The organism is Anisomitus miae (SeqCode) (assembly GCF_054906395.1).
Genome location: NZ_JBRACL010000005.1, coordinates 115344 through 157790 on the forward strand (window position 1 = coordinate 115344; position 42447 = coordinate 157790).

Annotated in this window: 30 protein-coding genes and 2 pseudogenes (1 of these 32 cut by a window edge); 19 read left to right on the plus strand and 13 right to left on the minus strand. The window is 29.1% G+C overall.

All coding sequences use genetic code 11. The features are described 5' to 3' along the window. The 3 genes in view from AALI31_RS02480 to glmM are tightly spaced (at most 17 nt apart) and all read left to right on the plus strand, a layout consistent with a single transcriptional unit that may run on beyond the window. A protein-coding gene (locus AALI31_RS02480; protein WP_489884945.1) for a thiamine pyrophosphate-dependent enzyme crosses the window boundary here: on the plus strand, nucleotides 1-439 show its 3' portion. 293 nt of this gene lie to the left of the window's left edge; only the last 439 of its 732 coding nucleotides appear in the window; its start codon lies off the left edge, out of view; its stop codon occupies nucleotides 437-439. Between the two features lie 17 nt (nucleotides 440-456). Beyond that, a complete protein-coding gene (locus AALI31_RS02485; RefSeq protein WP_489884946.1) occupies nucleotides 457-996 on the plus strand; it encodes a 2-oxoacid:ferredoxin oxidoreductase subunit gamma family protein in 540 nt (179 codons plus the stop codon). Nucleotide 997: 1 nt separating this feature from the next. Further along, the gene (gene glmM / locus AALI31_RS02490; RefSeq protein WP_489884947.1) at nucleotides 998-2350 is read left to right on the plus strand and encodes a phosphoglucosamine mutase; all 1353 of its coding nucleotides are present in this window, start codon (nucleotides 998-1000) and stop codon (nucleotides 2348-2350) included. Between the two features lie 38 nt (nucleotides 2351-2388). On the opposite strand, the gene AALI31_RS02495 is transcribed toward glmM, so the two are convergent. Further along, entirely contained in the window at nucleotides 2389-3210 is an 822-nt protein-coding gene (locus tag AALI31_RS02495) for a Cof-type HAD-IIB family hydrolase (protein WP_489884948.1), read from the minus strand. 175 nt (nucleotides 3211-3385) lie between these two features. Between AALI31_RS02495 and AALI31_RS02500 the strand changes: the two genes are divergently transcribed. Together AALI31_RS02500 and AALI31_RS02505 are read left to right on the plus strand one after the other, a co-directional pair. Further along, nucleotides 3386-4945 (plus strand): AbgT family transporter, encoded by a 1560-nt coding sequence (locus AALI31_RS02500; protein ID WP_489884977.1) that lies wholly within the window; start codon nucleotides 3386-3388, stop codon nucleotides 4943-4945. Nucleotides 4946-5008: 63 nt separating this feature from the next. Beyond that, on the plus strand, nucleotides 5009-5644 hold the full coding sequence (locus AALI31_RS02505; RefSeq protein WP_489884949.1) for an rRNA methyltransferase: 636 nt from the start codon (nucleotides 5009-5011) through the stop codon (nucleotides 5642-5644). A 96-nt stretch (nucleotides 5645-5740) separates the two neighbouring features. On the opposite strand, the gene adhE is transcribed toward AALI31_RS02505, so the two are convergent. After that, nucleotides 5741-8347, minus strand: coding sequence for a bifunctional acetaldehyde-CoA/alcohol dehydrogenase (gene adhE, locus AALI31_RS02510; RefSeq protein ID WP_489884950.1), 2607 nt, complete (start codon nucleotides 8345-8347; stop codon nucleotides 5741-5743). A 268-nt stretch (nucleotides 8348-8615) separates the two neighbouring features. Here adhE and AALI31_RS02515 point away from each other — a divergent pair, with 268 nt between their 5' ends. Both AALI31_RS02515 and tyrS read left to right on the plus strand, forming a co-directional pair. After that, nucleotides 8616-16841, plus strand: a complete 8226-nt coding sequence (locus AALI31_RS02515) for a glucoamylase family protein (RefSeq protein WP_489884951.1) — start codon at nucleotides 8616-8618, stop codon at nucleotides 16839-16841. A gap of 326 nt (nucleotides 16842-17167) precedes the next feature. After that, entirely contained in the window at nucleotides 17168-18388 is a 1221-nt protein-coding gene (gene tyrS, locus AALI31_RS02520) for a tyrosine--tRNA ligase (RefSeq protein WP_489884978.1), read from the plus strand. A gap of 44 nt (nucleotides 18389-18432) precedes the next feature. On the opposite strand, the gene AALI31_RS02525 is transcribed toward tyrS, so the two are convergent. Beyond that, the gene (locus AALI31_RS02525) at nucleotides 18433-18582 is read right to left on the minus strand and encodes a hypothetical protein (RefSeq protein ID WP_489884952.1); all 150 of its coding nucleotides are present in this window, start codon (nucleotides 18580-18582) and stop codon (nucleotides 18433-18435) included. A gap of 52 nt (nucleotides 18583-18634) precedes the next feature. After that, nucleotides 18635-19465 carry a dipicolinate synthase subunit DpsA gene (locus AALI31_RS02530; RefSeq protein WP_489884953.1) on the minus strand — a complete coding sequence of 277 codons (831 nt, stop codon included), beginning with the start codon at nucleotides 19463-19465 and terminating at the stop codon, nucleotides 18635-18637. Between the two features lie 106 nt (nucleotides 19466-19571). On the opposite strand from AALI31_RS02530, the gene AALI31_RS02535 reads away from it, so the two are divergent. Further along, nucleotides 19572-20024, plus strand: a complete 453-nt coding sequence (locus AALI31_RS02535) for a GNAT family N-acetyltransferase (protein WP_489884954.1) — start codon at nucleotides 19572-19574, stop codon at nucleotides 20022-20024. A 57-nt stretch (nucleotides 20025-20081) separates the two neighbouring features. Here the strand turns inward: AALI31_RS02535 and AALI31_RS02540 are convergent, their stop codons facing one another. The 5 genes from AALI31_RS02540 to AALI31_RS02560 form a co-directional block, all read right to left on the minus strand. Further along, nucleotides 20082-20246 (minus strand): hypothetical protein, encoded by a 165-nt coding sequence (locus tag AALI31_RS02540; RefSeq protein ID WP_489884955.1) that lies wholly within the window; start codon nucleotides 20244-20246, stop codon nucleotides 20082-20084. 64 nt (nucleotides 20247-20310) lie between these two features. Continuing rightward, the gene (locus AALI31_RS02545) at nucleotides 20311-21900 is read right to left on the minus strand and encodes a peptide chain release factor 3 (protein ID WP_489884956.1); all 1590 of its coding nucleotides are present in this window, start codon (nucleotides 21898-21900) and stop codon (nucleotides 20311-20313) included. 74 nt (nucleotides 21901-21974) lie between these two features. Continuing rightward, nucleotides 21975-22766 (minus strand): GTP pyrophosphokinase, encoded by a 792-nt coding sequence (locus AALI31_RS02550; protein WP_489884957.1) that lies wholly within the window; start codon nucleotides 22764-22766, stop codon nucleotides 21975-21977. A 36-nt stretch (nucleotides 22767-22802) separates the two neighbouring features. Then, nucleotides 22803-23498, minus strand: a complete 696-nt coding sequence (locus tag AALI31_RS02555; RefSeq protein WP_489884958.1) for a metallophosphoesterase — start codon at nucleotides 23496-23498, stop codon at nucleotides 22803-22805. A gap of 69 nt (nucleotides 23499-23567) precedes the next feature. Beyond that, nucleotides 23568-24638, minus strand: coding sequence for a sensor domain-containing diguanylate cyclase (locus tag AALI31_RS02560; RefSeq protein WP_489884959.1), 1071 nt, complete (start codon nucleotides 24636-24638; stop codon nucleotides 23568-23570). Between the two features lie 339 nt (nucleotides 24639-24977). Here AALI31_RS02560 and AALI31_RS02565 point away from each other — a divergent pair, with 339 nt between their 5' ends. The 3 genes from AALI31_RS02565 (at nucleotide 24978) to AALI31_RS02575 (ending at nucleotide 26432) form a co-directional block, all read left to right on the plus strand. Next, nucleotides 24978-25139: a zinc-ribbon domain-containing protein gene (locus AALI31_RS02565; RefSeq protein ID WP_489884960.1), complete on the plus strand. Its 162-nt coding sequence runs from the start codon at nucleotides 24978-24980 to the stop codon at nucleotides 25137-25139. 69 nt (nucleotides 25140-25208) lie between these two features. Continuing rightward, nucleotides 25209-26189 (plus strand): tryptophan--tRNA ligase, encoded by a 981-nt coding sequence (trpS, locus tag AALI31_RS02570; protein ID WP_489884961.1) that lies wholly within the window; start codon nucleotides 25209-25211, stop codon nucleotides 26187-26189. A gap of 81 nt (nucleotides 26190-26270) precedes the next feature. Then, a complete protein-coding gene (locus tag AALI31_RS02575) occupies nucleotides 26271-26432 on the plus strand; it encodes a hypothetical protein (RefSeq protein WP_489884962.1) in 162 nt (53 codons plus the stop codon). A 46-nt stretch (nucleotides 26433-26478) separates the two neighbouring features. Here AALI31_RS02575 and AALI31_RS02580 read toward each other — a convergent pair whose 3' ends face one another. The 3 genes from AALI31_RS02580 to leuS form a co-directional block, all read right to left on the minus strand. Beyond that, nucleotides 26479-29661 (minus strand): DEAD/DEAH box helicase, encoded by a 3183-nt coding sequence (locus tag AALI31_RS02580; RefSeq protein ID WP_489884963.1) that lies wholly within the window; start codon nucleotides 29659-29661, stop codon nucleotides 26479-26481. Nucleotides 29662-29750: 89 nt separating this feature from the next. Further along, complete coding sequence (locus AALI31_RS02585) at nucleotides 29751-30080, minus strand: HesB-like protein (RefSeq protein WP_489884964.1); 330 nt, start codon at nucleotides 30078-30080, stop codon at nucleotides 29751-29753. A 40-nt stretch (nucleotides 30081-30120) separates the two neighbouring features. Continuing rightward, nucleotides 30121-32580, minus strand: a complete 2460-nt coding sequence (gene leuS, locus AALI31_RS02590; RefSeq protein WP_489884965.1) for a leucine--tRNA ligase — start codon at nucleotides 32578-32580, stop codon at nucleotides 30121-30123. Between the two features lie 217 nt (nucleotides 32581-32797). Between leuS and AALI31_RS02595 the strand changes: the two genes are divergently transcribed. The 8 genes and pseudogenes from AALI31_RS02595 to AALI31_RS02630 all read left to right on the plus strand — a co-directional run. After that, a complete protein-coding gene (locus tag AALI31_RS02595; RefSeq protein WP_489884966.1) occupies nucleotides 32798-33784 on the plus strand; it encodes a LacI family DNA-binding transcriptional regulator in 987 nt (328 codons plus the stop codon). Between the two features lie 568 nt (nucleotides 33785-34352). Next, nucleotides 34353-36143 (plus strand): oligoendopeptidase F, encoded by a 1791-nt coding sequence (gene pepF / locus AALI31_RS02600; protein WP_489884967.1) that lies wholly within the window; start codon nucleotides 34353-34355, stop codon nucleotides 36141-36143. A gap of 63 nt (nucleotides 36144-36206) precedes the next feature. Continuing rightward, complete coding sequence (locus AALI31_RS02605) at nucleotides 36207-37448, plus strand: CRISPR-associated endonuclease Cas3'' (RefSeq protein WP_489884968.1); 1242 nt, start codon at nucleotides 36207-36209, stop codon at nucleotides 37446-37448. Next, nucleotides 37445-38086 carry a helicase-related protein gene (locus tag AALI31_RS02610; protein ID WP_489884969.1) on the plus strand — a complete coding sequence of 214 codons (642 nt, stop codon included), beginning with the start codon at nucleotides 37445-37447 and terminating at the stop codon, nucleotides 38084-38086. The genes AALI31_RS02605 and AALI31_RS02610 overlap by 4 nt, the downstream gene beginning before the upstream one ends. Beyond that, entirely contained in the window at nucleotides 38070-38492 is a 423-nt protein-coding gene (locus AALI31_RS02615; RefSeq protein ID WP_489884970.1) for a hypothetical protein, read from the plus strand. Before AALI31_RS02610 ends, AALI31_RS02615 begins: the two co-directional genes overlap by 17 nt. A gap of 14 nt (nucleotides 38493-38506) precedes the next feature. Beyond that, nucleotides 38507-39181 (plus strand): type I-C CRISPR-associated protein Cas5c, encoded by a 675-nt coding sequence (gene cas5c, locus AALI31_RS02620; protein WP_489884971.1) that lies wholly within the window; start codon nucleotides 38507-38509, stop codon nucleotides 39179-39181. Next, nucleotides 39178-40995: pseudogene (gene cas8c / locus AALI31_RS02625) on the plus strand (type I-C CRISPR-associated protein Cas8c/Csd1). The gene cas5c and the pseudogene cas8c overlap by 4 nt, the downstream one beginning before the upstream one ends. Nucleotides 40996-40997: 2 nt before the next feature. Then, nucleotides 40998-41351, plus strand: a pseudogene (locus tag AALI31_RS02630) (type I CRISPR-associated protein Cas7); the annotation flags it as partial. Nucleotides 41352-41458: 107 nt separating this feature from the next. Here AALI31_RS02630 and AALI31_RS02635 read toward each other — a convergent pair. Continuing rightward, nucleotides 41459-42250: a site-specific integrase gene (locus tag AALI31_RS02635; protein WP_489884972.1), complete on the minus strand. Its 792-nt coding sequence runs from the start codon at nucleotides 42248-42250 to the stop codon at nucleotides 41459-41461. Between the last annotated feature and the right edge of the window lie 197 nt (nucleotides 42251-42447).

Consider the following 42447-nt stretch of genomic DNA (forward strand, 5'->3'; position numbering starts at 1 on the left):
AGCTATAGGTATTTCAGAGGTAATACATGCTGCATTTAGAGGTGAGAATATAGTAATCATTTTCATAAATAATTGCACTTATGGAATGACAGGTGGTCAGATGGCTCCTACGACTCTGAGTGGACAAGTAACTGAAACAACACCTAAAGGACGAGATACAAATGTTCATGGTAATCCTGTTAAAGTATGTGAGTTAATGAAGAATATCACATCAATTAGGTATATGGAACGTGTATCGACTCACAATGTAAGAGAAGTAATTAAAACCAAGAAGGCTATAAAGAAGGCCTTTGAATATGTGAAAAATGGAGAAGGATTTTCATTTGTGGAAGTGCTTTCTATATGTCCTACAAATTGGAAAAAAAATATTGAAGATTCTTTAAATTGGATTAAGGAAAGTATGATATGTGAATTTCCATTAAAGGTTTTTAAAGATTAAATTTGGAGGCATTTGTTGTGAATATTGATATAGTATTTTCGGGTTTTGGTGGACAAGGTATCTTATTTATTTCAAAAATTTTGTCTTATGCTGCACTTGAAAGTGGATTAAATGTTACATGGTTTCCATCTTATGGTCCTGAGATGAGGGGAGGGACTGCAAATTGTTCCGTTGTAATAAGTGATAGAGAAATATCTTCACCTATCATATCTAATCCTAGATATATGATTGTTATGAATTATCCATCGCTTAATAAATATGAGAATAAGGTTATAGATGGGGGTTCTATCCTTATAAATTCTGATATAGTCAAAAGAAATAACTCAAGAAAGGGAATTAAATATTTTGATGTACCTGTTCAAAGTATTGCTAAGAGTATTTCACAGAAGGTTTTTGGGAATATAGTTATGCTTGGATTTTTGACTAGAGTTATAAATGTAGTTTCCATAAATTCTGTTATAGAGTGTCTTAAGAAAAATTTAAATAAGAAGTTTAACTTTGTGGATAATGAAAGAGCACTGAGAGCAGGATATAAATTTTTAGAGGTGTTTAAATAAAATGAGGAAATTATTTGGAACGGATGGAATAAGAGGAATTGCAAATGAAAAGTTAACACGTGAATTTTCTTATCTAATCGGAAAATGTGGAGCATGTGTTTTATCTGATAATTCTACGTATAATAAAAAAATTGTAATAGGGATGGACACAAGAATTTCTAGTCCTTTAATCGAGGAAAGTTTATGTTCAGGAATTTCATCTTATGGTGTAGATGTAATTAGGGTTTCATACGTACCAACTCCGGCTATATCGTATTTAATAAGAAAGTATAATTTAATAGGTGGAATTATGGTATCGGCTTCACATAATCCATACGAGTACAATGGTATAAAGTTTTTTGATAGTTATGGTGTTAAATTAAGTGATGATCTTGAGAAAGAAATAGAGAAGCTATATTTTGATAGCGTAGATAAGTTAGAAATTGTAAATATGAATTTGAGGCTTGGTAAGATTAAAACTTCAAATGATGCCATTGTTCATTATGAAAAATTTTTGTTAAGCTTTTTAGATTCAAATCTTGATGGACTCAAAATTGCCATAGATTGTGCTAACGGGGCTTCGTATGATGTTGCACAAAGGGTTTTCAAAAAAACCGGAGCGGAAGTTGTAGTTATAAATAACAAGCCTAATGGGATTAATATAAATTGTGATTGTGGATCTATGCATATGGATAAGCTACGTGAAGTTGTTATAAATAATAATTGTGATTTTGGATTTGCTTATGATGGAGATGCTGATAGATGTTTAGCTGTAGATAAAAATGGAAATATTATAAATGGAGATTTTATAATAGCTATTATATCAATGTATTTTAAAAACAAAGGTATTTTGCATAAAGATACTGTTGTATCTACTGTTATGAGCAATATAGGTCTTGAAAAATCTTTAAATAAATATGGAATAAATATATCTAAGGTTTGTGTAGGAGATAAGTATGTATTTCAAAATATGAATGAAAATGGTTACGTTGTTGGAGGAGAACAATCAGGGCACGTAATTCTTTTTGATAATAAGACAGGTGATGGTATTCTTACATCGCTTATAGTTAGTGATATTATAAAACAAAGTGGTAAAACACTTGAAGATTTAGCTTCTTGCATTGATGAGTTTCCTCAGGTACTCATAAATGTAGAGGTACCTGAAGAGTATAAGAGTATTTATAGAGAAGATAGGGAAATAATTAATCTCATAGAAAAATATGAACATGAGTTATTCAACAATGGAAGAATTTTAGTTCGAGAGTCTGGAACAGAAAATTTTATAAGAATAATGGTTGAGGGCAAAAATAAAAAAAATATTGAATATATTGGGAATGCTATAGCGATGTTTATAAAAGATAAAGTACTTAATTAAATAAGAAAAGGCGGTGTCAAAATTGATATCGCCTTTTCTTATTTTAAAATTATATTGTTTATTGCATGAGCAATTCCATCTTCATTGTTACTTTTTGTAATATGTGTTGCCAGGTTCTTGATTTCTGTTTCTCCATTTTCAGGAACTATTGATGTACCGGCAAAATTTATCATTTCTATATCATTGAAATTATCACCGAATACACATACATCTTTACTACTTATGTTTAAAATCTTGCAGAGTATAGATAAAGCTGTACCTTTATTTATACCTAAAGGCATTAAATCCAAAAGTTCGTAATCTGAGGATACTATTGATAGATTTTTAAAATTTTGATTTAATAAAGACTGAGTTTCAAGAAGTTTCTCTCTGTCTTTTATATATATTAGAGATTTTAGGAATTTTAGATTAGAATACTTTTCAATATCGTCATATAGAATTTCAAAATCAAATTTATCACTTTTATCTACTGTTTTAACGTAGTTTTCTAAAAATTTCACTCTAGGATTATTTTTTGTAACTAGTACTAAATTTTCTGTATAAAACATAAAGTCTAACTCTAAAGATCTAAAATAATTGAAAATATTTCTTATTATTTCGAATTTAATTGTCTTTGAATAATAAATTTTATTTGACAAATCGCGTATTAATGAGCCATTGCAAGAAATTATGGGCAAGTTTGATGATATCTGTCTTTGATATTTTCTCGCAAGTAAATCAAGTCTTCCCGTTGCAATAGTGTAATTTATGTTGTGTTTAGATAAATTTTTTATGGCATAAGTTGTTTCATTGCTAATTTCCTTATTCGAATTTAACAAAGTACCGTCAAGATCAAAAATACATAATTTTATATTTGTCATTTTGAGTTCCTTTCCAAAAGTAATGATTGTTAGTAAAAAATATTTTTCATTGAAATAAGTATAACAATATTGCATAATAATTGTTTAAATATTAAAATTATATACAGTAATTATATTTTAACTGATTCAAGAATGAAAGGAGTTATTAATTTTGCGTGATAGAATGGGTAGTAGAATGAGGACTCATCAAAATGGTGGTATACTTAATAAAAGTCTCAATTTTATTGAAAAAATGGGTAATAAGTTACCTGATCCAGTGACGTTGTTTTTTATATTAAGTATATTAACTGTTTTGATTTCTTATATTTTAGGTAGGATTGGAGTCGGTGTGGAATATGAGATAATAAAGGATGGAGTTGAAGAAACTGTTGCAGTTAGTGCTGTTAATTTACTTACGAAAGAATCAATGGCATCTTTTCTAAAGAGTATGATAGGAAATTTTACGAGCTTTGCTCCTCTTGGGGTTGCATTGGTTTCAATGCTTGGGATAGGAGTTGCTGAGGGAACTGGGCTTATAGATGCATTGATTAAAAAACTTGTGTTGATTACTCCCAAGAGATTGATAACTTTTGTTGTAGTTCTTCTTGGAGTTTTATCAAATGTAGCATCTGACGCAGGTTATGTTGTTTTGGTACCTATAGGTGCTATGATATTTAAAAGTTTTGGAATGAACCCTGTAGCAGGTGTAGCTGCTGCATTTGCTGGAGTATCTGGAGGATTTTCTGCTAATTTATTAATAGGTACCATAGATCCTCTGTTGAGCGGTCTTAGCCAATCTGCAGCGAATATAATGGATCCATCGTATATTGTCAATCCCATGAGTAATTATTATTTTATGTTTATTTCTACTTTTATAATTTCTATAGTGGGATCTCTTGTAACGGAGTATGTGATTATTCCAAGATTAAACAGGAGAGCAGGCAGTGGATATTTAATGGATCAAGTTGATAATGAAGCTTCTATTGAGTTTACTAAGGAAGAAAAGAAGGGTCTTTTGTGGGCAGGTATCTCGCTTCTTTTATATGTTGTGGTAATTCTAATAGGACTTTTACCTGGAGGGTTGCTTAGAAATCCAGAGACTAATAGTATTTTGTCTAAGTCTCCATTCATAGATGCAATTGTTATTATCCTATCAGTAGGATTTTTTATTCCAGGAGTTGCATTTGGTATTGGGTCAGGTAAGGTGAAGAAAGATTCTGATATAGTCTCATCTATGTCAAAATCTATGTCTGTAATGGGTGGATATTTAGTATTAGCGTTTTTTGCATCTCAGTTTATATACTTGTTTGATAAAAGTAAGATAGCCACCATAATAGCAGTGGGAGGTGCAGATTTATTAGAAAGTGTAAATTTTGTAGGTATCCCATTAATTATAGGATTTATAATTATAGTAGCTTTTATAAATCTTTTTGTGGGAAGTGCTTCGGCTAAGTGGGCAATTATTTCTCCAATGTTTGTTCCATTGTTTATGAGGTTAGGATTTTCTCCAGAATTTACTCAAGTTGCTTATAGGATAGGGGATTCTACAAGTAATATAATAACTCCTCTTTTACCATATTTTCCCATAATAGTTACGGTAGTTAAGAAGTATGATCCTGAAAGTGGTATAGGAACATTGGTTTCACTAATGCTTCCGTATTCTATAATGTTTTTAATCTCTTGGGTGATTTTACTTGTTTTGTGGATGTTATTGGGATTGCCTTTAGGACCAGGAGCGTTTATTTATCTTCATTAAAATTGGAAATTTTTATTTAGGAGGATAGTTTTAATAAATTATCCTCTTTTTTTGAGGTGGTTTATGAGGGTACTTAATAGTAGTAAAGAGATAGAAATTAGCGATGAGAATTTTTTATGTAGAATAAGGGGATATAAAAAATTAATAATTGATTTAGGTACTGGTCAGGGTTCATTTGTTTATTTTAATGCAGTCAGTAACAAGCACTGTTTTTATATTGGCTTAGATTCATGCGGTGATTCTATGAAAAAGTATTCTGTAAAGCAGTATAAAAATAAAGTGGCAAATTTAATTTACCTAGTTATGAATGTGCAAAATATAATTTCCATTTTAGAAAATAGGTTCTCGGAAATTTATATCAATCTACCTTGGGGAAGTTTGCTTGAGGGTTTATTTAAAGAAGAGATGGGAGTTATAAGATCAATCTCTAAGCTTGCTGTCACAGGATGTTTAATAAATATTTGTTTTTCGTATGATAGAAAGATTGAAAATAATGAAATAGAAAAAAGAGGTCTGCCTGATATAGATGAAGAATATTTCAATAGAATCTTTAAGCCTATGTATGCAAAATATAAATTGAATATAAATGCTATAGATTATATTGCAAAGGATGAAGTAAGATTTAGGAGTAAATGGATGAATGTCCTGAGTGATTCTAGATATAGGAAATTTTATGTTATAACTGGAACTAAGGGATAAAAATAGAAATTTATAATTGAAACTTTTAATAACTAAGAAAGGGAGCTAAGATTTATTTCTCAGCTCCCTTTTTATATAGATTTTTAAAATTGAACTTTAGTAAATTGATTTGTATATCTCAATTAATTCTTCCACTAATGGATATCTTGGATTTGCACCAGTGCACTGATCATCAAAGGCTTTTAAAGCTAATTCATCTATTTTGCTCATGTATTCATCTCTTGATAAACCACACTCAGAAATACTTAAAGGCATGTTAAGTTCTATCATTAGGTTTTTAATAGCATCAATTAAGCTATTAACTCCTTCTTCAGTGGTTGAGGCTTTTAAGCCGAGATGTTTTGATATATCTGCATATTTTTCATGTGCTATGAATTTCTCGTATTTAGGAAATGATGTGAATTTAGTAGGAATTTGAGAGTTAAATTTAATAACATGAGGAAGTAATATTGCATTTGCACGACCGTGAGGTATGTGGAATTCACCACCGAGTTTATGAGCAAGTGAATGATTTATGCCTAAAAATGCGTTGGTAAAAGCCATACCAGCCATCGTTGAAGCATTGTGCATTTTTTCTCGAGCAATCCTATCATTAGCACCATTCTTAAATGCTCTAGGTAAATATTCAAATACAATTTGTATAGCCTTCATAGCTAGGGCATCGGTATAATCAGATGCAAGCACCGAAACATAAGCCTCTATAGCATGAGTTAATACATCTAATCCTGTATCTGCCATTACAGATTTTGGTAAAGTCATAACATATTGAGGATCTATTATTGCGACATCTGGGATCAATTCATAATCAGCTAGAGGATATTTAGTGTTTTTAACTTTATCTGTTATAACTGAAAATGCCGTAACTTCTGAACCTGTTCCAGAAGTTGTAGGTATTGCTACTAATTTCGCCTTCCTGCCGAGTTTTGGAAATTTATATGTTCTCTTTCTTATATCCATAAACTTTAATTTTATATCATCAAAGTTAGTTTCAGGATACTCGTAAAATAACCACATTCCTTTGGCAGCATCCATAGCAGATCCACCTCCTAGTGCTATTATGCAATCAGGATTAAAATTGTTCATCATTTTAACACCGTTTAGCACTGTTTCAACCGAAGGGTCTGGTTCAACTTCTGAGAATAATTCTATTTGAACTTTATCGATTCTTTTATTTAAATGATTTATTACAATATCGCTATATCCGAGATTTACCATTCCAGCATCTGTAATTATCATAACTCTAGATATATCTGACATTTTTTCGAGATAAGATGTAGATCCCCATTCGAAATATATTTTTTCAGGAATTTTAAACCACTGCATATTAATTTTTCTCCTTGCAACTCGCTTTAAGTTAATTAAGTTCTCACATGTTACATTGGATATTATGGAGTTCTTTCCGTAAGATCCACAACCAAGAGTTAAAGATGCTCTATTTGAATTATATAAATCTCCAATAGCACCATGAGTTGAAGGAGTATTTATAACAATTCTTCCAGCCTTTACGGTTTCAGAAAATTTCTTAATAACTTCTTCATTGTTTGAATGGATAGCTGCTGAGTGTCCAAGTCCTCCAAACTCTACCATTTGTTTAGATTTTTCTATACCTTCTTGTGAATTTTTTACGGTTATATAAGCAAGTACGGGACTTAGTTTTTCTCGAGAAAGAGGATAATTTTCCCCTACTGAATTAATTTTTGCGATTAATATTTTAGTTTTATTAGGAACTGTGAATCCAGCTTGTTCTGCAATCCAATTTGCAGATTTACCGACCACATTTGAATTTAATATACATGAATTCTTTTCAGGTGGGAATAAAAACTTTTCAAGTTTTTTGATTTCTTCATCATTACAGAAATGACAATTAAACTCTTTCATTGTTGATTCAAATTCATCAGAGATTTCTTCATCTACGATTACGGCTTGCTCAGAAGCACAAATCATACCATTATCAAAGGTTTTTGAAAGTATGATATCGTAAGTTGCCCTTTTTATATCGCAAGATTTTTCGATATATGCAGGAACATTTCCAGGTCCAACGCCTAAAGCAGGTTTACCACAGCTATATGCAGACTTAACCATACCAGATCCACCAGTTGCTAAAATTACAGATACACTTTCATGGTTCATTAATGCATTTGTTGCTTCTAAGGAGGGTTCCTCTATCCATTGTATACAGTTTTTAGGTGCACCTGCTTTTACAGCTGCCTCATACACAATTTTTGCGGCCTCAGCACTACACTTTTGGGCTGAGGGGTGAAATGCGAATATAATTGGGTTTCTAGTTTTTATTGATATTATAGCTTTAAACATAGAGGTGGAAGTTGGATTTGTAACAGGTGTAACACCTGCTATTATTCCAACAGGTTCAGCTACATTAAAGTAATCATTTTTAGGGTCATCATTTATGACACCAACAGTTTTTACATGTTTTATATCATTGTGGATATATTCTGTAGCAAATAGATTTTTGATAACTTTATCTTCAAAAATACCACGTCCAGTTTCTTCAACAGCTAATCTAGCGAGTTCTATATTTTGACTAGCACCAGCTATGCACATGCTGGTTACAATTTTATCTATTTGGTATTGATTTAATTCTAAAAGGTTTTTTTCAGCTTCCTTGGCTTTTGATATTAGAGATTCAATAGATGGCATTGTATTTGAGGTTTCCTTTAGTGAAATTTGCTTTTTTTGATTCATGGTAAATAACTCCTCCGTAATATTAAACTTTTAAAGAGTATACTTTGTAGTATTTGTTTAGATAAAAAAATATTATCTTGTATTTGATATTTAAATAACGTAATTTGTTATTTAAATATCAAATACATTGTATTAAATTATATAAAAAATATCAATGTAGAATAAATTAAATATGCATAACAAAAAAAAATTTGGTAACAATAGAATATATTTCAAAAAATTTTTTAAGTTAAAGATTACTTCGACTGGTATAGAAAGGAAGGACATAATGGATTATGATTCGTTAGAATTACTTTGCAAAAACAGTGTTACTCATTTGAAAAAATTTAATTTTGAAAAAAATCTAAAGAGATATATTAGATTGCTATTTAAAAATATTAAAGTTGTAGAAGAGATAAAATTAACAGGATGTAAGGTTAGTTATGCATCTAATTGGATATTAGATAATTTTTTTTCATTAGAGAACACTTTTAGATGTGAAGTAGGCAATGATTTTAAGAAATTTAAATCTATAAAATTTAACAATAGATTCTTACCTAGAGCTTATTTATTTTGTATGTATTTTATAGAAAATCAAAATGGTTTATTTGATAGAACGGAGTTTTTAAATAAGTTAAACGAATACGAGAATAATGTTAAATTAGATTTAAGTGAAATTTGGAGCATTCCTTTTTTTATGAAGTATGTAACTTTAGAGAAAATTTATGAGCTCACCAATAAAATTTTGTATATTGAAAATGAAAAATTTGAAGCACATAATCTTTTTCTCAAGATATCAAAATTAATTGATACGGATAAATTTGAAAACATTTTAGAGAGTTTATCAAAATACTTTGATGATAATTTGTCGCTATATTCTTTGGAGTATTTCATAAATCTTATTGAAGAAAATAGAATAGTTCATGATCCAATAAATAAATTTTTAAAAGGGATATTGGAAAATGAGGAGTTAACACATGATGGTTTGAGAAATTTAAATACTGGTAATTTAAATAAGCTTAGAATAAAAATGAGTACTTATATCCAATGGTTGAGGAGTATTTCATTGTTTGATTGGAAATCTTGTCTAGAAGAGGTTAGTTCAGTTCATAAGGAGTTTTTGAAAGATCCTTCGATGATTTACCCCAAAATGGATTATGATAGTAGAGATTTTTATAGAAGAAGATTTGAAAAAATATGTAAAAGAAATAATTTAAATGAAAGTGTAGAGTGCAGAAAGATTCTAGGCATGTGTGAGAACGGAGTAGATGATTATTCCAGACATATTGGATATTATATCTTAGATGATGGAAGTAAATATTTCAAGGCTAATGATGCATTGAAAGCATTTAAGAAAACGATATATTTTTTATCGCTATTTGCAGGGGGTACTGCACTTTTATACCTTTCCATTTGTTATTTTGATTTTGTTATAAGCAATGTTTATATGAATATTTTGATTTTTGGTATATTTTTGATTTTGTCTTTTGATATTTCAGCTAACTTAGTGAATTATTTCTTTTCAAAGAATATAAATTTTAAATTTATACCAAGGATGGATTACTCTGATAAGATACCCGATGAAGCTAAAACCGTTGTTGTAATATCTTCTATTTTGAGTAGTAAAGAGGATATAGATAGGTTATTTAAGAGACTTGAGATGTCGTATGTTTGCAATAAGAAAGGTAATTTATATTTTTCGCTTATTCTGGATTATGTTGATACCATTTCTTATGAGGGTTCTGAGGATAAAATACTTTTGAATTATGCTAAGAGTTTATTGAATGATCTCAATGAGAAGTATATGGATTCAGCTATGGAAGTAAAGTTTTATTTATTTGTAAGGGATAAGGTTTATAGTGAAAGTAATAATGTATACATGGGATGGGAACGTAAACGTGGAAAGATAATGGAATTCATAAGATTTTTAAAAGGTGAGGAAACTAATTTTAAATATAATATTGAAGATTATGATCTGTTAAAGAATACAAGATACATAATAGTAATTGATCTGGATAACAAATTAGTAAAGGATTCTGCCATTAAGTTAATAGGCACTATACACCATGTTTTAAACAGAGCAGTCGTTAAAAAATATAAAAATAGGAATAGAATCGTAAGGGGTTATGGCATAGTACAGCCTGGAGTTAAGATTAATTTCAAAAGTTCGATTAATACATTTTATTCAAAAGTATTTGGTGGAAGGTCAGATATTTCGTTTTACAACAATATAGTTTCAAACGTTTATTGGGATATTTTTGATGATAGTATATTTATTGGTAAAGGAATTATTGATATAGATGTGTTTGATAAGATCCTTAGAAATTCTGTTCCTGAGGATAAAATATTAGGATATGATTTAATAGAAGGATGTTTTACAAAGGTTCTATTTGCATCTGATATTGAGATTGAGGAAAACTTTCCTTCGAGTGTATTGCTCAGCTTTTCAAGATTACATAGGGGAGTTAGAAGTGATTGGCAACTTATGTACTATTTGTTTAGATCGAGAGGGTTAGGGACATTTTCAAAATACAAGATCATAGATAATCTAAGGAAGAGTTTAGTTCCTATATGTTATTTAATTTCCTTTTTATTTCCTGTTGCAATGAGTATAAGGCAAAGGAATATTTACTACGGATTTATGTTAATGAGTTTGATTTTACCAGCCATTTTGAATGTTTCTTCTCTTAGTGTCGTTCAGATATTTAAACGCGATGTACGCTATACTATTAATATGTTTGCAAATAAGATGATCCAAATTTATATAATGTTCTCGTTTCTACCGTATCAAGGATATGTGTGTATTCATGCTATAGTTAAGGTTTTGTTTAGGATGATTGTTACCAAGAAAAAGCTCTTAGAGTGGAAGTCATTTTATGAAGTTAATCAAGGAGATAATAATTCTCTATTGGTATATTTAGGAAGGATGTTTCCGTGTTTAATTTTCGGATTATTTGGAATTGGATTGGGAAGTTATTTTAAAATTTACTCTATGGTTTTGATTTCTTCTACATTTTTGGTGGGACCTATAATAGCATATTTTATATCTAAGAGGCTTGTATTTAGACACACAAATTTAAGACATGGAGATAATATTTTCTTAAGAGCTATATCTAGAAGTATATTTGCTTATTTTGAAGATTTTGTAAATGAGAGTACAAATTATTTAGTATGTGATAATTACCAAGATTATCCATATGCTGGTATAGCTAAGAAAACTTCTCCAACTGGTATTGGAATGAGTTTGAGTGCATTTATTTTAGGAAGGGATTTTGGATTTATAAGTATTTTTGACATGGTTCATATACTAAAAAAAATATTATGTTCCATAGATGCACTACCAGTTTACAGAGGTCATTTATACAATTTGTATGATATAGAGAAGGCCATCCCCTCAGGTCGAAGATTTATATCAACAGTAGATAGTGGTAATTTACTTTCTAGCTATTACTTATCTAAAAAATCTTTAGAGGATTTGCTTAATACTCCTATCATACATAAAGATTTGGTGAAATCATTTGAAGAAATGGCATATTTATCAAACAATTTGAATGCAGATCATCTGTATAAAGATGTAATTGGGTATGGATATAATTGTGATAAATACCAAGATTATATAAGATTTTTAGAGATGGTGATAGAGGTTTCAAATAATAATATCCTTGAAATAAGTGGAAAGAATATAGATGTTTACTGGCATATAAAAATAAATGAAAGTGCGAATAGTTTCCTCAACGAGATTTTGGATATAACATGTAAGGTGCACGAGTTACCTAATTTTAAAATCGATGCACTTGGTGAAATATTGATTAATACAAATATAATTTCTCTTGAAGGTGTAATAATAGATTTTATTGAGAGTTATAATAATTCATCTGTAAAGGATGAAAATATATGTTTAAAAGCATCTAAGATTTTAGATAATATAGTCAAACTTGTTAAAGATATTAAATTTTTGATAGAAAGTATTAGTTTAAAGATAGATAGTATGGATTTTAGTTTTTTATACAATGAAAATAAGGGGTTATTATCAATAGGATATGATTGTGAAAATGATATAATAGATAGTAACTGTTACGACTTATTGGCGTCAGAGTCAAGAATTGCAAGTTTTTTGTCTATAGCTAAAGGTGATATTCCTGTTACTCATTGGTTTAATCTTGGAAGGGTGGGTGTGAGCATAAAAGGAACTAAGACGCTTTTATCGAGGGAAGGGTCTATGTCTGAATATCTTATGCCTATGCTTTATATGAAGTCATACCACGACACGTTACTTTACGAGACTTATAAGGGATGTTTTAATTCTCAATTAAAGTTTTGTAATATTAATAAAGTTCCCTTTGGAATTTCTGATTCTTGTCTTTATGAATTTGATAATGATTTAAATTATAAATATAGATATTTTGGAGTGCCATATGTTTCCATTAAGAAGGATTGTAGTAGTTTAGTTGTGAGCTCTTATTCAAGTATGATGGGATTTATGGTAGATTTTGAAAGTAGTATTAGGAATTTAAGGTATTTGGAGGAGATGGGAGGTGTAGGTAGATATGGATTTTATGAAGCTATTGATTTTACACGATACAAGGAAAATAAAGATGAGGATTACATAATAGTGAAAAATTACATGACCAATCATCAAGGCATAAGCTTTATGGCTTTGGCAAATACCATTATGGATAATATATGTCAAAATAGGTTCGGAGACATAATTGAGGTTGAAAGTATAGATGAGCTTCTAAATGAAAGTATAGATAATTTAAGTATAAGAGATACCATATATAACGAATTTAATATAAGTTCTCCTGTGTCAAATGATGAATTCATACCAAGAGTTATTAAATATAGAAATGATAAATTAAGTGATATGCAAATTTACTCAAACGGTGAATGTTTATTGGGAATAAGTGCTAGTGGAGGTGGATTTTTAAAATTCGGTGAAAGATATATATCAGAAGTAAGTGATGATTTTACAAATGAGAGGTCTTATGGATATATATACATAAAAGATTTAGTAAGCAAAAAAGTTTTTAGTAATACATATTTGCCATGTAAAAATGACAGTATAGAGTATATTTGTGAGTTTAATATAGATAGAGCAAAGTTTATAGCTAATTGTGATGATATAAGAGTCACAAGTGAGATCATGATATCGAGTGACGACAATGTAGAAGTAAGAAAAATTTTGATAAAAAACTTAATTTCTAAGTCTAAAAGTATAAATGTACGCAGTTATTTTGAGAGTGAGAGTGTAAATAGAGATTTTGAATTCAGTCCTAATGACTTAATTGGAATATGTAGGAATACTAGTAAAGATATCTTCATGGGACATAGTATATTTTACAGTGACCATAACGTCAGAGAGGTAAGCTTTGAGAACGTTAAAGAAAAACTCATAGGTATAAATAAAGAATTGGATGATCCCATTTTCTTACATGAGGGTTTTGTATATAAAAATAGTAAATCTACATTAGAAAATATTTTCAGCATAGGTTGCAATGTAGATATAGAACCACATGGTCACACGAGTTTGTATTTTATAAATTCCTTGGGATATACAAGAGATGATGTAATATCTTTGATTAATAAATATAAAAATTTAGAGTTGTTGTTTAATATACATGAAAATAATTCTTATAATTTTAAATCTATGATTAACTCTTTGGGGATATCATCTTCGGAGGTATTATTTTTTAATTATATTACATCTAAGGTTTTATATGGCGATCACAATAACGAATTTGAATTAACGTCAGATATTAGTGTTAATGATTTAATATCTCATAATATAGATCCAAAGATACCTATTATAGCTATTGAGGTAGCTACAAATTCCGATTTGGATAATTTGGAAGTATTGATAAAATTATTCTTGTATTTTTTCAATATGGGATTTAATGGATTTAATTTAATTATTTTAAATGGATACCTAAGGTATGATAAACATTTTGATAGAAAAATTGAAAGTTTGATATTAAAGTATGGTCTTAAAGACAAAATCAATATTAATAATGGAATTTACATAATTTTATCAAATCTTTATAAAAATACTCATGGGATAGTAAAAAGTATAGCGAATGTATTTATAAAATCTTCATTTGGGAGTGTTTACGAACAGATGGGATTTTCATTAAGATATCTTAATGAATCTAAGGCTGAAATAAATTTAGAGAATTGGATATTGGAATTTTCGAAGCCATTAGATAATGTTATAACAAATATAAATCTTAATAATTACTTGTATGAAATGTCAAATGAAATTTTTGATTTTAATGATATTTGTAGATATCCTATACCTAAAAAGGATCTTAAATTTTATAATTCGTACGGAGGGTTTTCAAAAGATTACTCGGAGTATGTAGTCAGGATTAATGACTTTAATATTATTCCATACTCTTATAAAAATATATTAGGTAATGGTCATATATTTACTTGTGTACTATTGAATGGTTTTATGAGTACATGGGCTTTTGAATGTGGAGAGTTTTCGATCACTCCGAGATTTAATAGTGATACAAGTGAATATTTTGGAGAGTGTGTTTATTTGAAAGAAGATGATTGCGTCTGGTCTCCTACACTTAACCCAGTTAATAATGGAGAGGATTATATAGTTTCTACTTCTTGTTTTTCTACTAAAGTAAAGAATAGTTTTAATAAAATAGAAACAGATTTTGAATGTTTTGTACCAGAAGATAAAAAATATAAGGTAGTAAAAATAAAATTTAAAAATTTATCAAATTTAACTAAAAATATAAATGTTTGTTATTTCGCACCGATTTTGTTAAGTTCAATGGGTGATTATTCTAAAAAATTAAAAACAAGTATAAATAATGATTTTGGGTACATATACGGAGAAAATATTTTTTCAAAAAAGTTTAAAAATATAAAATCTTACTTAAAGTTATTTGGATGTGAGGATGTATCTTTCACAGGCAGTAAAAGAGAGTTTTTAGGAATAAATAAAGGTTATTGCGATCCTGTTGGTATGCATAAGAGTAATCTTAGTAATTTAACTGGTGTAAACATTGAATCCTGTTTGTGTGTTTCCGGAAAGGTAGTTCTAGATAAAGATAGTACAAAGGAGATTTATATAGTTCTTGGATATGATAGTAGTTTGGAAAGTATAAATTCTGAGATTAAACGATTCTCTAAAAAGTATTTCTCTGAAATGTATATTGATAACAATCAAGATCGTTTAAATAAATATAATACAATCCAGATAAAGACTAGGGATACGTATTTAGATATTTTTATGAATGGATGGATATTACATCAGAATCGTAATGAAAAGTTTTTGTTCAGTAATTCTAAAGTAGGAGAGCTTCATTCTTGCGTTGATATAATGGAGAAATGTTTAGTTTATAATTATACAAATCCATTAGAGAGTAAAAAGAATATTATAAAAGTATTTTCAAATATGTATTTAGATGGGAAATTTAAAGATACATGGAGTAATTTAATAAAAATATATACGATAAATGATTCCTTATATGATGGATTATGGATTTTATTTATATTTTTAGATTATATAAAAGTTACTGGAGATAAGGATATTTTTAATATTGAAATTAAGATTATGAGTGATAATGATTCGGAGATTAGATTTTCTACAATATTTGAGAAGTGTTTATGTGTACTGAAAAGAGGAATAAATTTTGATAATATTGGTAATCCTAAGTTATCTAAAGATGTCAATCAAATAGGTACAATATTTATATTTTATAGAGTTATTAGTGATTTTTTAAGTATTTTTGATGAATTTGGCGATAGTAAGAGCAAGGATATTTTTATAAAAGTAAGAGAGGATATTCTAAATGTAGTACCTAAGTATTTCAATGGAGAATTTTATGTATGTAATTTGGATTCTAAGAGTAGTTCAGATATAATTTTAATAAATCAAGCACTTTACATAATTTGTATGGATGATTTGGTACACAAAGAAAAGATTATAAATTCTGTTGAAAAATATTTGGTTGATAACGAGTATGGATTTGTAAGGGAATTTTCTAAAAATAATATGATAGATAGAAGTGAATATTGTTTTCAAGATAATAAATCTCTAATTTTATTTATCATGGCATTAGCTAAGCTTAAAATGAATACTAGAGCATATTCGTATTTAGAGTTTTTGAATCCAATATTAAGAACTGTGGATAGAAATTGTGCTAACGTTTATAGGAGAGAGCCGTATTTAGTAGCTTCTCATATTGAGTTTAAGGAAAATAGGTTGATTAAAACATTCAATAAAGATTTCAATTATGTATCTTCTGTATTATATAGGGTTGTTATGCAATATATTTTAGGATTTAATTTACATAATGATGGATTTTATATTGATCCATGTGTGATAAGTGATTTCGGTAGTTATACTTTTACGTATATGCGAGAAAGTTCAGAATATAGGATAATAGTCAGGAAAGGAGAGAATACAGGAATAAAAGTTAATGGTACTAGACATGTTAAAAATTTTATTAAATTTGGGAATAATGATAAATTTATTATTGATATAACTACATAATAGGTATTTTTAATACTTTTCCACAAAATTTATGTGGAAAAGTATTAATTTATGTGGAAAAATATAATATATAGTAAAAAATATCTATGTATTTTAATGTATATAATTTTATTATATTAAAATAAAAGTCTTAATATTTACCATAAAATTTATACTAAATAAGAAAATATATAGAAAAAAATATAGAAATTTAGAAAAATATTATAGTTATTAACAATTGTATGTTGATAATGTTAATAACTTTACATATATAAATTGAAACGAAATTATATTTTATAAGGAGGTTTGCTTATGTTATAATTTATAAAAAAATTATGATGGGGGCACTGATGAATTTATTTGAAGAATTAAAAAATCGTGGTTTTATTAAGCAAATGACTCACGAAAATGAGATTAGAAAGATTCTTGATAAAGAAAAGGTAAATTTCTACATAGGGTATGATCCAACAGCGGATAGTTTGACAGTTGGACATTTCGTAACATTGATGCTTATGTCACATATGCAAAAGAATGGTCATAAACCTATTGTCTTAATAGGCGGTGGGACAGTAATGGTAGGTGATCCTACCGGTAAAACGGATATGAGAAAAATGTTACATAAATCAGATATATATAGAAATATAGTTAATATTAAGAGACAAATAGAGAAATTTATAGATTTCTCAAACAATAAAGCAATTATACTTAATAATTCCCAGTGGCTTTCAAATTTAAATTACATTGAATTTATTAGAGATATAGGCGTGAATTTCTCTGTAAATAATATGTTAAGGGCAGAGTGTTTTAAACAAAGATTAGAAAAAGGACTTAGCTTTCTTGAATTTAATTACATGATAATGCAGTCATATGATTTTTTAGTATTAAACAAGGAGTATGGATGTGTTCTACAACTTGGTGGTGATGATCAGTGGTCTAATATGATTGCAGGTATGGATTTGGTAAGAAGAAATTGTGGAAAACAAGTTTATGCTATGACATGTAATCTCCTATTGACAAGTGATGGTAAAAAAATGGGTAAAACAGAAAATGGAGCTATTTGGTTAGATGAAAATAAAACTCCAGTATATGATTTTTACCAATATTGGAGAAATATAAACGATGATGATGTAGAAAATGCTTTAAAGATGCTTACATTCATTCCTGTTGAAGATATAGATAAACTATGTATGGTACGTGGAGAGGAGATAAATAAAGCAAAAGAAATATTAGCTTTTGAAGTTACTAAAATTATACATGGAGAGGATAATGCTGTTAAATGTATGGAAGCCTCGAAAGCATTATTTTCTACTGGTGGTAGTATAGATGGAGCTCCTAATTATTATGTTTTAGAATGTGAAATTGGGAGATCTCTTGTAGATGTGTTGGTTATGAAGAATATATTACCTTCAAAATCTGAGGGCAGAAGACTTATTTCTCAAGGAGGGGTGTCTTTAAACGATATTAAGATAGAAGATGTCAATTTTACCTTAACATTAGAATGTTTCAAATATAGAAGGGCAATTTTAAAAAAGGGAAAGAAAAATTTTTACATTTTGAATATTGTTTGAGTAATTTCTCAGAGGACTTATTTTAATCAATCCTCTGAGTTATTTTATATTAAAAAATTCTCGTCGATAGAATTGGCAAAATCATTTATACTGTTTTCATATTCTCTATAGGAGTGTGAATTATCAAATTCGTTATGGTTATTCTCAACTAAACTGAAAATATTATCTATATCCCATAGATCTCTTGGATCCATAATAATCACTTCCTTCAGTATTAGTTTGAGAATTTTATATATAAAGTATTCATTATTGTAAAAAATTTTTTAAAAAATCCATTATTGCATTTGCTGAACTTAGACTAGATACTTTTGCTGGTATACCCAAGTAATGTATAGTCTGTATATTTTTAGAATTTGCATATTCAAAATCAACCCCACCAGGCATAGATGCTAAATCTAGAATTAGAGTAGAGCTGTTTATTGAATCTAAAACCTCTCTATCTATTATTAGACTAGGAATAGTGTTAATTATAATATCAAAGTTTTTAGCATCATACTTGAAATCACTTAGCATTTTTGATTTTATATTATCAATTCTTGTATATGCAAAGTTTATAGATGGATTATTGTATACTAATAATTTCTCACATAATGGATCCATCCTTCTTGATAGGGCTTTTGAAACTCGACCGTATCCAAGTATACATACTTTTGATTCAAATAAGCTACGTTTACTTTGGTTTATTAATTTTTCTATACTTCCTTCTGCTGTTATTATTGCATTTACCAATGTAAATTTTTCATCTTCCAATATGTCTATAAAGTTTATGGCTTCCTTTCTTAGAGATTCCTTAGACACATTGTCGAATCCACCGAATATTTTTCCATTAAATCGTTTTAGTAAAGGTATTAATTTTCTATAGGGAATTTTTTCATTGATAAATGGTGCATTCAAAAAACCGTTTCTAACAAATGGAATTGGTAAAATCACTATGTCAAAATTATAAATTCTTTCTTGTAGATCTTCTATTTTATCTTGAAAATCTAAAAATATATTCTCACAAGTGAACCCATTTTTATGAAGGATATCTTTTAGGGAGAGGAATCGCTCATCTCCACCAACTAGTAGTATTTTCATTACATTCTCCAATAAAATTATTTTTGTAATATATTTTTATATAAATTTATGATATTATCTTATTTGGTTTTTGGCATTTTTTATAATTTTAAATTCGAGGTTACATATGGAATTGGTAGTTAAAAGGTTTGATCAACTTACGGTTGAAGAATTATATGAAATTATTAAACTGCGAGTTGAAGTTTTTATGATTGAACAAAAATGTTTTTATAAAGATTTGGATTATTTGGATTATGGATGTTACCATAGTTTTATAGAGGAGAATGGGAAGATATTGTGCTATTTGAGGATACTAGATAGGGGAATGAGCTTTGATGAAATATCATTTGGTAGAGTTGTTTCAAATAAGCTTTATAGAGGAAGAGGGCTTTGTAAAAAATTATTACAGAATAGTATAAAATTTGTGGAGGAGACATTGAATGAAAAAATAATTAAATTGAGAGCACAGGTTTATGTTTTAAACCTTTATAGAAGTTTGGGATTTGTTGAGTTCGGAGATCAGTATTTAGATATTGGAATACCACATATAAATATGATTTATGAATCTTCCACCAATTAGAGATAGTTTTATAAGGAAAAAAGTACCATATCTTTTGAAGTATGGTACTTTTAAAATTTAGTATTCACTAGTATAATCGAATTCGCTCGTAGCAATATTATTTACAACGATTGGATTTGTTTTTGGACTTGGTATATTGGTATGGTTTAATCTATTAAATTTTCTAATTGAACTTGCTGTTTTATTAGAGATACGAATCTTAGGACCGTAAAACTTTTTCATGAAACACAACTCCTTTTAAAAAACAAAATCAAACCATTGTTTATTGTTAACAGAAAATATTTTCTTATACTTTTCCAATATCAGATAATATAATCGAAGGATTCTTATCAATTGCCCATTGAATTCCCCAAGTGTTTTGAAATATTAAAATATTTCTATTCTTTAAATCTATTGCCTTTTTTGTATCGCTAGTAAGGTTTAAATTTTCAATACTAATATCGCATTTTTCAATCCATCTAATTAAGTTATAAGGGAGCTTGGTTATTTTAATTTCTGTGTTATATTCGTTTCTCAATCTGTATTCGAGAACTTCGAATTGAAGATTACCTATAACTCCAACTATAACCTCTTCCATTCCAAAATTAAATTCCCTAAATATTTGAATGGAACCCTCCTGAGCTATCTGGGTAATACCTTTTATAAATTGTTTTCTCTTCATAGAGTTTGTGGGTTTAACATTTGCAAATAATTCAGGAGCGAAAGATGGCATGCCGTCAAATTTAAAATCCTTAGTTGAGTTTGTCAAAGTATCGCCAATCGAAAATATACCAGGGTCAAACACTCCTACTATGTCTCCAGCGTAGGCTTCATCTATAAATGCTTTATCTTGTGCAAAGAATTGTTGGGGTTGGGAGAGCTTAATTTTGTTATTATTTTGAATATGAGTTACCTCCATACCCTTTTCAAATTTTCCGGAACATACTCGCATAAAGGCAATCCTATCCCTATGTTTTGGGTTCATGTTAGCTTGTATTTTGAAAACAAATGCTGAAAAAAAGTCTTCATAAGGGGAGATATCTCCAATAGTCGATTCCCTTTTAAGAGGTTCTGAAGAATATTTTAAGAAATTTTTTAAAAAGATTTCAACACCAAAATTAGTTATAGCGGAACCAAAAAAAACAGGGGTTAATTCACCATTTAGAATTTTTTCGTGATCGAAAGGATTTTCTGTAAGATTCAGAAGTTCAATTTCATCGGCTAGGTTACTATGAGCAACTTCTCCGAGTATACCTTTTATATTTTCATCATTATATAGATTACCATCACATTTCAGTATGTTTTGTCCATGATTTTGAGATTGAAATGTATAAATTTTGTTTTCATTTCTTTGGTAAATGCCTTTGAAATCTTGTCCACAACCAATAGGCCAATTCATTGGATGACATTTTATGCTAAGTTCTTTTTCAACTTCCTCTATTAAATCAAACGGATCTTTGATTTCTCGATCAATCTTGTTTATGAAAGTAAAAATTGGGATATTTCTGAGAGCACAAACCTGAAATAGTTTTCTTGTTTGCAACTCTATTCCTTTAGAACCATCGATTACCATTATAGCCGAGTCAGCTGCAATTAAAGTTCTATATGTATCTTCTGAAAAATCTTCGTGACCAGGGGTATCTAAAATGTTTACACAAAACCCATCGTACCGAAACTGTAAAACTGAACTTGTTATAGATATACCACGTTGCTTTTCTATATCCATCCAGTCAGATGTGGCATATTTGGAAGCTTTCCGTGATTTAACTGATCCTGCTAACCTTATAGCACCGCCGTATAGTAGGAGTTTTTCAGTTAAGGTTGTTTTACCTGCATCTGGATGGGATATTATGGCAAATGTTCTCCTTTTGTTTATCTCATTAAAAAAACTATCCATAGACACACGTCCTTATAAAATCTTTGTAAAAGTTCTAGAGTTTCAAATATTTAAATTTATTAGTAAAGTTTAGTTTATTTTTTGTATTTATCAATATCTCTTTGAATTGATAATAGAAGATAATTGAGTTGATTTATGTCCCCAATCTCTATGAGAGTAGTTAACTGGAGTTGGTAATTACTGGATTCTTTAACTCCACCTAAAGATATCAAACTAGTGAGGCTCTCATTTATATTTGAAACAATATGCGACTTAACTCCAAACAATCTTTGAGCATCCTTTATTTCATCTTTTATTTGCATCATTAATTCATCTAATTGATATGCAGCGTCTGCTGCTTCCTTAAGTTTACTTTTTAAATTTGAGGGAATTAACTGTTTGTACTTATAATTTAAGGAATGTTCCGCAGTTGCCCAAAAGTTCATGCCCAAAGTTCTAATTTGTATTTCTGCAATGATTTCTTTATATCCTATAGATAAGTTCACAGGATATTTAATTATAATGTGGTAGCTTCTATATCCGCTATCTTTCACATTTGTTATGTAATCTTTTTCATATATTATGGACAAATCTTTTCGATTTCTGATTATGTCAGCCACCCTTTTAATATCATCAACAAACTGGCACATTATTCTTATACCTGCAATGTCCTCGAGCTCATTTTCTATATTGTCTATGGACACATTAAATTTTTTTATCTTCTCAAGTATGCTTGATACTTCCTTTACTCTTCCAGTTACGAACTCCACAGGCGAGTACTCATTTCTAGACTTAAATTCTTTTCGAATACTTTTAAATTTTATCTTTAATTCATCTACTGCTTGTTGATATGGCATTAAAAAGGTTTTCCATTGTTTTATGGCCATAATTATATCACCTATTATTTATCAAAAAATAAATACCTACATTATTTTTAATGGCTTAAAGTTGAGATAATCACATGATGTTAAGTAGTATTCGGCATTATTTAAACGCCTATTATAGAAACCTTCAAAATTACTATGAATGTGACCGTATAAAACCTTTTCGATATTATATTTCTCTATTAAATCTAAAAATATATTTTTGTTTTTGCACTTATCATTTATTGTAAATGGAGGGTAATGAAACATATAGATGAATTTTTTAAACCCATCTTTGATTGCAGAATTTAAAGACAACTCCATTCGAACTCTTTCCCTATTTAAAATCTTTAAGTGGTGATATTTATCTTGATTTTCATAAAGATCCAGATTGATACCTCTACTCCCACATATTGCGTAATCTTTAAAAGGGACATAGCTATTTTGAATGAACTTAGTGTTCTTGTATATGGAATTCAATTTATTTATTCCACTCCACCAAAAGTCATGGTTTCCCCTTATAAGTATCTTCGTTCCTGGGAGTGAATCGAGCCAATCTAAATCTGCCTTAGCCTCATTTAAATTCATAGCCCATGAAAAATCGCCGCAATGCAGTATAATATCATCTTCGTATATTGAATCAATCCAATTCTTTTTGACTTTATCAAAGTGATTGTTCCATTTATCTCCAAAAATATTCATTAGCTTTTTGGAACTAAAGGACAAGTGTAAATCTGATATTGCAAATAAGTTCAAATTGATCACTCCTTAAAACTCGTTTGCAAGTTATATTATACATACAAAAGCAAGCACCATCAATAATATTTAAGGAGTAAATTCTACTTTGTTTTTGCCTTGATCTTTTGCTTTATATAGCATGTTATCTGCGTGATTTAGGAGTTGATCTAAGGTTTTTCCATCGTATGGATATATAGCTATTCCAAAACTCATAGTAACGCTGGATTTAGATCCGTTTAGTTCTATGGTATTAGTTTCGATTGTTTTTCTAATTTTTTCAATTTTTATCAACAGATCTTTTGGATTCTCAAAAGAATTTATATACATTATAAATTCTTCTCCACCATATCTCGCAAGCATATCTCTATCGCTTACAAATTCTTTTATGACATTAGTGGTTTGGATTAGAGCAGAATCTCCAAATAGATGACCGTGAGAATCATTTATAGATTTAAAATTATCGACATCCATCATTACTATTGCGAAGGTCTTATCTCCCTTAATTTTTAAAATAGAATTTAGTCTTTGCATAAATTCAACTCGAGTTAAAATATTTAATATTGGATCATTTTTAGATTTATGGTCGAGTTGTTTGTAGAGATTGTAATTTTCATATGTTACAGCTAATAAGTCTGCGAGAGCTCCTAAGAAATGCACTTTATGATGATCAAAAAAGTTTTCATAAGGGTGTTCAAGGATCATATAACCTACAAACTTCTTTTCACAAAATATGGGGTAACCGATTAGAGATTTTGAGTCTGGCTCTTTTATTGAATCGATATTTAATTCATTTTTACATGAGATCAGAAAAGTCTCTTCTCCGAAGAATTTATACATGAAGTTGAAATTTTTATAATTTTTGCTATTAACATTTGAAATATTTAAGTAAGTATCTTGACTTTCTTTTACAATTATTGTTGAGTATTTAACACCAAATATAGCAATGGCAACGTCATTTATTATGTTGAAAATGTTGTCATTACCGATACCCATGTTTAGGTATTTATTTATATCAAGCAGATTACTTGTTATCGACAGCTTATATTGAAGTGAATCGTTTAGTTGTTTTAGTCTGAGGATTTCTTCTTCAGTTAATTTTTTATATATTTCAATCTCATTATCCAATTTAGAACTGTTGTTCTCCTTCAATGATTGCAACTTATACACCTTCCTCTACTAAGTCTTATAGAGGTTATTATTATCTGAAACTAGAAAATTTATTAACAATCATCCAGGGATAACAAAGAAAAATGAATTTAAGGATTTTGTTAAAGTTCATTTTTATTATTTTTATAACAATAGTTTAACTCATAAAAATAATAAATTTTTGTGTTGATTTATATTGAATTGTTTATAAATTAAGTATATAATTACAAGTGTAATTTAATATAGGAAATATGTTTGTTTTAAAGGCCACTGCTTCTTCCGTTCGTAAGTATTTGACAAGGGAAGATAATGTCCTTCAAATAGTTCCTATGAACGTGAGGAGTGTTTAGTATGGATGACAAGAATATTACTTGTAAAGACTGTGGAAAGGATTTTGTTTTCACTGTTGGAGAACAGGAATTCTTTAAAGAAAAAGGTTTTGAAAATGATCCTGTGAGATGTCCTGATTGTAGACGTGCTAGAAAAAATCAAAAAAGAGAAGTAAGAAGATAATTAAAAAGAGACCTTAGGCTTTTAAGGTCTCTTTTTAATGTTAATGAAAAGAGGTTGGTGAATAGTAATATGAAAACGATATTTAGTGGCGTTCAACCATCTGGAGATTTAACTATAGGCAATTATTTTGGAGCGATAAAGAGTTGGCTAGATTTACAAGATAAATATAAGTGTTTTTTTTGTATAGTGGATTTACATGCTATAACAACCAGACAAGATCCAATTAAGCTTAATGAAAAAATTTTAGAGGTACTAGCTATATATATGGCATGTGGAATTAATCCACATAAGAATACTTTATTTATACAATCTCATGTGCCATATCATTCTGAACTATGTTGGATTTTAAATTGTTTTACATATATGGGAGAATTATCTCGGATGACTCAGTACAAGGAAAAATCTTTAAATGTAGGAGAGTCAATACCTGTTGGACTTTTTACATATCCTATTTTGATGGCTTCTGATATATTATTATATGATACAGACATTGTTCCGGTTGGTTCAGATCAGAAACAGCATTTGGAGCTTGCCAAGAGCATTGCTGAGAGATTTAATTTTCTATATGGGGAGACATTTAAAATTCCATCTTCGCATATAGGTGGTGTTTCATCTAGAATAATGAGTTTACAAAACCCATTGAAGAAGATGTCCAAATCAGATGAAAATGAAAGTGCGTACATAAGAATAATGGATGGTGAAGATCTAATTAAGAAGAAGATCTCAAGAAGTGTTACTGATTCTGTTGGATCTATATTGTATACAGATGATCAACCTGGTATAAAAAACTTGATAAATATATTGATGTCTATAACTGGAGAAACTTTTGAATCTGTTGAAAATAGATTTTTAGGTAAAGGTTATGGGAGTTTAAAGAAAGAAGTAATGGATAGGCTTATAGATATGCTAGTACCTATTCAGAAAAACGTATTATACTATTTGAAAAATAAGGATTATTTGGGAAAAATATATATGGAAGGAGCTACTAAAGCTAAGGAAGTTTCTTATGAAACTTTAAACAGAGTTAAGAGAAATATAGGATTTATATAAATTTATAGCAGCTATTACAATATTTACAAGGTTTAATCATTGCCTAGTAGACTTAGACTATATAACAAATGAGGTGATATTTTGTTAAAGGTCTTGGCATTGATTTTAGATTTTTTAATTGTAATTATATCTATGTTTTTGGTAATAAATTCCGGAGAATGTTTAATTATTGCTCTTAACGTTGTAGGGGGAGTGTTGTTTATATCGAGGTACGTAAAATTAAACCTAGATTCAAAAGGTTAATTGTTGTAAAAAAATAGAGTATCGTAAAAATTTCGCTACTCTATTTTTACAAAGTATCTATTGAGAATAAACTTTTAAGTTCATCTATAGACATCTTTGATATTAAATTGTAATCAAGTTCGTTGTCTTTGATTATTGACTTTATTAAAGTATTTTTCTTATGCTGTATATCGAAAATCTTTTCTTCAATTGTTCCTTTTGTTATAAGCTTTATAACTTGAATAACGTTTTTTTGTCCTATTCTATGTGCTCTATCAGTTGCCTGGTTTTCAACTGCATTATTCCACCATGGGTCAAAGTGCACGACAATTTCAACAGAGGTTATATTTAATCCAAAACCACCTGCCTTTAGGGAAATTAAAAATACATTTGAATCATCTTTGTTGAATTTGTTTACAATGTCTATGCGTTCTTTAGCAGGTGTAGATCCATCTAAGTAAGTGTATCTTATGTTATTTTTTATTAATAGAGTTTTTATTATATTCAGTACACTTGTAAAGTTAGAGAAGACTATGACTTTTTTATTATTTTTTATGTTATTTTCCAAAATTTCCATTAGGATTTCCATTTTTGCACTTCCGTGATTGTATTCATTGAGTATTATCTTAGGTTCACAACAAATTTGTCGAAGCCTTGTCAATGCACTTAGAATTTTGAATTTTAAGTTCACATCTGTATTTTTTTCAAAATCGTTTTTAAACTTCTCGACATATGAATAATATAGTTTTTTCTGTTCTTCGTTTAATTCTACCATTATTTTTGTTTCGATTTTTGGAGGAAGTTCTGTCAAAACATTTTTTTTAAGACGTCTTAATATGAACGGTGAAATTTTTTTGTTTAAATTATTGATATTATCACATTTACTATAGATAGATTTAAATTTAGAATAGGAATATAAGTACCCGGGCATTAGAAAATCAAATATGGACCATAATTCATCTATTGAATTTTCTATTGGCGTACCTGTTAGAGCAAATTTATGGTTAATTCTTAGTTCTTTTAAAGATAGTGTATTTTTGGATATCTTGTTTTTGATATTTTGTGCTTCATCTATTATACATATGTTGAATTTCTTGTCCTTGAGTTGAAGAATATCTTTCTGAATTATTCCATAAGAAGTAAGGATTATGTCGTACATATGAAAGGTTTCAATCAATTGAAGCCTTAAACTTTTATTTCCACTATATATTAGAACTTTTAAACCTGGAGCAAATTTTTTGATTTCGTCGAACCAATTGTATATCAATGATTTTGGACAAATAATAATTGAATTTTGTAGGGAATTATTTTCAAATTCCTTTTGAAGGAATGCAATCGTTTGAATAGTTTTTCCGAGTCCCATTTCATCTGCAAGTATTCCAGAAAAATTATATTCTTTTAAGGTCTTAAGCCATTTAAATCCTTCAATTTGATAATTTCTAAGACTTAAGGCCAAATTCATAGGTGGGGACACATCTATATTTTTTGCATTTGTTAATTTTGAAACAATACTTAAGAAATTAGCATTTTTATTAAGTTCCCCAAGGGATCTGAAACTCTCAGAATACATATCGTTTAAATAAAATGCATGTAATTTACTAACTTTTAGTGAATCACCTTTCAGATATTCTTCGTTGATATCCAGATCAATCAAAATGTTATTTATTTCATTTAGATAGGCGTTGTCTAAATTTAAAATTCCCTTGTCTTTTAATTTTAAATACTGTTCACCCTTACGTATATTTTTGATTGCTACGTACAGTTCTTCATTTGTTATGCCATCGAAAGAAAAGGATATATTTAGTAAATTATTTTCACTTATATCAAATGAAGTTTTGTAAGATGAAGATGAAATAAGTTTGTATTCTTTAAAATTTTTGGTGTAATAAATCTCGCCTAACTCTTTCAGATTATGTATTCCTAGATTTTTAAATTCTGATATCTTTTTAGGAGAATTTATAAAATAATATATAGAATTTTGATATTCACATAAATTATTAAGCATCACAAGTATTTTATTTTCTTTTTCATAATCTCTGAGTATTGATGTATTCAATTGGGAAGTATCTAAAGGATTTATGTTAAGCTCACCATAGTTAAATACAGGTTTAATTATTATAGTATCATTTGAAGTTCTATCTATATAAAATCTAGGATTACACTTAACGTATGTATTTTTATTTAAGTAATCTATTTTTAATTTAAAATACCTTGAAAATTTAGGAATTACGTTATTTAAGAATTTATTTTTAGAATTTTCATCTATTGTGAAATATGAAGTATTGTTGTCTGTTATGATACTTTTTAGGCAGTTGTAATTTTGTATAAATCTCTTAGATGTATTGTAGATATTCCCATCGAAGTAGAAGTAGGGAGAATCATCGAAAAGATTTATTATGTTTGAAATGTTTAAATGAAGATTTATATTGTTATTGTCATCTGAGGATATTATAGGAGATATATCTAAATCTTCGTCTATTCTTTTCCTCTCATAAAATTTTTTATCATCAAATTTGATAGAAAACTCTTTTTCATTTATTATTTTCATGAAGCTATGAAAAAGCCTTTCATTTAAAATGATGTATTGATTACAAAACACACTGTTTAAAATGCAATTTGAGTCATATAAAGAGTAAATATCTAACATCATATTAATAAACAAATTATCTGAAATCTCAAAGTCACCTTCAGTAAAACTTAGATTTATATTTTTGTTTATATTGTAATCAGCAGATTTCAATATACACTCTAGAAATTTTTGGATATTTGATATAGGGTATACTTTATTTAGAATAATTCCCAGATCTAATCTTATATCGTTCGTAGAATTTATATTTATACAGTAGTGAAGTCTGTACTTATCTGCATTTGATAATATATTTTCAAACTTAAAATTATGCATTGTATCAAGGGCGTCGAAATTATAGCTAATCTTAGCTTTAAGATTATTTTTGAGTTGATTTATGAAAAAAATATAAGATGAAACAATGTGCTTACAATTATCGTTCTTTATATTTCTATAGTTACATGAACATGAAAAATTTATTATATTATCCTCTTTATCAATAGAAATTAGAGTTTTATGTACTATGTTCCTTGTTGATATTACATTGAACCAGACTGAAATTCCATTTTTAGTGAATTCGTGATATATCATGCTTAATTTGTCTTTTTTGTAAAGGACTATCCCTTCATTTGAATTGTTAAAGTTAGAAAAGTCTTTAATTTTACCAATATTAATTTTTCCCATTTGATGCCTACTTTCGTAGAAAAATTTGAAATACACAAAAAGATGTTTAAAATTAAGATATCTTAAATTTAAACATCTTTTACAGTTTTTTAACTACATCCTCCACTGCAACCACTACATCCACCACTATTAGATGAATTTATGGGTTTTAAAACTAAACCTTTGTTATTTTCTGCAGTCCCTTCGATTATAAAATCTCCGAATTGTTCATACAAATCCTTATTCAAAATAAATGTTAAATTATTTATTTCGCAAGCTATATCATCTTCTTTTTTTTCGTCTAAAACGATATTAAACGATGGGCCAGCACATCCCATCCCTGATAAATTAATCCTAATTATATCTTGATCTATATCGTTATTAGCAAGAAGTTCCTTGAATTCTTGAAAAGTTTCATTACTCATATTAATAAAATTCATATTAACTTACCTCCATTCCATAATACTATATTATTTTTGTTTATTTTACAACAATATTAATTAGTCTATTTTTTACTATTACGATTTTTAATATTTTCTTATTTCCGATATTTTCAAGGATTGTATTATTTGAAAGACAAATATTCTTAACAACATTATCACTTGAATCAGTAGGCACAGTTATTTTTGTTTTTATCTTTCCATTTATTTGTATTGCAATTTCAGTTTCATTCCTAATTAAGTATTGATTGTTTATTTTTGGATAACTTTCTAAAAATACAGAAGTTCTAGGTCTTTTATATATGTTTTGTAAAATACCAAAATAGTATTCGCAAAAGTGTGGAGCAAATGGGGCAAATATCTTTATGTAATCATGTAAAAAATCAGATAAAAAGTTTCTATCTATTTTATTATTGTTTATATATTTTGAAAAATCATTAGTTAATTTCATAAAATGAGCAATACATGTATTGAATTGAAGAATTTCAATATCGCATCTTATCATTTTTATAGCATTATTTAGTGAAAATAAAAGCTCTGTTTTACTAATTTGATCTTCCACACATCTATAAGAACTATCTTTAAGTATAGATAAACTTCTATTTATTAATCGTTCACTTCTTTGTATAAATTTATGAATAGATCTTATTCCTGCATCGTCCCATATTCCGCCCTCAGTGTATGTGAATGCAAACATTAAGTAAGTTCTAAAAACATCAGATCCGTATTTTTCTATGTATTCATCAGGTGATATTGTATTTCCACGAGATTTACTCATTTTGAAACCATCAGGACCTAGTATTAATCCTTGGTGAGTTAGAGATTTAAATGGTTCATCGAAATTTAAAAATCCCATATCCCTAAGAGCTTTTGTTATAAATCGTGCATATAAAAGGTGCATGCAAGCATGTTCAGGTCCCCCTACGTATTTATCAACAGGAAGCATTTTCTCAATTTTACCTTTGTCAAAAGCCTCTTCACTATTTTTTGGATCTACATATCTCAAGTAATACCATGAGGAACATACAAAAGTATCTAAAGTATCTGTTTCACGTTTAGCGTTAGATTTGCACTTTGGACACTTAGTATTTACAAAGATTTCACATTCCTCTAAAGGGGATTTTCCTTTAGGACTAAAATCCACGTTCTCCGGAAGCTCAACTGGGAGAGATTCATATGGTACAGGAACTATGCCACATTTATTACAGTATATTATTGGAATAGGTGCCCCCCAATACCTTTGCCTTGAAATTAGCCAATCCCTAAGTCTAAACGTAGTTTTAGAATAACCTTTGTGTTGAGATTCAAGGTAATTTGTGATTTCCTTCTTAGCTTTTTGGGAAGAAAGATCATTGAACATACCAGAATTTACAAGAACTCCTTCTGATGTCATAGGAATATGATTTTTGTTTTCACACTCAATAACTTTATACATAGGTAGATTGAATTTTTGAGAAAATTCAAAATCTCTCTCATCGTGTGCGGGCACAGCCATGACTGCCCCTGTCCCATAAGATGCTATAACATAATCAGAAATCCATATAGGAATTCTTCTGCCATCAATTGGATGAATGGCATAGGATCCAGTAAATTCTCCTGTTTTATCCCTAGATAGGGTCATTCTATCTATATCGCTTTTACTGGAAGATAAAGTTATGTAATCACGAACCTTATTTAAATTTTCTTCTGAAGTTACTTTTAGTACTAAAGGATGTTCAGGAGCAAGTACAACATAAGAAACTCCCATTAAAGTATCAACTCTTGTAGTGAAAACATCGAAAGTATCTTTGTGATTTTCAATAGAAAAATTGACTATGGTGCCATAAGATCGGCCAATCCAGTTTTTTTGCATAGATTTTGTCTTTTCAGGCCAATCCAATGAGTCCAATTTATCAATTAGTTCATCTGCATAGTTTGTAATTTTGAAAAACCATTGTGTTAAATTTCTTTTTTTTATTTCACTTGAACAGCGTTCACATTTATTTTCAATAACCTGTTCATTCGCTAGAACCGTATTACAGCTAGGACAAAAGTTAACGGGAGCATTTTTTCTATAGGCTAAGTTGTTTTCATAGAGCTTTAAAAACAGCCATTGAGTCCACTTGTAATAATCGGGATTGCAGGTTATTATTTCATTTTCAAAATTAAAAATGGCTCCCATATTTTTGAGCTGAGCTCTCATAGTGTTAATGTTTTTCATGGTGGATTCTTTCGGGCGTATACCTGTTTTTATAGCATAGTTCTCTGCAGGTAGACCAAATGCATCAAATCCCATGGGTTGAAAGACATTATATCCATCCATCTTTTTAAATCTAGCATAAGAATCTACAAGTCCAAAGTTGAACCAATGTCCTGCGTGCAAATTACTTCCAGATGGATATGAAAACATTTCCAAAACGTATAATTTATCTTTTCCCTTTCCTTCGATATCGAAGGAATTTATCCTATTTTTCTCCCAAAAAGTTTGAGAATCTTTATCCATCGAAATGCAGTATTTCATAAATTTATCACCTTTCAAAATGTGTTTTTACTTAGATAGAATCAAGTATGAACTAAGTTAAGTATATAAAAAATTTTCAAAAATTGTCAACATGTGGAATTTTTATTCAGGAGATTTAGAAATTTAATTTTAGGGAGACTGATAAAGAAATTAATTTATTTTACGAAAAAAATAGTAAATATTATTTGAAAAATTTAGATTTACAGGGAGTGAGAATATGGTGACGATTAAGGATATTTCAAATAAATTAGGAATCTCAATTAGTTCTGTTTCTAAGGCTTTAAATGGTGCTACTGATATAAGCCAAAAAACTCGTGAAAGAGTCATTGAGATTGCAAATGAAATGGGATACATTAAAAAATCTATAACTTTTAATAAACCGAATTTAAAATTTGGTATAATTATTGATAATAATTTTAATGAATACGATAAGACGTTAAACTATGATATAATACAAGGGTTTAATGATAAATCCTTGAGTGAAGGAAATGAAATTTTGATTGTGTCTTTGAAGGAGGTATCAAAAAGAAGTAATCTAGAAGCTATTATTAAGGTAAATAATTTATCTGGAGCAATGCTTCTTGTTAGCAATATTTCTGATTCTTTAAGGAAATCAATTTCAAAAATGACATATCCACTTGTTGTAGTGAACAATTATTTAAGCATTGATAAACATAACTTGGGGTATGTTGGTATAGACATGATTGAGGGAATGAGAAAGGTTGTTAACTATCTAGTATATCGTGGACATAGAGATATATCATTTATTAACATAAAGGGAAATGATGTGTTTTATCAAGATAAGCTTGTTGGGTATATTGCATCGCTTACTTCTTTTGGTATAAATTATAATCCAGAAAATATTTTAAATATTTATGATGGTGATTATGAGGAGAATATTTTGAAATTTGTTAAATCTAGGAAGCCTACAGCTATTTGTGCTGATAATGACCTTACAGCATACAAGGTTTTAAATGTTTTGATGAATAACGGGTACAAGATCCCTCAGGACATATCCATTGTAGGATTTGATAATAATTTCGTCTCATATTGTTCTTTACCATCAATTTCTACAGTTAGTTACGATAAAAGTGAGCTTGGAGTTAAGGCTTACGTTATTTTGAATAATATATTGAATGGGAATTTTATAAATAGAATGAATATTAAGTCAGAGATTTTAGAGAGAAATTCGAGTAAAATATAAAATTTTTAAGAGGGTATTTATAAGTGCGATCCTAGTGATTGGATTTATAAATGCCCTCTTTAATTTTTAAATTATTCCGATACAATTTTGTTAAAACTGTTATACCCTGAAGAAAATTACAATTTTCTAGATGTATATATATCCGTATTGTAAATAATAGATGAATTACTATTTATTTTAGTATTTTTACAATTTATATTTTGTTTTAGCTGTTTACTTTTAGAGTGTAAGTTTAATATAGAAAAATTAGATTATAATTAGGAAAATTGTACATTGTAAAGGTCTTGGTAATTTAACAAAGTATTTTTTAACTAAATCTATAAATGTAAAAATTAATATGAGATAAGTGAATTAAATTCATATTATGAAAAAATACTAAAATAGTGATTTATAGTTGATTTTTAAAAATAGTAGTTGTAAATTTAAATAAAGATATTTTTGGATTCAGTGCTGAAGTTTATATGGTTTTTAGAAAATGTATTATTGAAATTTTAGCATAAATTTAAGATATTTAAGTTCAATAAACTTTATTTTAAAGAGTATTAAGGTTAATTAAGGAGAGGTTTTTATGAATATAAAGTATTTTGAAAACAGAAATGATATTGAGAAGAAATATACCTGGGATCTTGAAAAAATTTATAACAATATGGAAGAATTTGAGAAAGACTTTGACAGAGTAAAATCTCTTTCTTCAAAAATAATTGAATATAGAGGGAAATTAAATGATAAATCTACAGTGATTAGCTTATTTAAAGATCTTGAAATTTCTATGAGGACGATTATGAAGCTTGCAAATTATGCTCATATGAAGAAAGATCAAGATGGTTCGGTTACTCTTTATCAGGGTGTGCAATCTAGAGTTGAGCAATTTTATTACCAATTTTCAGCGGATACTAGTTTTGTGGATACGGAGTTACTTAGTAAAGATAAAGAGTTTTTAAAATGCCTTGTTGATGATGAAGAACTTACAGATATTAGATTTAAAATACAAGGATTAATAAGAAGTAAGGAGCATATTTTATCCGAGGAATCAGAAATGATTTTAAATATGTTTGGTTCGTCTATAAGTGCTCCTTATAATATTTCGTCAACTTTTAAGGATGTGGATTTGAAGTTTCCTAAAATATTAAATGAAAATAACGAAGAAGTACAGTTGAATGAGGGGAATTATGGAGTATTTTTATCATCTAACGATAGGGAAGTAAGAAGAAATGCTTATGAAAGTTTGCTTTCATCTTATAGGGATTACAAAAACACATTAGCAACATGTTTGTCTACATCTATTACAAATGATGTCCTATATGCTAGAGTCAAGAAGTTTAATTCTGCTATTGAGGAGAATTTATTTGGGAACAATATAAATAAATCTGTTTATACAAACGCAATTGAGGTCATGCATGATAACTTTGATAAGATTCATAGATATATAAGTCTTAAAAAGAAAATGTTAAAAGTTGATAAGCTTATGAGCTATGATCTTTATACTCCTTTATTTGATAATCCAGTTAAGGATATTCCATATGAGAAGGCTATTGAAATATCTTTTTCTGCATTGAAGCCGCTAGGAGAGGAATATTTAGATATTTTTAAAGAGGCAATTGATAATAGGTGGATAGACGTTTACATAAATAAGGGTAAGAGAAGCGGTGCTTATTCTTCTGGAAGCTATGATACTGATCCGTATATACTTTTGAATTATTCAAATTCCTTCAATGATGTATCTACTCTTGTACATGAGATGGGGCATTCCATACATTCATATTATTCAAAAAATAATCAAAACTTTTTTAATTACAGATATCCAATATTCTTAGCAGAGATTGCATCCACTTGTAATGAGCATTTATTAAATAAATACATGCAAGATAACTCAAACGGAAGTGAAAGGATGTATTTTATAAACAAGGAGATCGAAAATATAAGGACAACTGTATTTAGGCAAATGCTTTTTGCTGAGTTTGAGCTTATAACCCATGAAATGATGGAGCAGGGGAAACCACTTACGAGTGATGACTTTTGTTCGATATGGAAAGATCTAAATAGTAAATACTATGGAGAGGATTTGATTATTGATGATTATATAGTGTATGAATGGAGTCGTATACCACATTTCTATTCATCATTTTATGTTTATCAATATGCAACTGGATATGCTGCTAGTTTTGCTTTCTCTCAAAACATATTAAAACATGGGAAAATAGAAGTTGATAATTATGTAAATAATTTTCTTAAAATGGGAGGATCAGATTATCCTATAGATATATTAAAGAGAGCGAACGTAGATATGACTACCAAGATTCCTATGCAAAATGTTATGAATAGATTTTCTGAATTGTTAGATGTTTTAGAAAAAATATAGCAATTCAATTATGAAATATTGAATTTTATGGGGCATTTGAATCTTTATTTAGAGGTGGTAGATTTGAGTCTTAAAGAAAAATTTGCAAGAAGGGTTGAATTTGATAGTGGAGAAGTTTTGTATCAAAAATTAATTGATCATATATGTGGGGTTTCTAACATTACAGAGAAGTTTGTGAGCAAATTCTTTTTAAAAAATGTAGGCAAGGTCTTAGGAATCCTCCATGATTTAGGAAAGTATTCGGATGGATTTCAAAGGAGAATAAGAGGAGAAAATATAAGAGTTGATCATTCTACAGCAGGGACCTTAGTTTGTGAAGATATTGAAGATGAATTTAAGAGTAGTGGGAAGATTGAATTCATAGTGTATAAAATTTTAAAATACGCTATTGCGTGTCACCACTGTGGGCTTTTGGATTATGGAACGAGAGTAGAGATGAGAGGAACATTAATTTCTAGATTAAATAATAGAGGTAATATATGCGACTTCTCAGATTGGGAAAGTGAAGTAAAAGTCGATGAATTAAAGGGGATTGAATTCGATTCCAAGACTGAGAGTTTCATGAGAGATATTTTTCCCAAGAATAATAATTTTTCTATGCAGATGTTAATAAGGTTTTTATTTTCATCTCTTGTTGATGCTGATAGGTTGGATGCACAAATGTTTTGTGAGGGTAAGAACTCTATTGTACATACTAAAAAAGCATTAAATTTAAGTGAGATGTTGGATGTATTTAATGATTACATGAGAAAAAGGAGAGAATCATCTCAGGATAATAAAGTTAACCGAATTCGAAATAATATCTTTGAAAATTGTGTTGAAAAGTCAAGTGGTGTTCCAGGGTTTTATTCCCTGTGTGTACCCACTGGTGGAGGTAAGACTCTTTCGTCTCTAGCTTTTGCATTAAACCATGGTAAAAGGAATGGACACGATAGGATAATTTATTCGTTACCTTTTACTTCTATAATAGAACAAAATGCACAGGTGTATTCGAGTATTTTTGGTGAAGATAACGTATTGGAGCATCACTGTAATTTTAATTTATCAAATGAATTGGGTGTGAGTGAAAGTAATGATTTAGTCAATCATGAGTCTGATGAAAAGAATCTTAGGTATAAGCTTGCTACTGAGAATTGGGACATGCCATTAATAGTTACAACTAATGTTCAATTGTTTGAGAGCATGTATTCAAATAAAACGTCTTCAGTGAGAAAATTACATAATATTTGTAACAGTATAATTATTTTAGATGAGGCACAGGTTATTCCAAATGAATATTTAAGACCTTTGCATGAGGGCTCTTGAGGAGCTTGTTAAAAATTATAATTGTACAGTTCTTATTTGCTACAGCTACTCAACCAGAGTTTCAAAAAAATGGATTGATAAGTGAGGAATTTAAAATAACGGAGATAGTGGATGACACTAAAAGACTTTCTGAATCTTTGAAGCGTGTTGAAGGAAAATTTATAGGTAGGCAAACAGTAAAAGATATTTGTGAAAAATTAAGTGAGTACAATCAAGCATTAATAATTGTTAATACTAAGGATTATGCAAAAGAAATTTTTAGGAATCTAAGAAAAAGTGATGGGTGCTTTCACCTTTCTACAAATATGTATCCAAATCATAGAAAAAAGATAATATCTGAGGTAAAAGACAGACTTAAAAATGGAGAAGAATGTAGAGTTGTTTCAACACAATTAATTGAAGCTGGTGTTGATATTGATTTTCCTGTGGTATTTAGGTGCATTTCTGGGATAGATTCTATAGTACAGGCCGCTGGTAGATGCAATAGAGAAGGAAGGAGAGAAAATTCTACTGTATATGTTTTTGAGACAGAAGATGATTGCCACATGGGAGGTGGATATTTAAGTCTTACTGCAAAAAACAAGTCTATATGTGATAAACAAAGTAGGAGATGTATTATCTTTGGAGGCCATATCTAAATATTTTTCTGAGTTATTTTTCAATACTGAGGACAGGTTAGATAAGCATAAAATACTCGACAACATAAACGATTTAGGTGTTAAGTATATGGAATATAAATTTGAATCTATTTCTAAAGATTTTAAGTTTATCGATAACGAAGGAATCCAAATTATTATTCCTCATGGTGGAGGTGAATTGCTTGTAGATACTCTCAAGAATTCACAATTTGGAATAAAGTTTATTTTGAGGAAGTTAAACGGATTTTCAATTAATATACCCGAACATGTAGTTGAAGAGTTGGTTAAATTTGGTGATTTGTGTGAGTTGTTTGATGGAATATATATTTTAAACAATTTAGACATGTATGATTTAAATTTAGGATTTGATAAAGATAAGATTTCTGATCATGACTATGTAATATAAATAGGAGGTATTGTATGGGAATAACTTTAAGAGTTTGGGGTAATTATGCATGTTTTACTAGACCAGAAATGAAGGTAGAGAGGGTTAGTTATGATGTTATTACTCCTTCATCTGCTAGGAGTATAGTTGAATCGATACATTGGAAGCCTGCAATAAGATGGCTTGTAGATGAAATTTATGTGATCAAACCAATTAGATTTCAGACAATTTTAAGGAATGAAGTAAAGAGTGTTATATCTGACAAATCAATAAAAGATTTAATAAAAAATAGGAGAATTAGCTCTTATAATGTGAATGAAGATAGACAACAAAGAAATTCAATGATCCTTGTGGATGTTGAATATGTTATAAAAGCACATTTTGAAATGACTAAATATGCAGGAGAAAGTGATGATGAAAAAAAACATTACAATATATTTTTAAGGAGAGCGAGAAATGGAGAATGCCTTACTCAGCCGTATTTAGGATGTAGAGAATTTTCATGTAATTTTGAACTTTTAGAAGATGAGGAATTCATACCACTAAATGAGAGTAAAGATTTAGGATGGATGTTGTACGATATAGATTTTGTAAAAGATGATAGTTCATATAAAAAAGTCATAAATTATAATCCTAAATTCTTTAGAGCTGAAATGGTAAATGGGAAAATAAATATTCCAAGAGACCTTCAAAGGAGTGTTAATAGATGATTTTAAAAGAGCTATCGAATTGTTATGATATGATGATTAATTCTAAGAAGTTTGAAGTTGCTAGATTTGGTTATAGTTTTGAAAGCGTATCCTTTAAATTCACTATTAATGAAGATGGATTGATAAAACAAATTGTTGATTTAAGGGAGAAAAGAAGGGGAGTTAATATGGAAGTACCAGTACAGATGGGAAGAAGCGTGGGTATTTTCCCATATTTGCTTTGTGATACGTCGAAATATTTCTTAGGTTATCAGATTGATGATAAATCTAAAGAATTAAAAAACTATGAAAGAAACTTCGTTGAATCTAAGAAATTACATGATAATATATTGAGTGGCACAGACATTATGGGGTATGAGGCAGTGATAAAATTCTTTAATAATAGGGAAGAAAACCTGAAAATTGTCTTGGAAATGGAAGCTAAATGTTTAGAAGGTGGACGTATAGTTTTTAATTTAGAAAATGAGAGAGAGTATGTACATAACTATTCGGATCTAAAAAATAGGATTCAGTTATATAAAGATTATATAACTGTAGATTCCGATATTGTTAAAGGAACTTGTTTAATAAGTGGTGATTCAGATGTACCTATTTCTAGACTTCACCAAAAAATAAATGGAGTCGCAAGATGCTAGACTTTGGGAGCATGTATTGTTAGTTTTAATGGAGATGCATTTGAATCATACGGTAAGGAGCAGGGGTACAATGCTAATACCTCAGAAAATTCTATGTTTAAGTATACATCTGCGTTAAATACACTTTTAAAAAGTGAAAGAAATTCTATGTATTTAAGTGGTAATACTGTTGTTTTTTGGAGTGACAAAGTAGGTGGTATTGAGGATGATGTGATAGGAGCCTTTATGAAAGGCGATAGTCCTGAAATGTATGATGAAAATCAATCTTACTCTCATATAGACTACAATCAAAGAGGAACAAATGAAATAAGAGATATCATAAAGCTTATTGGAAATGGGGTGGTTGTCAACGTTGATGACATAAAGGATAATTCTGTTAACATGCATATTTTAGGACTTTCACCAAGCAATTCAAGAATATTTATAAGGTTTTGGTTTAAAAATTCCCTTAGAGAATTTGTGAAACTATCTAATAGACATTTTGAGGATACAAAATTGGTTAGAAAATCAAGAGATGATAAGTCGAAAGTTGAGGAAGTTGGAGTTAAAATTTCATACATATTGAAAACTATAACCGTTAGTGGAAAAGTTGAAAATGTACCTAATACTTTAATTAATAGTCTTTTTAAGAGCATTTTAACGGGAGAAAGTTATCCAATGTCAATATACAATAGCGTGTTAATCAGGATTAGATCAGAATCAGGTGATAAATTAACTTTAAATCACACAAGGGTTTCTTTTATAAAGGGATATTTAAAGAGATATTATCGTTTACAAGGATTAAAAGATAAAGAGGAGGAAGTAACGGTGGCACTCAATTTGAATTCAACCAATACAGGATATAACTTAGGAAGAGTGTTTGCAATACTCGAGAAAATACAAAGCGATTCAAGTAGTAGTAATAGTGGGATACGTGAAAAATATTTATCTGTAGCTTCGTCTACACCAAGAAGTATATTTCCTATTTTGTTAAATTTATCTCAGCATCATATAAGTAAGATTAATAAAACAAACAATACTAATTTTAACTATTATGATAAGATTATAGTTCAAATATTATTAAAAGTTGAAGAATTTCCTTCAATTCTATCACATGATGATCAAGGTATGTTTATGTTAGGCTATTATCACCAAAGGGAAGATATATTTACTAAAAAGGAAAATAAGGGGGATAATTAATTATGTCATTAGATAAAAGATATGAATTTGTAATATTATTTGATGTTGAAAATGGAAATCCAAATGGTGATCCTGATGCAGGTAATATGCCACGAATTGATCCTGAAACTGGTCATGGAATAGTAACGGATGTGTGTATTAAGAGAAAGATAAGAAATTATATTGAGGTTACTAGAGGAGAAGAACAAGGGTTTGATATTTACGTAAAGGATGGAGTTGTTTTGAACGAACAGCATAAAAAGGCTTATGATGCTTTTGATTTAAAGCCAGAAACTAAGAAGCTTCCTAAAGATCAAAAAGTAGCAAGGCAACTTACAGGATATATGTGTAAAAATTTCTATGACATAAGAAGTTTTTGGAGCGGTAATGAGGAAATATTTATAAAACCCATTACAAATAGCTATTTACATATCGTTGAAACCTATCTTATTTTCTAAATGCTTACCTTTTGCCTACCAAAATTCTAAACGGTAGACAAGTTCTCAAAAATCTCAACTGTGCGGTCTGACATCTTAGGTGTTACATGTGTGTATGTGTCTAGAGTTACTCGTATGTTGGCATGACCTAACCTATGTTGTACGTCCTTAATATTAGCTCCATTTTCGATTAGCAGCGTTGCGTGTGTGTGCCTTAGAGAATGAAAACAAAAGTCAATCCCAAGTGAGTGGGTTATTACATGGGATGCATATTTGAAAGACTGCGATTTTAAAAACTCTCCGCTAACTTTAGTACATACTAAATCGACTAAAGGTTTATCTAATTTCGCTGCCGTTGATATAATTGATTTATCATCATTTAGGTATTGGTTTGTATAATAACTACCGTAATATAATTTATTTTTCTTCTGGTCTGTTTTGTGGCGTCTTAATAGATCGATTAAGGTTTTACCTATACGGATAGTACGTATGGATGCATTAGTTTTAGGTGGGGTTAAATACCATAGTGGGGGTTTGCGTGTAAGTATTTTTGTAACGGACAAAGTACCATTATCCAAATCCACATTATCCCAAGTCAAGCCCATAACCTCGCCTATCCGTAGACCTGTATGGTAGCCAAGCATAATGGGTATGTGGTATGTATCTCCATAGGGAAATCTATTAATAATCCGTTTAATGTCTGCTTGTGATAATACAGGCTTTGTTTGCCTATCGTACTTAGCAAATTTAGGCATCTTAGTATGTAGAGTAGGATCTGATTTTATAAACTCGCAGGGCAGGACTGCATACTTAAAAGCAGAGCTTAGTAATGCAAACACTCGACCTAAGGCAGCTCTACCTATACCAGCGGAATATCTATCGTTTAAAAAATCCTGTATAGTAGCTGGTGTTATGCTACTGATTCTATAATTACCTTGAATCTAAGAAATTACATGATAATATATTGAGTGGCACAGACATTATGGGGTATGAGGCAGTGATAAAATTCTTTAATAATAGGGAAGAAAACCTGAAA

Bases quoted from the DNA above. Each gene is read 5' to 3' on its own strand.
- AALI31_RS02495 (WP_489884948.1), bottom strand. From the start codon at position 3,210: ATGACAAATATAAAATTATGTATTTTTGATCTTGACGGTACTTTGTTA.
- AALI31_RS02565 (WP_489884960.1), top strand. From the start codon at position 24,978: ATGGATGACAAGAATATTACTTGTAAAGACTGTGGAAAGGATTTTGTT.
- AALI31_RS02525 (WP_489884952.1), bottom strand. From the start codon at position 18,582: ATGGATCCAAGAGATCTATGGGATATAGATAATATTTTCAGTTTAGTT.
- AALI31_RS02530 (WP_489884953.1), bottom strand. From the start codon at position 19,465: ATGAAAATACTACTAGTTGGTGGAGATGAGCGATTCCTCTCCCTAAAA.
- AALI31_RS02540 (WP_489884955.1), bottom strand. From the start codon at position 20,246: ATGAAAAAGTTTTACGGTCCTAAGATTCGTATCTCTAATAAAACAGCA.
- AALI31_RS02500 (WP_489884977.1), top strand. From the start codon at position 3,386: ATGAGGACTCATCAAAATGGTGGTATACTTAATAAAAGTCTCAATTTT.
- pepF (WP_489884967.1), top strand. From the start codon at position 34,353: ATGAATATAAAGTATTTTGAAAACAGAAATGATATTGAGAAGAAATAT.
- glmM (WP_489884947.1), top strand. From the start codon at position 998: ATGAGGAAATTATTTGGAACGGATGGAATAAGAGGAATTGCAAATGAA.
- cas5c (WP_489884971.1), top strand. From the start codon at position 38,507: ATGGGAATAACTTTAAGAGTTTGGGGTAATTATGCATGTTTTACTAGA.
- trpS (WP_489884961.1), top strand. From the start codon at position 25,209: ATGAAAACGATATTTAGTGGCGTTCAACCATCTGGAGATTTAACTATA.
- adhE (WP_489884950.1), bottom strand. From the start codon at position 8,347: ATGAATCAAAAAAAGCAAATTTCACTAAAGGAAACCTCAAATACAATG.
- AALI31_RS02550 (WP_489884957.1), bottom strand. From the start codon at position 22,766: ATGGCCATAAAACAATGGAAAACCTTTTTAATGCCATATCAACAAGCA.
- AALI31_RS02505 (WP_489884949.1), top strand. From the start codon at position 5,009: ATGAGGGTACTTAATAGTAGTAAAGAGATAGAAATTAGCGATGAGAAT.
- AALI31_RS02545 (WP_489884956.1), bottom strand. From the start codon at position 21,900: ATGGATAGTTTTTTTAATGAGATAAACAAAAGGAGAACATTTGCCATA.
- AALI31_RS02580 (WP_489884963.1), bottom strand. From the start codon at position 29,661: ATGGGAAAAATTAATATTGGTAAAATTAAAGACTTTTCTAACTTTAAC.
- AALI31_RS02595 (WP_489884966.1), top strand. From the start codon at position 32,798: ATGGTGACGATTAAGGATATTTCAAATAAATTAGGAATCTCAATTAGT.
- AALI31_RS02515 (WP_489884951.1), top strand. From the start codon at position 8,616: ATGGATTATGATTCGTTAGAATTACTTTGCAAAAACAGTGTTACTCAT.
- leuS (WP_489884965.1), bottom strand. From the start codon at position 32,580: ATGAAATACTGCATTTCGATGGATAAAGATTCTCAAACTTTTTGGGAG.
- AALI31_RS02535 (WP_489884954.1), top strand. From the start codon at position 19,572: ATGGAATTGGTAGTTAAAAGGTTTGATCAACTTACGGTTGAAGAATTA.
- AALI31_RS02585 (WP_489884964.1), bottom strand. From the start codon at position 30,080: ATGAATTTTATTAATATGAGTAATGAAACTTTTCAAGAATTCAAGGAA.